56 protein-coding genes, 1 pseudogene and 1 riboswitch (2 of these 58 only partly in view) are annotated in these 57,671 nt (G+C 53.5%); of the genes and pseudogenes, 3 read left to right on the top strand and 54 right to left on the bottom strand.

Features of this window, described 5'->3' with window-relative positions:
• The 3 genes from KNP92_RS08295 to smc all read right to left on the bottom strand — a co-directional run.
• Positions 1 to 74, bottom strand: the 5' portion of a protein-coding gene (locus KNP92_RS08295; RefSeq protein ID WP_214839383.1) for a putative DNA-binding protein. Its footprint begins 250 nt before the window's first position; 74 of the gene's 324 nt are visible here — the first part of the coding sequence; it begins with the start codon at positions 72 to 74; its stop codon lies off the left edge, out of view.
• Positions 75 to 170: 96 nt separating this feature from the next.
• Positions 171 to 1,172 carry a signal recognition particle-docking protein FtsY gene (gene ftsY / locus KNP92_RS08300; protein WP_214839385.1) on the bottom strand — a complete coding sequence of 334 codons (1,002 nt, stop codon included), beginning with the start codon at positions 1,170 to 1,172 and terminating at the stop codon, positions 171 to 173.
• Positions 1,169 to 4,726: a chromosome segregation protein SMC gene (gene smc / locus KNP92_RS08305; RefSeq protein ID WP_214839387.1), complete on the bottom strand. Its 3,558-nt coding sequence runs from the start codon at positions 4,724 to 4,726 to the stop codon at positions 1,169 to 1,171. Before smc ends, ftsY begins: the two co-directional genes overlap by 4 nt.
• A gap of 115 nt (positions 4,727 to 4,841) precedes the next feature.
• On the opposite strand from smc, the gene KNP92_RS08310 reads away from it, so the two are divergent.
• A complete protein-coding gene (locus KNP92_RS08310) occupies positions 4,842 to 5,036 on the top strand; it encodes a DUF1128 family protein (RefSeq protein WP_034808954.1) in 195 nt (64 codons plus the stop codon).
• 28 nt (positions 5,037 to 5,064) lie between these two features.
• On the opposite strand, the gene rnc is transcribed toward KNP92_RS08310, so the two are convergent.
• From rnc to KNP92_RS08365, 11 genes are all read right to left on the bottom strand, one after another.
• Positions 5,065 to 5,844: a ribonuclease III gene (gene rnc / locus KNP92_RS08315; RefSeq protein WP_214839389.1), complete on the bottom strand. Its 780-nt coding sequence runs from the start codon at positions 5,842 to 5,844 to the stop codon at positions 5,065 to 5,067.
• 56 nt (positions 5,845 to 5,900) lie between these two features.
• Positions 5,901 to 6,140, bottom strand: coding sequence for an acyl carrier protein (gene acpP, locus KNP92_RS08320; RefSeq protein WP_034808956.1), 240 nt, complete (start codon positions 6,138 to 6,140; stop codon positions 5,901 to 5,903).
• 58 nt (positions 6,141 to 6,198) lie between these two features.
• The gene (gene fabG, locus KNP92_RS08325; RefSeq protein WP_214839391.1) at positions 6,199 to 6,939 is read right to left on the bottom strand and encodes a 3-oxoacyl-[acyl-carrier-protein] reductase; all 741 of its coding nucleotides are present in this window, start codon (positions 6,937 to 6,939) and stop codon (positions 6,199 to 6,201) included.
• A complete protein-coding gene (gene fabD / locus KNP92_RS08330; RefSeq protein WP_214839393.1) occupies positions 6,932 to 7,852 on the bottom strand; it encodes an ACP S-malonyltransferase in 921 nt (306 codons plus the stop codon). Before fabD ends, fabG begins: the two co-directional genes overlap by 8 nt.
• An 18-nt stretch (positions 7,853 to 7,870) precedes the next feature.
• Positions 7,871 to 8,866, bottom strand: coding sequence for a phosphate acyltransferase PlsX (plsX, locus tag KNP92_RS08335; protein ID WP_214839395.1), 996 nt, complete (start codon positions 8,864 to 8,866; stop codon positions 7,871 to 7,873).
• Positions 8,863 to 9,432: a transcription factor FapR gene (fapR, locus tag KNP92_RS08340; RefSeq protein WP_214839396.1), complete on the bottom strand. Its 570-nt coding sequence runs from the start codon at positions 9,430 to 9,432 to the stop codon at positions 8,863 to 8,865. The genes plsX and fapR overlap by 4 nt, the downstream gene beginning before the upstream one ends.
• 85 nt (positions 9,433 to 9,517) lie before the next feature.
• The gene (gene recG, locus KNP92_RS08345; protein ID WP_214839397.1) at positions 9,518 to 11,548 is read right to left on the bottom strand and encodes an ATP-dependent DNA helicase RecG; all 2,031 of its coding nucleotides are present in this window, start codon (positions 11,546 to 11,548) and stop codon (positions 9,518 to 9,520) included.
• A complete protein-coding gene (gene sdaAA, locus KNP92_RS08350; protein ID WP_034808968.1) occupies positions 11,535 to 12,422 on the bottom strand; it encodes an L-serine ammonia-lyase, iron-sulfur-dependent, subunit alpha in 888 nt (295 codons plus the stop codon). Before sdaAA ends, recG begins: the two co-directional genes overlap by 14 nt.
• A gap of 12 nt (positions 12,423 to 12,434) precedes the next feature.
• The gene (gene sdaAB, locus KNP92_RS08355) at positions 12,435 to 13,097 is read right to left on the bottom strand and encodes an L-serine ammonia-lyase, iron-sulfur-dependent subunit beta (protein WP_214839398.1); all 663 of its coding nucleotides are present in this window, start codon (positions 13,095 to 13,097) and stop codon (positions 12,435 to 12,437) included.
• A 62-nt stretch (positions 13,098 to 13,159) separates the two neighbouring features.
• The gene (locus tag KNP92_RS08360; RefSeq protein WP_214839401.1) at positions 13,160 to 14,854 is read right to left on the bottom strand and encodes a DAK2 domain-containing protein; all 1,695 of its coding nucleotides are present in this window, start codon (positions 14,852 to 14,854) and stop codon (positions 13,160 to 13,162) included.
• A 22-nt stretch (positions 14,855 to 14,876) separates the two neighbouring features.
• Positions 14,877 to 15,239 (bottom strand): Asp23/Gls24 family envelope stress response protein, encoded by a 363-nt coding sequence (locus tag KNP92_RS08365; protein ID WP_034808973.1) that lies wholly within the window; start codon positions 15,237 to 15,239, stop codon positions 14,877 to 14,879.
• Positions 15,240 to 15,491: 252 nt separating this feature from the next.
• On the opposite strand from KNP92_RS08365, the gene rpmB reads away from it, so the two are divergent.
• Positions 15,492 to 15,680: a 50S ribosomal protein L28 gene (rpmB, locus tag KNP92_RS08370; protein WP_214839403.1), complete on the top strand. Its 189-nt coding sequence runs from the start codon at positions 15,492 to 15,494 to the stop codon at positions 15,678 to 15,680.
• Positions 15,681 to 15,738: 58 nt separating this feature from the next.
• Here rpmB and KNP92_RS08375 read toward each other — a convergent pair whose 3' ends face one another.
• From KNP92_RS08375 to gmk, 14 genes and pseudogenes are all read right to left on the bottom strand, one after another.
• A complete protein-coding gene (locus KNP92_RS08375; RefSeq protein WP_214839405.1) occupies positions 15,739 to 16,326 on the bottom strand; it encodes a thiamine diphosphokinase in 588 nt (195 codons plus the stop codon).
• Positions 16,326 to 16,898, bottom strand: a complete 573-nt coding sequence (gene thiT / locus KNP92_RS08380) for an energy-coupled thiamine transporter ThiT (RefSeq protein WP_214839407.1) — start codon at positions 16,896 to 16,898, stop codon at positions 16,326 to 16,328. Before thiT ends, KNP92_RS08375 begins: the two co-directional genes overlap by 1 nt.
• A 75-nt stretch (positions 16,899 to 16,973) precedes the next feature.
• Positions 16,974 to 17,073, bottom strand: a riboswitch (TPP riboswitch).
• Between the two features lie 19 nt (positions 17,074 to 17,092).
• On the bottom strand, positions 17,093 to 17,749 hold the full coding sequence (gene rpe / locus KNP92_RS08385) for a ribulose-phosphate 3-epimerase (RefSeq protein WP_214839409.1): 657 nt from the start codon (positions 17,747 to 17,749) through the stop codon (positions 17,093 to 17,095).
• Between the two features lie 4 nt (positions 17,750 to 17,753).
• Positions 17,754 to 18,638, bottom strand: coding sequence for a ribosome small subunit-dependent GTPase A (rsgA, locus tag KNP92_RS08390; RefSeq protein ID WP_214839411.1), 885 nt, complete (start codon positions 18,636 to 18,638; stop codon positions 17,754 to 17,756).
• 46 nt (positions 18,639 to 18,684) lie between these two features.
• Positions 18,685 to 20,631, bottom strand: coding sequence for a Stk1 family PASTA domain-containing Ser/Thr kinase (pknB, locus tag KNP92_RS08395; protein WP_214839413.1), 1,947 nt, complete (start codon positions 20,629 to 20,631; stop codon positions 18,685 to 18,687).
• Positions 20,632 to 20,636: 5 nt separating this feature from the next.
• Positions 20,637 to 21,371, bottom strand: coding sequence for a Stp1/IreP family PP2C-type Ser/Thr phosphatase (locus tag KNP92_RS08400; protein WP_214839415.1), 735 nt, complete (start codon positions 21,369 to 21,371; stop codon positions 20,637 to 20,639).
• Between the two features lie 8 nt (positions 21,372 to 21,379).
• Complete coding sequence (gene rlmN, locus KNP92_RS08405) at positions 21,380 to 22,465, bottom strand: dual-specificity RNA methyltransferase RlmN (protein ID WP_214839417.1); 1,086 nt, start codon at positions 22,463 to 22,465, stop codon at positions 21,380 to 21,382.
• 2 nt (positions 22,466 to 22,467) lie between these two features.
• On the bottom strand, positions 22,468 to 23,796 hold the full coding sequence (rsmB, locus tag KNP92_RS08410) for a 16S rRNA (cytosine(967)-C(5))-methyltransferase RsmB (protein WP_214839419.1): 1,329 nt from the start codon (positions 23,794 to 23,796) through the stop codon (positions 22,468 to 22,470).
• Position 23,797: 1 nt separating this feature from the next.
• Positions 23,798 to 24,769 carry a methionyl-tRNA formyltransferase gene (gene fmt, locus KNP92_RS08415; protein WP_260564080.1) on the bottom strand — a complete coding sequence of 324 codons (972 nt, stop codon included), beginning with the start codon at positions 24,767 to 24,769 and terminating at the stop codon, positions 23,798 to 23,800.
• Positions 24,752 to 25,183 (bottom strand): annotated as a pseudogene (gene def, locus KNP92_RS15785) (peptide deformylase); the annotation flags it as partial. The gene fmt and the pseudogene def, both read right to left, overlap by 18 nt.
• Before the next feature lie 11 nt (positions 25,184 to 25,194).
• The gene (priA, locus tag KNP92_RS08420) at positions 25,195 to 27,519 is read right to left on the bottom strand and encodes a primosomal protein N' (protein ID WP_214839423.1); all 2,325 of its coding nucleotides are present in this window, start codon (positions 27,517 to 27,519) and stop codon (positions 25,195 to 25,197) included.
• Positions 27,516 to 28,706 (bottom strand): bifunctional phosphopantothenoylcysteine decarboxylase/phosphopantothenate--cysteine ligase CoaBC, encoded by a 1,191-nt coding sequence (gene coaBC / locus KNP92_RS08425; protein ID WP_214839425.1) that lies wholly within the window; start codon positions 28,704 to 28,706, stop codon positions 27,516 to 27,518. The genes priA and coaBC overlap by 4 nt, the downstream gene beginning before the upstream one ends.
• 59 nt (positions 28,707 to 28,765) lie before the next feature.
• Positions 28,766 to 28,975 (bottom strand): DNA-directed RNA polymerase subunit omega, encoded by a 210-nt coding sequence (rpoZ, locus tag KNP92_RS08430; RefSeq protein WP_034806394.1) that lies wholly within the window; start codon positions 28,973 to 28,975, stop codon positions 28,766 to 28,768.
• Positions 28,975 to 29,598, bottom strand: a complete 624-nt coding sequence (gene gmk, locus KNP92_RS08435) for a guanylate kinase (protein WP_081825825.1) — start codon at positions 29,596 to 29,598, stop codon at positions 28,975 to 28,977. Before gmk ends, rpoZ begins: the two co-directional genes overlap by 1 nt.
• Positions 29,599 to 29,754: 156 nt before the next feature.
• Here gmk and KNP92_RS08440 point away from each other — a divergent pair, with 156 nt between their 5' ends.
• Positions 29,755 to 31,443, top strand: a complete 1,689-nt coding sequence (locus tag KNP92_RS08440; RefSeq protein WP_214840288.1) for an Rqc2 family fibronectin-binding protein — start codon at positions 29,755 to 29,757, stop codon at positions 31,441 to 31,443.
• 164 nt (positions 31,444 to 31,607) lie between these two features.
• Here the strand turns inward: KNP92_RS08440 and KNP92_RS08445 are convergent, their stop codons facing one another.
• The 26 genes from KNP92_RS08445 to murD all read right to left on the bottom strand — a co-directional run.
• Positions 31,608 to 32,561, bottom strand: a complete 954-nt coding sequence (locus tag KNP92_RS08445) for an FUSC family protein (protein ID WP_251136435.1) — start codon at positions 32,559 to 32,561, stop codon at positions 31,608 to 31,610.
• A complete protein-coding gene (locus KNP92_RS08450; RefSeq protein WP_214839428.1) occupies positions 32,561 to 33,391 on the bottom strand; it encodes a DUF4097 family beta strand repeat-containing protein in 831 nt (276 codons plus the stop codon). The genes KNP92_RS08445 and KNP92_RS08450 overlap by 1 nt, the downstream gene beginning before the upstream one ends.
• Before the next feature lie 104 nt (positions 33,392 to 33,495).
• Positions 33,496 to 34,122, bottom strand: a complete 627-nt coding sequence (gene pyrE / locus KNP92_RS08455; RefSeq protein WP_214839430.1) for an orotate phosphoribosyltransferase — start codon at positions 34,120 to 34,122, stop codon at positions 33,496 to 33,498.
• Positions 34,106 to 34,810, bottom strand: coding sequence for an orotidine-5'-phosphate decarboxylase (pyrF, locus tag KNP92_RS08460; protein WP_214839431.1), 705 nt, complete (start codon positions 34,808 to 34,810; stop codon positions 34,106 to 34,108). The genes pyrE and pyrF overlap by 17 nt, the downstream gene beginning before the upstream one ends.
• Complete coding sequence (locus KNP92_RS08465; protein WP_214839433.1) at positions 34,785 to 35,711, bottom strand: dihydroorotate dehydrogenase; 927 nt, start codon at positions 35,709 to 35,711, stop codon at positions 34,785 to 34,787. The genes pyrF and KNP92_RS08465 overlap by 26 nt, the downstream gene beginning before the upstream one ends.
• Positions 35,708 to 36,427, bottom strand: a complete 720-nt coding sequence (locus tag KNP92_RS08470; protein ID WP_214839435.1) for a dihydroorotate dehydrogenase electron transfer subunit — start codon at positions 36,425 to 36,427, stop codon at positions 35,708 to 35,710. The genes KNP92_RS08465 and KNP92_RS08470 overlap by 4 nt, the downstream gene beginning before the upstream one ends.
• The gene (carB, locus tag KNP92_RS08475; protein ID WP_214839443.1) at positions 36,424 to 39,624 is read right to left on the bottom strand and encodes a carbamoyl-phosphate synthase large subunit; all 3,201 of its coding nucleotides are present in this window, start codon (positions 39,622 to 39,624) and stop codon (positions 36,424 to 36,426) included. The genes KNP92_RS08470 and carB overlap by 4 nt, the downstream gene beginning before the upstream one ends.
• Before the next feature lies 1 nt (position 39,625).
• Positions 39,626 to 40,708 carry a carbamoyl phosphate synthase small subunit gene (locus KNP92_RS08480; RefSeq protein WP_214839445.1) on the bottom strand — a complete coding sequence of 361 codons (1,083 nt, stop codon included), beginning with the start codon at positions 40,706 to 40,708 and terminating at the stop codon, positions 39,626 to 39,628.
• On the bottom strand, positions 40,686 to 41,966 hold the full coding sequence (locus KNP92_RS08485; protein WP_214839447.1) for a dihydroorotase: 1,281 nt from the start codon (positions 41,964 to 41,966) through the stop codon (positions 40,686 to 40,688). Before KNP92_RS08485 ends, KNP92_RS08480 begins: the two co-directional genes overlap by 23 nt.
• On the bottom strand, positions 41,963 to 42,868 hold the full coding sequence (locus tag KNP92_RS08490) for an aspartate carbamoyltransferase catalytic subunit (protein WP_214839449.1): 906 nt from the start codon (positions 42,866 to 42,868) through the stop codon (positions 41,963 to 41,965). Before KNP92_RS08490 ends, KNP92_RS08485 begins: the two co-directional genes overlap by 4 nt.
• Positions 42,869 to 42,998: 130 nt before the next feature.
• Positions 42,999 to 44,300 (bottom strand): solute carrier family 23 protein, encoded by a 1,302-nt coding sequence (locus KNP92_RS08495; protein ID WP_214839451.1) that lies wholly within the window; start codon positions 44,298 to 44,300, stop codon positions 42,999 to 43,001.
• A 48-nt stretch (positions 44,301 to 44,348) separates the two neighbouring features.
• The gene (pyrR, locus tag KNP92_RS08500; RefSeq protein WP_214839453.1) at positions 44,349 to 44,882 is read right to left on the bottom strand and encodes a bifunctional pyr operon transcriptional regulator/uracil phosphoribosyltransferase PyrR; all 534 of its coding nucleotides are present in this window, start codon (positions 44,880 to 44,882) and stop codon (positions 44,349 to 44,351) included.
• A 200-nt stretch (positions 44,883 to 45,082) separates the two neighbouring features.
• Complete coding sequence (locus KNP92_RS08505; protein WP_214839455.1) at positions 45,083 to 45,994, bottom strand: RluA family pseudouridine synthase; 912 nt, start codon at positions 45,992 to 45,994, stop codon at positions 45,083 to 45,085.
• Positions 45,994 to 46,467 carry a signal peptidase II gene (gene lspA / locus KNP92_RS08510; RefSeq protein WP_214839457.1) on the bottom strand — a complete coding sequence of 158 codons (474 nt, stop codon included), beginning with the start codon at positions 46,465 to 46,467 and terminating at the stop codon, positions 45,994 to 45,996. Before lspA ends, KNP92_RS08505 begins: the two co-directional genes overlap by 1 nt.
• 58 nt (positions 46,468 to 46,525) lie before the next feature.
• On the bottom strand, positions 46,526 to 49,252 hold the full coding sequence (gene ileS, locus KNP92_RS08515) for an isoleucine--tRNA ligase (RefSeq protein ID WP_214839459.1): 2,727 nt from the start codon (positions 49,250 to 49,252) through the stop codon (positions 46,526 to 46,528).
• Positions 49,253 to 49,518: 266 nt separating this feature from the next.
• Entirely contained in the window at positions 49,519 to 50,064 is a 546-nt protein-coding gene (locus tag KNP92_RS08520) for a DivIVA domain-containing protein (protein WP_214839461.1), read from the bottom strand.
• An 18-nt stretch (positions 50,065 to 50,082) separates the two neighbouring features.
• Positions 50,083 to 50,853 carry a YlmH family RNA-binding protein gene (locus tag KNP92_RS08525; RefSeq protein ID WP_214839463.1) on the bottom strand — a complete coding sequence of 257 codons (771 nt, stop codon included), beginning with the start codon at positions 50,851 to 50,853 and terminating at the stop codon, positions 50,083 to 50,085.
• Positions 50,854 to 51,126 carry a YggT family protein gene (locus KNP92_RS08530; RefSeq protein ID WP_034805585.1) on the bottom strand — a complete coding sequence of 91 codons (273 nt, stop codon included), beginning with the start codon at positions 51,124 to 51,126 and terminating at the stop codon, positions 50,854 to 50,856.
• A 4-nt stretch (positions 51,127 to 51,130) separates the two neighbouring features.
• Positions 51,131 to 51,598, bottom strand: a complete 468-nt coding sequence (locus tag KNP92_RS08535) for a cell division protein SepF (protein ID WP_214839465.1) — start codon at positions 51,596 to 51,598, stop codon at positions 51,131 to 51,133.
• A gap of 23 nt (positions 51,599 to 51,621) precedes the next feature.
• Positions 51,622 to 52,275: a YggS family pyridoxal phosphate-dependent enzyme gene (locus tag KNP92_RS08540; RefSeq protein ID WP_214839466.1), complete on the bottom strand. Its 654-nt coding sequence runs from the start codon at positions 52,273 to 52,275 to the stop codon at positions 51,622 to 51,624.
• Positions 52,272 to 53,033, bottom strand: coding sequence for a peptidoglycan editing factor PgeF (gene pgeF / locus KNP92_RS08545; RefSeq protein WP_214839468.1), 762 nt, complete (start codon positions 53,031 to 53,033; stop codon positions 52,272 to 52,274). The genes KNP92_RS08540 and pgeF overlap by 4 nt, the downstream gene beginning before the upstream one ends.
• Positions 53,034 to 53,087: 54 nt before the next feature.
• On the bottom strand, positions 53,088 to 54,230 hold the full coding sequence (gene ftsZ, locus KNP92_RS08550) for a cell division protein FtsZ (protein ID WP_214839469.1): 1,143 nt from the start codon (positions 54,228 to 54,230) through the stop codon (positions 53,088 to 53,090).
• 44 nt (positions 54,231 to 54,274) lie between these two features.
• Positions 54,275 to 55,561, bottom strand: a complete 1,287-nt coding sequence (gene ftsA / locus KNP92_RS08555; protein ID WP_214839471.1) for a cell division protein FtsA — start codon at positions 55,559 to 55,561, stop codon at positions 54,275 to 54,277.
• 227 nt (positions 55,562 to 55,788) lie between these two features.
• Complete coding sequence (locus tag KNP92_RS08560) at positions 55,789 to 56,559, bottom strand: cell division protein FtsQ/DivIB (RefSeq protein WP_214839473.1); 771 nt, start codon at positions 56,557 to 56,559, stop codon at positions 55,789 to 55,791.
• A 12-nt stretch (positions 56,560 to 56,571) separates the two neighbouring features.
• On the bottom strand, positions 56,572 to 57,648 hold the full coding sequence (murG, locus tag KNP92_RS08565; RefSeq protein ID WP_214839475.1) for an undecaprenyldiphospho-muramoylpentapeptide beta-N-acetylglucosaminyltransferase: 1,077 nt from the start codon (positions 57,646 to 57,648) through the stop codon (positions 56,572 to 56,574).
• Positions 57,645 to 57,671, bottom strand: partial view of a UDP-N-acetylmuramoyl-L-alanine--D-glutamate ligase gene (murD, locus tag KNP92_RS08570; RefSeq protein WP_214839477.1) — the end only. It continues 1,311 nt past the right edge of the window; only the last 27 of its 1,338 coding nucleotides appear in the window; its start codon lies off the right edge, out of view; the stop codon is at positions 57,645 to 57,647. Before murD ends, murG begins: the two co-directional genes overlap by 4 nt.

Consider the following 57,671-nt stretch of genomic DNA (forward strand, 5'->3'; position numbering starts at 1 on the left):
CGCTGTTTCGGTGTGAGAAGCGCCTGATAAAAATCGAATAAGTAGTTCATCCGATTCGTTTTTTCTAGCGACATCCGTTCCACCTCCACATGTTAAGTGAAATCCCTTTACAACTAACAATAGTACAGCCGTCCTAACTTCTTGTCAAGTTTTTTTCTTAACAGTGAAAGTTAGGCGAGGTCATCGTTTGTCTGGTCTTTTTCCTCAAACACGTCACCGAATAGACCGAGGACGAACTGCTCTGGGTCAAACGGTTGCAAATCATCGATTTTCTCACCGAGACCGACGTATTTGACCGGGATATCGAGCTCGTTTCGAATCGCGAGCACGATGCCGCCTTTTGCCGTCCCGTCGAGTTTTGTCAGCACGATTCCGCTCACGTTCGTCGCCTCTTGGAACGATTTCGCTTGCATCATCGCATTTTGGCCCGTCGTCGCGTCAAGGGCGAGCAACACTTCATGTGGACCGTTCGGTACTTCCCGTTCGATGACACGCTTCACTTTTTCAAGTTCTTTCATCAAGTTGACCTTGTTTTGAAGACGGCCGGCCGTGTCACAGATGAGGACGTCGACGCCACGTGACTTCGCCGCTTGAACGGCATCAAATACGACCGCAGCCGGATCTGATCCTTCCGCTTGACGGATGACCGGCACCCCGGCGCGCTCGCCCCATACTTGGAGCTGATCGATGGCCCCGGCCCGGAACGTATCCCCTGCCGCGAGCATGACCGAGCGGCCTTCAGACTTCAATTGATGGGCGAGTTTTCCGATTGTCGTCGTCTTGCCGACACCGTTCACTCCGACGAATAAGATGACCGTGAGCCCGTCCTGCATGTTGAGCTCACGTTCTGACTCATCCTCTTGAAGACGCTTCGCGACGACCTCGACGAGCGCGTCGCGGACGGCGGCTGGATCTTTTAAGTTGCGGCGCCGTACTTCTTCTTTCAAGTCTTCGACGAGATCCATCGTCGTCGTCACCCCGACGTCCGCTTGGATGAGCAAGTCTTCGAGTTCATCGAAGAAGTCCTCATCGACCTCGCGAAAACGATAGACGAGGTCGTTGACGGCACTTGCGAACCCGTCACGCGTCTTCGTCAACCCGTCTGTAAACTTTTGCGAAACCTCCTGGGTCGAGGTCGTCAATTTATCTTTTAGCTTCTTAAAAAAACTCAAGTCAATTCCTCCATCTCTTGTTCTGTCTCGACGACGCGCTTCGCCTCGGCCAGTTCGACCGAGAGCACCTCGGAGACCCCGTTTTGTTGCATCGTCACGCCATAGAGCGTGTCGGCCGCCTCCATCGTCCCTTTACGGTGCGTGATGATGACGAATTGTGTATCGATCGAGAGCGTACGGACGTATTCACCGAAGCGATGGACGTTCGCCTCGTCGAGTGCCGCCTCGACTTCGTCAAGGACACAAAACGGCACCGGTCGCGTCTTCAAGATGGCAAATAACAACGCAATCGCAGTCAGCGCGCGTTCGCCGCCCGAGAGCAGGCTGAGCGTCTGCAATTTCTTGCCCGGCGGCTTGGCGACAATGTCGATCCCGGTATTGAGCAAGTCATGCGCATCGACTAATTTCAAGTCCGCTTCGCCACCCCCGAACAGTTCGATGAACGTCTGTTTGAAATGCGTGCGAACCGACGTATACGTCTCGCTGAAAAGTCGTGTCACTTCTTGGTCCATCTCCGAAATGATGGCGTAAAGGTCTTCTTTCGCACTGACGAGGTCGTCTCGCTGTTCCGACAAGAACGTGAAACGTTCATTGACAACTTCAAACTCTTCAATCGCATTGATATTGACCGGTCCAATCTCCTCAATTTGACGAACGAGCAGCTTGAATTCCTCTCGTGCCTCGTCGAGATCGATTTCAAGGGCCGGGAGGAGTTCGAAGACGAGTCCGCGTTCTTCGAGGGCATCGAGTTTCCACTGTCGTTTCAACTCGAGCTCGTGTCGTGTCGCCTCGATTTTCCGGACGTCACTCTCGGAGCGACGAAGTACTTCCGCTGCTTGCTGCTCACGTTGACGGAGAATCCGATGGGATTCTTCGAGTGCTTTAAGGGAAGCCGTCTCGTCCTCGATTTGACGTTTGAGCGCTTCCATCTCAACGCGCGCTGCCTCATGGGTGACCCGGAGTTCAGCAGACGAGACAATTTTTCCGGTCGCAAGACGTTCGAGTTCGGCCACGATTTGTCCGATTCGCTCGGTCAGTTTCATCCGCTCTTGCTCGAAACGTTCCACTTCCGCCTCGACCCGTTCAAATTCGAGTGCATGACGTTGCCGGTCGAGTTCAGATTGACGAAGCCGCTCCCGCAGTTCTCCCGTCGTCTCGACGCTCTTGGCTTGTTCGACTCGAAGCGCCTCGAGTTGTGTTCGAAGTGTCGCTTCTTTCGCCGACGTGGCCGTGATGTCTTCGGTCAGACGTGCGAGTTCTGACGTCGACGTGTCAATCGTCCGAGCGTATCGATTCATCTCATGGTCGAACAGTTCGAGTTGGGCTTTCGCGTCTTGACTGATGCGTTCGAGTTCACGATAAGCCGTCTCGCGTTCGCGAAGAGCGGCCTCTTGCTCACGCTTCTCTAACCGCAACGTGGCTAAGTCCACCTCGAGCCGTTTTATCTCGTCCGTATACTCCGTGACGCGCAATTGTTGCTCGTGGAGCATGGCTAGACCTTGTGTCAGCCCTTGCTTCAAGTCATCGAGCTCGCGTGACTGGGTGAACAACGCCACGCCTTGCTTCCGGCTACCGCCTGTCATCGAACCGCCGACGTTGACGATGTCTCCGTCGAGGGTGACGATGCGGTAACGATAACCCGTCGCCTGGGCGATTCGGTTCGCCACTTCAAGCGTCTCCGCGACGACGACGGCGCCAAGGAGTGACCGCTTCAGTCGATCAAATTGATCGTCTGTCGTGACGAGGTCAGCGGCGACGCCGACGAACCCGTCCATCGATTCGAGCCGATGGACGACTTCACTCGGTACATACCGCTCTTTCACCGTCGTCATCGGGACGAATGTCGCCCGACCGGCGTTCGCCCGGCGTAACTTGTCAATCTCACGCCGACCGACCGCCTCGTCAGCGACGACGATATGTTGTTGCGTCTGTCCGAGCGCCGTCTCGATTGCTGCCTCGTAAGACGGGAGGACTTGAATCAATTCAGCCACGGCACCGAGGACGCCCGGTCCACGGTCTTTCAACACAAATTTGACGGCATGGAAGTAGCCTTCATACGATTGTTTCATGCGCTCGAGCATATCGATGCGGTCTTCGGTTTTTTGACGACGACGGTCGAGGTCGTGATACGACTGCTCGGCACGCGTCAATTTCTCACGCAATGTGCGCTCCTGAGACGTCATCTCGTCTTCGCGTTCGAGCAATTGTTGCCATGCCGCTCGTCCTGCTTCAAGCCGCTTGCGCTCTGCCTCGAGCGCGGTCGCCTGCTCACTTCGAACGTCAAGTCGGTCTTTATTCTCACGCAACAGACGTTCGGTCGCTTCACGCGCTTGTTCGATATCCCGCTCCTCACGCTTTTGCTGATTCGTCAGAGTGGCCCGGGTCGTTGCAAGTTCGAACGCCTCACTTTGGAGTTGTTCAATCTCCGCTTCAAAGTCACGAGATGCCGCCACGAGCTTTTCGTCAAGCTCGGAACGTGACACGTCGGCCGCCTCGAGCGTTGACCGTTTCGTCGCCATATCGGCTTGTGCGACCGAAAGACGTGCCTCGAGCTGATCGAGTTCGGTTGCCAACTCTTCACGTTGACGTTCGAGTCGTTCTTTCGTCTCGGCTCCATGCTCTTCACGTGCTTGTGCCAAGTTGATTTCTCCGACCAATCGCTCGAGTTCGGTCGCCTGTGACCGCTCGGCTTGATGAGTCGATTCGAGCATATCCCGTTTATCCGCCAGCTTTACTTCGAGTTCGGCTCGTTCGGCTTGTAGCGCAACGAGCGATTCGTTCAGGCGTGTCGCTTCCTTCGTCGCCGCGTCAAGGTCTGTCTTGCACGTCGTTAACGTTTGAGCAAGTTCGGTAATTTCGGCTCCGAGGATGCCCGTCTCGAGTTCGTCGTGTCGCGCTTTCGCGACTTGATATTCCCGGGCGAGCGCCGCTTGCTCTCGGAGTGGCTCGACGCGATCGGCAAGCTCGTACAAAATGTCGTCGACCCGAGACAAATTGAGTTCTGTATCTTGAAGCTTGCGCTCGGCTTGCTTCTTCCGTTGACGATATTTCAGTACCCCAGCCGCCTCTTCGATGACGGCACGGCGATCTTCCGGCTTTCCAGAGATGACTTGCTCGACCCGGCCTTGGCCGATAATGGCGAACGCATCACGGGAAAGCCCTGTATCCATGAATAAATCGAGGACGTCTTTTAAACGACACGGCTTTTTATTCATGTAGTAATCGCTATCTCCGCTTCTTGATACGCGTCGCGTCACGCTCACTTCTTCATACGGAAGCCGCAGGTGGGCGTCCGAGTTATCAAGGATGAGCGTCACTTCAGCGACGTTCCGATGATTCTCTCCTTCACTACCGGCGAAGATGACATCTTCCATCTTCGCACCACGCAACGATTTGGCAGACTGCTCCCCGAGCACCCAGCGTACCGCGTCCGATATGTTTGATTTCCCGCTCCCGTTCGGTCCAACGACCGCCGTGACGCCAGGACGGAAATCTAGTTCTATCCGCTTGGCAAATGATTTAAAGCCAGCGAGTTCGATTCGTTTTAAGTGCATCGTGACCATCCTATCCTCAGTAAGCATTCATTCGTTTATTTTACCACAGTTGACGGTTCGTCAAAATGCTAGAATCATGCTATTCTTAAAAGAACTGTAGAAAGGGGTACGACACATGACGAACGAACAAATGATCGAGGCGATTCTCGATAAAATGAACATCATCAACCGCGGCGCCATCAAAGCCGAAGAATATAATCGGGCCGACAGCTCGGCAGTGAAAGAGATTTATGATTACGTGATGAACCGCTCATCGCTCTCCATCTCTGAAGTCGACGGCATCGTCGAGGAACTCGGACAATTGAATTAAAAAAAGTGAGCCGCGCGGCTCACTTTTTTTATAGGTCGGCGTAGCGCCGGTTGAATTCGATTAACGCCTCTTTCGCGGCAATCTGTTCTGCTTCCTTCTTCGATCGACCGACCCCTTCTCCGACAATATCGTCAGACAAACGGGCGTGCGCGACGAACTCCCGGCTATGGGCCGGACCGCGTTCTTCGATGATCGTATACGAGACCGGACCGAGTCCTTCTCGCTGGACACTTTCTTGCAATTGACTCTTATAATCCGTCTGTTCTTCAAACACACCGGCCAAGACTTTCGGAAAAACCGCTTCGGCGAGGAACTGTTCGACTGGCTCAATTCCTTGGTCGAGATAGAGTGCGCCGATGTAAGACTCGAATACATCAGCGAGCAACGCCGGACGTTTGCGCCCGCCCGTCAACTCTTCTCCCTTCCCAAGCAAGATGAACTCAGAGAAAGCGTAAGCTTCGGCAAAGTTAACGAGCGAAGGCTCACACACGATGGCCGCACGTAACTTCGTTAATTCCCCCTCGGAGCGCTCCGGATACGTCTCATACAAAAATCGTGAAACGGTCAGTTCGAGGACTGCATCGCCTAAAAACTCCAATCGTTCATTGTCTTTCTTCAATCCACGTTGTTCATTGACGTATGAAGAATGGGTGAACGCCTGCACCAAAAGCTCTTTATTCTCGAAATGGATCGAGAGCCGTCGCTCAAGCTTGTTGAACTGCTCGAGGATCCGCGCCCGTTCGATTTCGTTTCGTCGGCGCCGCTGTGCCGACCCTTGACGGTCAAACCGTCGTTTGTCTTTTGTCATAGTTCCCTCCAAATAGAAGCATGCCCACCGCTCGGAACGAGCGGTGGGAAGCTGGATTACACTTTTGTTTCGATATAAGCGACAACATCGCCGACAGTCGCGAGTTTCTCTGCATCTTCGTCTTCGATTGTGATGTCGAACTTGTCTTCAAGGTCCATGACCATTTCCATCACTTCGAGCGAGTCCGCGCCGAGGTCGTCTTTGAACGATTTGTCGGCCGTTACTTCTGCCACGTCTACTCCGAGTTTCTCGGCTACTGCTGCTTGTACGTCTACTAAGATTTGTTCTTTTGTCATGATAAAATCCCTCCAGATTAAAGTATATAAAATGTGTTGTGATTGGTAAAGTTCTGTTTTACGCCATTGTCATGCCGCCGTCAACGGCAATCGTTTGACCGGTGACATAAGCGGCTTTGTCTGAGGCGAGGAACGAAACGAGGTTCGCCACTTCTTCGACTTGACCGAAACGGTTGAACGGGATTTGCCCGAGCGTCGCGTCACGCTGTGCTTCTGTGAGCGCATCCGTCATATCGGTCTCGATGAATCCAGGACAAACGGCATTGACTGTCACGTGACGGCCAGCGAGTTCGCGGGCGACCGATTTCGTCAACCCGATGAGTCCCGCTTTTGCCGCCGCATAGTTCGCCTGTCCGGCGTTCCCAGTAATGCCGACGACCGAAGCGATGTTGATGATGCGGCCAGCTGATGACTTGAGGAGCGGGCGTGTCACGGCTTGTGACGTCAAGAACGCCCCTTTCAAGTTCGTCGAGAGCACATCATCAAAATCGGCCTCTTTCATGCGCATGAGCAATCCGTCACGCGTAATGCCGGCGTTATTCACGAGACAGTCGAGGCGACCGAACGTATCGACTGTCGTCTTCACGAGCGCTTTCACGTCTTCGGCGTTTGAGACGTCGGCTTGGACCGCAATCGCCTCGCCACCATTTGCTTCGATTGCGGCCACGACCGCATTCGCTTTATCTACACTACCCGAGTAATTCACGACGACCCGAAAGCCGTCCTCCCCTAAACGCTTCGCGATGGCGGCACCGATTCCTCGGGACGCGCCGGTCACGATGGCTACATGGTCACGCACGCACTTCTCCTCCTAACGATGCCACTTCCTCTAACGTCGTCACTTGCTTGAGCGTCACGCTCTTGTCGATTCGCTTAATCAACCCAGAAAGGGGCGAACTCGGACCGAATTCGATGAACGTATCGACGCCTGCGTCGATCGCTTTCCGGACACAGTCCTCAAAGCGAACCGAGGCGTACAGTTGCTCGGCAAGTAACGCTTTTAGCTTTTCCGGGTCCGTGTGGACATCGGCATCAACGTTCGAGACGATTCCGATGGACGCCGTCTTAAACGGTGACGAAGCCAAGACGTCTTTGAAACGCGTCGCCGCCGGCATCATATAGGCGCTATGGAACGCGCCCGAAACGTCGAGCGGCAAGACGCGCTTCGCGCCCGCTGCCTTCAGTTCCGTCTCTGCTTGTTTGATGGCGTCGACATGTCCCGAGATGACGAATTGACCCGGACAGTTATAGTTGGCGATTTGTACAAGGTTACCGCTAGCACTGATTTTTTCGGTGACGTGGAACGCTTCAGCGACATCGGTCATCCCGATGACGGCTGCCATCGTTCCGTCTTTCACCTCGGACATGAGTTTCCCGCGTTCACGTACGAGAACGCTCGCCTCTTCCAAATCGACGACGCCCGCGATAACGAGTGCCGCATATTCTCCGACGCTGTGACCAATCACGACATCCGGTGTTGCGCCGGTCTCCTTGTACGCGAGTGCGAGCGATGCCGCATGCGCCACGATTGCCGGTTGGGCCACCTCAGTCTGTTGAAGTTCTTCTTTCGACCCGGCTGCCATTACATTGAGTAAGTCAAACCCGAGACGACGCCCGATCGTTTGTAGCGTTTCAGGACGATCTAGGAACGTTTGGCCCATGCCGACGGCTTGTGACCCTTGTCCCGGAAAAATCCATGCTGTTTTCCCCATGTACTCACCTTCTTTACGTTAGTCTGCAGACTTCGCAGTGGCTTGTTTGATTTTGGCGACGACCTCGTGTTCCACCATGATTTTTGCTTGTTTAAGCGCACTCATGATGGCGAGGGCGTCACTCGATCCGTGGGCTTTGATGACAGGCGCGTTGATGCCAAACAATCCGGCTCCGCCATGCTCACGGTAATCTAGCGTTTGTTTCAATTTTTTCAACTTCGGTTTTAAGACGAGAGCGGCAAGCTTCGAGACGATGTCGCTCGTGAACTGCTCTTTCATCATCTTCATGAGCATCGACGAAGAACCTTCGACACCTTTCAATAAAATGTTTCCGGCGAACCCTTCAGTCACGATGACGTCTACGTCCCCTGACATCGCATCTCGTGCTTCGACGTTCCCGACGAAGTGGACCGGTGCTTGTTCAAGGAGGGGGAACGCTTCTTTCGTCAGCGCATTTCCTTTCCCTGCCTCGGTCCCGATGTTGAGGAGCGCGACACGTGGGCGACTGACGCCTCGAACATGTTCCGCAAAGAGCGAGCCCATGATAGCGTAGTCAACCAAATGTTCAGCTTTCGCGTCCGGGTTCGCCCCGACATCTAAAATGACGACGCCGCTTCCCGTGTATGTAGGGAACGTTGGCGATAGCGCCGGGCGTTCGATTCCAGGAATCCGTCCGATGACGAATAACGAGACCGCCATGAGCGCCCCAGTATTACCTGCTGACACGAGCGCATCGGCCTTCCCGTCTTTCACGAGTTGTGCCGCTACGACGAGCGAGCTATCTTTTTTACGGCGAACCGCCCGGACCGGCTCGTCTTCTCCGGTGATGACTTCACTTGCAGGCACGATTGTGACCCGTGGATCTGTCAACCCATAGGAAGCGAGTTTTACCGCGTCCCCGACTAAAAAGAGTTCCATTTGTTCGTTCGGGAAGCGGTCAACGAATTGCTTGACGCCTTCCACGATCGCTTTTGGGGCATGATCCCCACCCATTGCATCGATTGCTAACTTCATGCTTGTTCCTCCTCACCGCGACGATAAATCGTAAAGTCTCCGCTAAAGACACACTCATCGCCGACATAACTATCCACTGTGACGTCCGTCCGTCCGTCTCGACGCAGTTTGATCACACGAGCCTTGGCAACGACTCGCTCACTGAGATGTACTTGGCGACTAAATCGGATTTCCGCTTTAGTGGTCAACGCCAATTCATCATTAATGAGCGCCACCGCTAACGAGTTGGCCTGGGCGAACAAAACGTGCCCCCGGGCGATTTCATTGCGGTTAAAGACGTGTTCTCGCTCTATGTCGAGGACCGAGATGGCCGATTCGTCAAGTTTCAAGTCAATCATATCACCGATGACCTCGCTCATCGCGAGCGACTTCACTTCATCGAGGTGTTCTGAAGCAACGTGCTTGATTCGTTCCCGCACTTCAGGAATCTTTAGTTCCATCCGGTCAAGTCGAATCGTTTGAATGCTGACAGCGAACTGTTTAGATAGTTCGTCGTCCTTGATGAACGGGTTTTGTTCAATCGTTTCTTGCAGCAAGCGCTGCCGCTCTTTCTTAGGTACCCGCATTCAGTTCCCTCCTAAACTCTATGCTAAAGAACTTAATACCTGGTACTAATAGCAGTATATATTCTTTAGGTTTTATTTTCAAGTGTTATTCTAACCTTTCGCCGACGAGCAAATCGAGACGCTTCAAATAGTCACGAAGCGGGGCATATGCCGGTTCGTGCCAAAACGTCTCACTGTTCAAGAGACGTACGGCGTCTTGCATCGCGACCTCCATTACTTTCAGGTCGAGGACGGGATCGGCGACACGGAAGCTCGGCAGGCCACTTTGGGCCGTCCCGAAGAAGTCGCCGGCACCCCGGAGTTCAAGATCTTTCTCGGCCAAGACGAACCCGTCGTTCGTCTCGGTCATCGTCTTCAAGCGCAACTTTCCGACGTCTGATTTCGGGTCTCCGATTAAAATACAGTACGATTGGTCAGCACCCCGACCGACCCGTCCCCTCAATTGATGCAACTGTGCTAAACCGAACCGTTCGGCGTCATGAATCAGAATGAGCGAGGCGTTCGGGACGTTCACGCCGACCTCGACGACCGTCGTCGAGACGAGAATGTGTAACTCCCCGGCCGCAAACGCCTTCATGACCTCGTCTTTCTCGCTACTCGCCAACTTCCCGTGCATGAGTCCAATCGCTTGGTTCGGAAAGCGCTGTTGCAACAGTTCATAGAGCGCGGTGGCACTCTCGACCTCAAGCGTATCCGACTCTTCGATTAACGGCGCGATGACATACGCCTGTCTCCCGAGGGCGAGCTCCCGTTCGACCATCGTATGGACGCGCTCGATTTGGTCGGGTTTGGCCCAATACGTCTCAATCGGTTTTCGACCGGCCGGCATCTCGTCAATCGTCGACACGTCCATCTCCCCGAACGCGCTAATCGCGAGCGTTCGGGGAATCGGTGTTGCCGTCATGTAGAGCACGTCGGCGAGTTCGGCCTTGTCACGGAGCATCTTGCGTTGCTCGACACCGAACCGGTGCTGCTCATCGGTAATCGCCAAGTGCAATCGATTGAACTCGACCGGTCCTTGAATCAACGCGTGCGTCCCGACGATGATATCGATGTCCCCCGATTTGATGGCGGCGAGCAGTTCCGTCCGGGCTTTACCTTTGACCGAACTCGTGAGCAGTGCCACCCGTATCCCGTACGGATCGAATAACGACTGAAGGGAGAGGACGTGTTGCTCGGCTAAAATCTCGGTCGGGACCATGAGCGCGCCTTGGAAGCCGGCCCGTACGGTCGCATACAAGGCAATCGCGGCAACGACGGTCTTTCCGCTCCCGACATCCCCTTGTAACAGGCGGTTCATCCGTTCAGGTCGTTCTAAGTCCCCGACGATTTCACGGATGACACGCGTCTGTGCGCCTGTAAGCGGGAACGCCAACTGTTTGACGAAAGCGTTCAGCTCTTGCTTATCGAGTGTAAGGGCTCGTCCTTTCCCGGACCGTTCCATCTTACGAAACGCCTGCAACTTCAATTGATAGAGTAGACACTCCTCATACACGTAACTGCGTCGTGCCTGTTTGTACGTGTCCACCGATTCAGGGAAATGCATCCCTTTTAGCATCGATTCCCGATCTTTCAGGCGATAGCGTTCACGGATTGACGCCGGCAACCGATCCTCGAACGTCGTCACTTCATTGAACGCGAGCTTGACGATACGGCTGAAGTTCTTCTGGGTCAATCCGGCCCGAAGCGAGTAAATCGGTTGGAGCCCATCCGACAATTCACCGAACTCGAGGTCGGTCGCACTAATCGTCATTCGATTCATGTCCCATTTCCCTTTGACCGTCACGGTCGAGCCGAGCGTGAGTTTATCTTTATAAAACGCCCGGTTGAACATCGTCACATGGACGACGTACCGCTCTTCGAGCAAAAGTCGGAATTGCAGCCGGTTCTTCCCTTTGCTGTAATAACGGACGAGCGGTTCGGCTTGCACCGTACCGCTCCATTTGACAAGGTCGCCATGAACGGCCGTCGTCACCGTCCCACTATTATAGTTCTCATAACGAAACGGGACGTGCTCTAGCACGTCCTCGATTCGTTCGAGACCCATCGCCTCTAACTTTTTGGCCATTTCCGGCCCGATGCCTTTTAATGTCGTGAGTGGCTCACTTCTCGACATTTTCTTTCGCTCCGAAGATGTTTTTCTCGAGTCGACGGGCCGTCGGTGTATTCGCCAACCCACCACGTGCCGTCTCTTTGAGCGCCGTCGGCATCATTTGACCAATCTCATGCATCGCCGAGATGACTTCGTCACACGGGATGCGTGACGTGATGCCCGCGAGCGCCATATCCGCCGCCACGACTGCGTTGGCACCACCCATGGCATTTCGTTTCACGCACGGCACTTCGACTAGCCCTGCGACCGGGTCGCAGACGAGCCCGAGCATGTTCTTCAAGGCGATGGCGAACGCTGTCGCCGACTGCTCCGGCGTCCCGCCGGCCGCTTCGACGATGGCTGCAGCCGCCATTCCTGTCGCGGAACCGACCTCGGCTTGACAACCACCGGCCGCACCAGAGATTGAGGCGTTGTTCGCCACGACGAACCCGAATGCGCCTGACGTGAACAAGTAACGGACCATCGCTTCACGGTCCATCTCGAGTCGATCTTTTACGGCGAACAGCGTACCCGGCACGACGCCGGCACTCCCTGCCGTCGGTGTCGCACAGATTCGTCCCATCGCAGCGTTCACTTCGTTCGTTCCAATCGCTTTGGCGACCGCATCTAAAATCAAATCACCGGCGAGCGACTTGCCTGAGCGGACATAGTCTTGCATAAGCACGGCGTCGTTTCCTGTGAGACCCGTGACAGACGTCACGCCTTGTAGCGCCCGTTCGACCGCTTCTTCCATAACTTCTAGATTTCGCTCCATCATGCCGAATACGTCCTCGCGCGATGCCCGACGCACATGCATTTCTTGCTCAATCATGACTTCCGAAATCGGGACGCCTCGTTCCGTCGCCGTCCGGACCAACTCTTCTACTGATTTAAACATCGTCGATCCTCCTCATTCCCCAAAGATGGCTATCCGCTCGATTTGTGGTAACCGTTCAATCTCCGCTAACACGTCTTTTGATAAGTGTTCATCAATTTCGATGGCCATGAGCGCTTGCTTGCCTTTCTCATGACGGCTCACTTCCATATGACCGATGTTCAGTTCGTACTTGGCGAGGACGCCTGTCACCGCCGCAATCGCCCCGAAGCGATCATGGTGTAATACGACGAGCGCCGGGCCACCACCAGATAGTTTCAGTGGGAATCCGTTCAACTCGGTGATTTCAATCGTGCCGCCACCAATCGAGATCCCGACGATCTCGAACGTGCCGTCCTCATCTTCAAGATGGACGCGGGCCGTGTTCGGATGGTCCGTCAACGCATCGCTCGTCTCGAATCGGACTTCGATGCCACGCTCGCTTGCGATGTCGAGCGCTTGCGGGATGCGCAAATCGAACGTATCAAATCCCATGATGCCGCCGACGATGGCGACATCGGTCCCGTGTCCGCGATACGTGTCGGCAAAACTACCGTAGAACGTAATCCGGGCGACACGAGGTTGGCGACCGAACAGTTTTCCAGCCATCAGCCCAATCCGTGCAGCACCGGCCGTATGTGAACTAGACGGTCCGACCATGACTGGACCGATGATATCAAACACACTGCGATATTTCATCGCATTTCCCCCTTTCAAAAAACCCTACCTTCATTATACAGAAGGTAGGGCTGAGATACAGCTTATTCCACACTAAAAATATAGGAGTAGAGCGGTTGCTTCCCGTCGTGAACTTCGATCTCAATCTCATCGTTCTTCGATTCGATGTAAGCCGACAGTTCCGCGACATCTTCAGCCGACGAACCTTCTCCTGTTAAAATCGTGATAATCTCATCATTTGCATCGATAAGTGCGTCGACGAGTCGTTTTGCCGCTTCAAGGCTAGAAGTCGACGAGGCGACAATCTTCTTCTCGGCGATCGCCATATGATCGTCTTTACGAATCTCGACACCGTCAATGCTCGTGTCACGGACAGCATACGTCACTTGACCCGACTTGACCGCACTTGCAGCCGACTTCATGCCCGACTCGTTCGTCTCGACATCCGCCTCTGGATTAAAGGCAATCGCCGCTGCGAGTCCTTGTGGGACCGTCTTCGTCGGAATGACAGAAACGCCACATGGGGCAACCGATGCCGCTTGCTCTGCTGCCATAATGATGTTTGAGTTGTTCGGGAAGATGAAGACGTGATCGGCGTTGGCCGCTTCGACCGCTTTGACGATATCTTCCGTCGATGGGTTCATCGTCTGTCCACCTTCGATGACGTGTGCTGCTCCGAGTGAGCGGAACAAGTCGCTGACACCTTCACCCATGGCAACCGTGACAATCGCATACGGCGCTTTCGGTTTCGGGGCTGTCGCTACTGCAGTCGGTTGAACACCGTGTTGGTTGGCACCATGCTCTTCTTCAAGAATCGTCGAGTGCTGTTGACGCATGTTCTCGATTTTTACCGCGACGAGTTCGCCGAAACGTTGTCCTTTTGTGATGACGTCTCCTGGCGTTTCAACGTGGACGTGAACTTTGAGCAACTCTTCGTCGGCGACGACGAGAAGTGAATCGCCAAGTTCAGATAGTTCATTTCGGAACGCATCTTCATTGAACGGTGCATCTTTTAATTTCTCATCTTGGAAACGAACCATGATTTCCGTGCAGTAACCAAATTCGATGTCTTCAGTCGACATGAACCCTTGGGCCGCATGGGCGTGATGTTCGGCTTCGATGAGCGCATCCATTACCGGTGCGTGTGGTTTTTCAAGTTCTTTACCTTCGAGTGTGGCGAGGAACCCTTCGTAAATGACGAGCAACCCTTGTCCACCCGAGTCGACGACGCCGACTTCTTTTAGGACCGGTAACAAATCCGGTGTCCGATCGAGTGACGCTTTCGCCTCTGCAACGATTCGCTCCATCAATTCGTTGAAGTCACTCGTCGATTCAGCCGCGACGAGTGCTTCGTCTGCCGCTTCACGGGCAACCGTCAAAATTGTTCCTTCGACAGGCTTCATGACCGCTTTGTATGCCGTATCGACACCGCGTTTGAGCGCCTCTGCGAAATCTAATGTCGACAGCTCTGACTTGCCTTCAATTGACTTGCCGAATCCGCGGAACAATTGACTCAAGATGACGCCTGAGTTGCCTCGAGCCCCCATCAACAATCCACGTGCAAACTTTGCTGACACGTCGGACGCATTTTCCGAGTTCAAAGCTGCGACTTCTTTTGACCCTGACGTCATCGTCAAGTTCATGTTCGTTCCTGTATCCCCGTCTGGGACCGGGAAAACGTTAAGCGAATCCACGTAATCCGCATTCTGACTTAAGTTGGCTGCTCCGTTTGCGATCATGTTCGCGAGCACCAATCCATCTAAACGTTGTAAACCCACACCAAATCCTCCTCCGTTTCCGTCAGTCATTCGTCAGCCGAACGCCTTGGACGAATATGTTCACTGACGAAACGTTTAATCCTAACGTTTCACCGAGCGTGTACTTCACACGACTTTGCACGTTGTACGCCACTTCCGACACTTTTGTGCCGTAGCTGACGATGATGTGCATGTCGATATGGACGTCATCTCCATCTTGCCGTACGACGACGCCACGCGCATAGTTCTCGCGTTTTAAAAGTTCAGCAATCCCGTCTTTCAATTGAGCCTGAGACGCCATGCCGACGACTCCGAAGCATTCCATCGCCGCGCCACCTGCGAGTGTTGCCACGACGTCGTTCGTAATGTCAATATTGCCATATGTTGTCTTCATATCAATTGCCATATGGAGTAGCCTCCTTCATTCGGAATAATTCCTACACTACATTCTACAATATCCACCTAGTTATTTAAAGGACCTGCTCCTAAACTCGGTCAATTGTCGCTGTAACCCTCATTCATTATTAAAATCCTTACCAGTAATGTCAAGTTTTTTTCTTGTCATACTATTATTTTCTAGTTGCATCGGGAAAAAACCCGTGCTAATATAAACGAGTGTCTATTAGGACGAACCCACATAAAAAAGGAGGGGAAACGCATGGCACGTAAATGCTACGTAACAGGTAAAGCACCTAAGTCAGGTAACAACCGTTCGCACGCACTCAACAAGACGAAACGTACTTGGGGTGTAAACGTACAAAAAGTTCGTATTCTCGTTGACGGTAAACCGAAACGCGTTTGGGTTTCAGCTCGCGCTCTTAAATCAGGTCTCGTTGAACGCGTATAATCTTATACACGAACGAAACAAATCCCAGCGGCATGCGCCGATGGGATTTTTTTTGTGCTTATTTTTTGACGTACAAGACGAGCACCATGCCGTCATGCACGACGAGCTCAGCCGTTTCCGCGTCCCACTCGTTTGAAATCGTCAACGCCTCGTGGCTGACGACGTCGTGACGGTCGAGCGGATATTTCACCCCGTGTATAGACACGTTCGCCTGTTTCCATGGAATCAGTGACAAGTAATGATCGTCTTGTCGCGTCAATCGATGGAGACCAGTTCGTGCGAGATAGACGAGTTGGCCGTCCGCAAAGAGTCGCATCTCTGGGTAGGCCTCGAGGAGTCCGATGTTCCCGAGTGTCATATCGAGCCGTCCTCCGAGCGCACCGTAGACGAGCATCTCGTCCGCCCCATGCCGACGTGCCGCCTCGAGCGCAATCTCGAGGTCGGTCACGTCTTTTTCAGACGGATAACGTAACGCCTCATCCGGTACGACTCCCGTGAACGAATCGAAGTCCCCGACGACAAGGTCTGCATTGATGCCTTGGGCGAGAAGCGTCGCGTACCCCCCGTCGACGGCGATGACGTAATCGACGTCTTTTGGCAGAGGGGGAATCGGTGTCGGACTGGCCGCCACGATCAAGACACGCATTAGCGGACGTCCCGTGTGGCAAGCGTCGCGAAACGCGGTGCCGTCGTGAACAAGAGCACGAGCACGAGCGTCGAAATCAAGAAGGACGGGAGCATGTACGTCATGTTATAGCCGAGCGAGTAGACGACGACCGGCCCTTCTGCATATTGCGCGAAGAAGACGATCCCGGATAGGACGTGCGCCGCATAACGAAGTAGTGAGCCAAGTAACGCCCCAAGCACCAAATAGAGGACGAGCGTCTTTTTCGATCCGTCTTTAGCTGCCCGCTTCACTTGTCCGGCGAAGACGCCCGCCATTCCGACGAGACCATACGCGAACGTATAGTCGACTAAAAACTGGACCGGCGTGAAAATATATGCGCCGAACAACAGCTGAAGCGTCCCAACGAGCGCACCGGTCGCGAGACCGCCTTTTAATCCATGACGATACGCCATGACGAAGATCGGCAACATGACGAGCGTAATGGATCCGCCTTGCGGCATGCGATACGGCATGAGCAAGTCAAAGATCAGGGCGAGCGCCGAGAAGAGTGAAATCTCAATAAGCGCCTGCAGTGTTAATTTTTGTTTCATTTTCCATTTCCCCCTTTATCGTAAAGAACGACAAAAAGCAGCATGACGTAAACGCCATGCTGCTTAGATTCGCAACGTGCATTTTCGCCACATCCCTACGTCCGTGTGAACGGAACAGGTTCAAAGGGTTAGCGCATGCCTCTCAGCCACAGATGTGACACCCCTTGCGACAATATTTGTTGTTCTATCCTCGATTATACACGAGATGCGTTGCGAATGCCATCGATTGCTGCTTTATAGTCCGGTTCGTTGTAAATCGCAGAGCCGGCAACAAGAACGTCTGCCCCTGCGTCGATGCACAGTTTCGCCGTCGTCGCATTCACCCCACCATCGATTTCAATCTCAAAATCGAGGCCGCGTTCTTGACGCATGTTTCGAAGCGCCGCGATTTTCGGGACGACCGACTCGATGAACGCCTGCCCCCCAAAGCCCGGGTTCACGGTCATAAGAAGCACCATGTCGACATCTTGCACGACATGCTCAATCGTACTGATTGGCGTATGCGGGTTCAAGACGACCCCACTCTTTGCCCCGGCCGCCTTGATTTGTTGCAACACGCGATGTACATGATTCGTCGCCTCGACGTGGATGGTGACGATGTCCGCTCCGGCCTTGATAAAGTCCTCGACGAATCGTTCCGGCTGATCGATCATCAAGTGGACGTCCAATACCATGTCTGTCTTTTGACGTAAGCTCGAAAGGACAGGCAAGCCAATCGAGATGTTCGGGACGAACTGTCCGTCCATGACATCAAAGTGGATATAATCGGCCCCTGCTGTCTCGACCGCTTTCACTTCTGCCTCTAGGTTGGCGAAGTCCGCCGCTAAAATCGATGGTGCAATTTTAATCATCAGTTCAGTACCTCCGTTGTCTATCGTTCATCTCTTCCATAAACGTAACATAGTTGTCGTAACGAGTGGAAGCGATTTCGCCTGATTCGACGGCCGCCTTGATGGCACAGCCCGGCTCGTTTACGTGGGCACAGCCTCGAAACTTACAATCGTCGTGTCGCTCGACGAATTCTGGGAAACACCAACGCAACTCTTCTGTTTCAAGTTCTTGCGGGAACTCGAGGCTCGAGAAGCCAGGCGTGTCGGCGACGAGACCGCCGCCGAGTTGAATCAACGTGACGTGACGGGTCGTATGCTTTCCGCGGCCGAGTGATTTCGAGATTTTCCCGGTCGCAAGCTCAAGATCTGGCGCGACGGCATTTAATAGTGAGCTCTTCCCGACACCCGTCTGGCCAGCGAACACGCTCGTCTTCGCCTCAAACAAGTCTCGTATCGCCTCGACCCCTGACCCTTGCTCTGTCGACGTCTCGATGACGTCATAGCCAATCGACCGATACAGAGCCGCCGCCTGTTCAATCGCTTCCACCTCATTCGGTTCAAGCAGGTCCATCTTCGTCAAGACGATGATCGGATGAACTTGTTTTGATTCAATTAAGACGAGAAAACGATCGAGCAAGTGATACGAGAAAGCCGGTTCCTTCACCGAGAACAGCAAGAACGCTTGATCGATATTGGCGATTGGTGGTCGGACGAGATGGTTCGACCGCTCGTCGACGGCTAAAATATAGCCGGTTCCGTCCCCTTGATCTTGAATCTCAACGTCGTCCCCGACGACCGGTGAGATGTTGCGGTTACGGAAGTTTCCGCGAGCACGACAGCGAATCTCTTGCTTTGTTTCCGTCATGACATCGTAAAAACCGCCTTGTAGGCGAATGATCGTTCCTTTCATCCTGTTTCCTCCTAGAAAAAGAGGTGACGCGCACGCCACCTCTTTGTTATTGTGCATCCTTCGCTTGGGCGTACGTGACCGAATCGGTCCGAACGACTTCCCCATCGACTTCAATCGTTGCCGTCCCAACTTCATCAGGCGCGATGACGAGCGTGTATGAGTACGTCGTCGTCTCCGTTATCTTATCACGGAGCACTTCGATCTCGCCACGGGCATCGACCGTCCGAATGACGACCTCGACCGGCTCGGCCGTCTCGCCTTCTGCCGGCGGATCAATCTCGACGCTGACTTCTCGTTCGACGGACGCATCCGTCGGTTCGACGCCGAGTGAGACGATGACCGTCAATTCCGTCCCTGGATCAACAGCCGTACCCGCTGTCGGGAGTTGGCGAATGATTTGGTTTGACGGAACGCTCGTCGAATACTCGTCACGTTTGACGATTTTCAAGTTGTTTTGTTCCGCGTACGTCGTTGCTTCTTCGAACGTGTAACCGGCCAAGTTGGCCAACTCGATTTTATTGCTGCCTGTCGACACGACAAGCGTCACCGTCACTTCCGACGGGACGACTTCTTCTCCCGGGGAGAGCGATTGCGAGATGACATCTCCGCTATCGACCGTCTCCGAAGCTTCTTTTTGAATGTCGATGTCGGTAAAGTCCAAGTCCTTCAATGTTCGCTCCGCCGCATTTTGCGAGAGTCCTTCGACGTCAGGCATGCGGACCGTTTCTTTCCCGGCGGAAACGACGAGCGTGATTGTCGTGCCGCGCTTCGGTTTTCGTCCAGCCGGCGGGTTTTGGGAGATGACGTTACCGGCTTCAATGTTGTCGCTAGCCCGTTCCGTCACATCGACGACGAAGCCCGAAGCCTCGAGTTCAGTCGTCGCCTCGTCTTCTGTCATCCCGACGACATCCGGGACAACGGCACGAGACATCTCATCTGCGACGACATACGCTCCGATGCCGCCCCCAATGAGAAGCAACACGAGCAGTAACCAGAGCCACCATTTCCGCTTTTTCGGCTTCTTCGGCGTGTCCGGTTTCGGTTCGACCGGGGCGACCGGTTTCACCGTTTGCTCACTCGGTGGCATCGTCTCTTCCGGGACGACCGGTGCCATGACGAGCGTCTGGTCAAACGCATCTTGTTCTGCGTTCACTCGTTTCGGCTCGTTCGCGCGAGCCGGATCGAGTGCGGTCATGCAGTCTTTCTTAAATGACGCGACCGACGTGTGACGTGCGCCTGGCGATTTGGCGAGCGCCTGCATGATACAGTTCTCAAGCGCTTGCGGAATCTTCGGGTTCAAGTCCATCGGTCGAATCGGGTCGTCTTGCAAATGTTGAAGTGCGACGGCGACCGGTGTCTCCCCGATGAACGGGACGCGTCCGGTCACGAGTTCATACAAGACGGCACCGAGCGAATAAATATCCGACTTCTCGTCCGCGAACTTACCACGCGCTTGCTCCGGTGAGAAGTAATGAACCGAGCCGAGCACGGACATCGTATGCGTGAGCGTCGCGTTCGACATGGCGACGGCGATGCCGAAGTCCGTCACTTTGACGTTCCCGTTTTGGTCGATCATCATATTTTGCGGTTTAATATCGCGATGAATGATTCGATTCGCATGCGCGTGGTCAATCGCATCACAAATCTGTCCCATGATGCGTAACGCCTCTTCGACAGATATGTATTCTTCTTGCAAGTATTGTTTGAGCGTCATCCCATCGACATGTTCCATGACGATATAATAGATGTCTTCCTCATCCCCGACGTCATAGATGGCGACGATGTTCGGATGGTTGAGGCTAGTTGCCGCATGGGCTTCGCGTTCGAACCGTCGGATAAACTGTTCGTTGTGCGAGAATTCAGATCGTAACACTTTGATGGCGACAGTACGGTTCAAAATCTCGTCGTGAGCCCGATAGACATTTGCCATGCCTCCGCTGCCGATTTGCTGTTCGATCCGATAACGATCGTTAATTCGTTCTCCGCTTCGCATCGGATTCATCCTCTCTTTCTATCTGTAAATTGGACGATGGCGACCGTAATGTTATCGCTGCCGCCCAAGCGGTTGGCTTGATCGATCAATTGATCGGCTTTGACGTCAGCCGAAATCGGACGTTCGAGCACGAGCAAGATGTCTTCATCCGTCAAGTGGTTCGTCAATCCGTCCGTACAGATCAAAATCGTATCAAATTCAGGTTCGGCAAACACTTGGAAATCAGGTTCGACGTGCTCGTTTGAACCGATTGCGCGTGTGATGATATTCCGTTTCGGATGGACCCGCATCTCTTCCTCGGTCAATTCCCCGAGCTGTTTCAAGACGTTGACGTAAGAATGGTCCTCGGTCAACTGATGCAACGCACCGTCCCGTAACGCGTACACCCGGCTGTCCCCGACGTGAACGATGACAATTGTCTCGTCGTGCCAGCAGACACCCGCAATCGTCGTCCCCATCATGACGAGGTTTGATTGTTTCGAGAAGGCCAGTACTTGCTCATTGGCCAGTTCCACGTTGTCGCGGAACCATTGCTCCATTTCCATCGGCGAGGTCGGAAGCGTCGGGAAAGCACGACGGAACTGTTCGATGACAAGTTCGCTCGCGACTTCCCCGGCTTCATGCCCGCCCATCCCGTCGGCAACGAGGGCGATTCCGGCATGCTCGTCCCCTAAAATCAGAACGGCATCCTCGTTTTGCGTCCTCACTTGCCCACGGTCGGTACGATACGCTAATTCCATCTTTCCCATTACCTCGTTTCTTGTTCGCGCTCCTTCGCTCGAAGCTGCCCACAAGCGGCATCGATGTCCGAACCTTGTTCGCGACGAATCGTCACGTTCACTTTTCGATCTTTGAGCACTTTTTCAAACGCAAAAATTTGTTTACGCGGTGTGCGGACATAGTCGCGCTCGAGTACGTGGTTGACTGGAATCAAGTTGACGTGACATTTGACGCCTTTCAACAAGTCAGCAAGTTGATGTGCGTGTTCTTCCGTATCGTTGACCCCGCCAAATAAGCCGTATTCGAACGTGATGCGACGACCGCTCTTCTCCGTGTAGTAGTGGACCGCTTCCATCAACTTATCCAAGTTGTAGGCACGGTTGATCGGCATAAGGCGTGTCCGGATTTCCGTCGTCGGCGCGTGAAGCGAGATGGCGAAGTTGATGCGCATCCCTTCATCGGCGAATTTGTAGATTTTCGGTACGATTCCACTCGTCGACACCGTGATGTGGCGTGAACCGATGTTCAACCCGTCATCGTGGTTGACCGTGCGCAAGAAGCGCATCAATTCATCGTAGTTATCGAACGGTTCGCCGATTCCCATGACAACGATCGAGTCGACCCGCTCACCGCTCGCGTCGAGCGCACGTTGGACGTCGAGTACTTGGGCCGTGATTTCACCGGCTTCTAGGTTACGTTTCAAACCGCCGAGCGTCGAAGCACAGAACGTACAACCGATGCGGCATCCGACTTGCGTCGTGACACAGACCGAGTTCCCATACTCGTGGCGCATGAGCACCGTCTCGATGGAATAACCGTCTTGAAGCTCGAACAAGAATTTGATGGTCCCGTCTTGTGACTCTTGACGGACGAGTTCTTTGAGCGTCGTCAATTGGAACGCCGCGTCTAATTTCTCGCGGAGCGGTTTCGAGACGTTCGTCATGTCGTCGAACGATGTCACCCGCTTGACGTACATCCAGTCGTATAACTGTTTCGCGCGGAACGACTTTTCTCCTGCCTCGATGAGCCACTGTTCGAGCTCGGAGTACGTGAGGGAATAAAGTGACGGCTTGGCACCGACCAATGGATTTTTTTCAACTGCTTTTGGATTCATGTTTATACCTCTTTCTTGAATGCGGCGATATAGAAACCGTCCGTCCCGAACGACGTCGGGAGTAATTTAAGTTCAGCACGATCCGATGGCACCATCGAACGTACAGCGTGCGGGAGTCGCTCACGGAGCGTGTCATCCCACGTCAATCCGTTCGACAAGATATAGTCGGCCTGCTGCTCGTTCTCAGACGGGTCGATTGTACATGTCGAGTACACTAGCGTACCACCTCGTTTTAAGAGAGGCAAGACAGCGTCGATAATTTCCCGCTGGACTTTCGGCAACCCAGCGAGCCCAGCTTTGTCTTTCGTCCATTTGATGTCCGGTTTCCGGCGAATGACGCCTAACCCTGAACACGGGACGTCAAGCAAGATACGGTCAAAACTCTCTCGTTCGAACTTGTCTCCGGCGCTACGCGCATCGAGGGCAAGTGCGGTCACTCCATCGATATGAAGACGTTTCGCTTGGCGTTCAATCAATTTTGCTTTGTGCGGATGAAGATCGAGCGCCGTGAGCGACCCACCGTCCATCCGTTCGGCCGTATGCATCGCTTTGCCACCCGGGGCGGCACAAGCGTCGAGTACGTCATCGTTCGCGTCGACACCGATCGCATCGGCGACGAGCATCGAGCTCTCATCTTGTACCGACAACAAACCTTCCTCGATGAACGAAGTCGCGTGGACGTTCCCAGATTCAATGACGAGCCCGTCAACTGATAGTTCAGAGCGAGACGTCAACACGCCTTCGTCGGCTAAACGGTTCATCATCGCCTCGACGGTCGTCTGTTTCCGGTTGACCCGAACGGTGACCGGTGCCGGTTCATTGTTCAATTTACACATCGTTTCGGTCGCTTCGACGCCGTACATGTCGATCCAATCGGCGACGAGCCATTCGGGATGGCTATGTTCGATGGCGATCCGTTCCACGTCCGGCAGTGTCGACAAATCAGGGAACCCGTCGCGAAGCACGTTTCGAAGCACACCGTTCACAAATTTCCCGGTCCCGGAATGGCCACGTTTTTTCGCGATCTCGACCGCCTCATGTAAGACGGCACGATCTGGCACTTTATCAAGATAAAACAGTTGATATACACTCATGCGTAACAGCGGCAAGACAAAACGGTCGAGTTTTCTTGGGTTCTGAATCCGTTTCTCTAAAATATAGTCGAGCGTCCGTTTGCGTCCGAGCGTCCCGTAAACGAGTTCTGTATAGAGGCCGACGTCTTTCGGGGCCAACTTCTTTTGTTTCAATAATTCGTTGACGGCAATCGTCGAATAGGCCCCGCCTTGTTCAATTTTAATCAGCGTATCTAGCGCTGCTTGTCTAACGTTCATGTCATCCTCCTAATTGGTCGCCCACTTGCAACTTCTGTCCGGCTCCACGCATGAACGTGGCACCATCCATTTGTTTTTTCCCTGCTGGTTGTAACAACGTCACTTTAAGGGCGACATCGTTCCCAGTCGCAACGACAAATCCGTCCGCCTCGAGGCGAACAATCGTCCCGGCTTCCCCGCTACCCGTCGTCTTCTCGCTCGCGAACACTTTGACGCGTTCTCCGGCAATCGTCGTGTAAGCGCTCGGGAACGGATTCATCCCACGGATATGGTTGTAAATCGTTTCGCCCGGTTGTGTCCAGTCGAGCGCTTCCCGCTCGCGACTGATGTTTGGCGCGAACGTGACGTCCCGCTCATCTTGCGGTACCGCTTCAATCCATCCTTCTAAAAACGCCGGCAGCGTCTGAATCAACAAGTCCGATCCGGCAACCGAAAGCTTTTCGAACAATGTGCCGACCGTATCTGTCTCTTCGATTGGCACGATCGTGTTGGCAATCATGTCTCCCGCATCGAGTTGATCGACCATGTACATGATCGTGACACCCGTCTCGCTCTCTCCATCGAGAATTGCTTGGTGAATTGGCGCCCCACCGCGATACTTCGGTAAGAGGGAGGCATGGACGTTAATGGCGCCATGTGTCGGCGCTTCTAATAGCTCCGTCGGAACGATTTGTCCGTAGGCGGCCGTCACAATCAAGTCCGGTTTGAGCGCGAGAATGTCTGCGTAATCCGTACGGACTTTCTCTGGCTGCAGGACCGGGATGTCGTGGCGAAGCGCACATTCTTTCACCGGCGTCGGTTTCAATTCACGTTTACGCCCGACCGGTTTATCCGGTTGGGAGACGACACCTACGACATTGTATCCTTCTTCGAGCAGGCGCTCAAGTACAGACACAGCGAATGTCGGCGTTCCCATGAAGACGATTCGCTTGTCCGTCCCTTTGTTTGGAACGGCGAGCTTGTCCGTGAACAAGACACCGTCCAAATGATCGATTTCGTGTTGAATCGCTCGGGCGAAAAAGCCGCTTGCATGAATCTGTTGCACGCGTCCTTTCAAATCTTGTGTCTTGACGACAATCGTCTCGTGGCGTTCGACGAAACCGAACTCACCCGGGATGCTCAAACACCCTTCAAGTCCGACTTCTTTCCCTGACGTCTCGATGATTTCTGGGTTAATCAAGACGAGCGGACCCGTCTCGTCATCCGTATGGACGACGGCGAGACGCTGGTTCAAGTTCACTTGTGGTGCTGCGACACCGACTCCGTCGTACTCATACATCGTGTCGAATAGACGGTCGACCGTCTGACGTAACTTCTTATCGAACTTCGTCACCGGTTCACAGACGACCCGTAAAATCTCATTTGGTACTTCTACTACTTTATACATCAAGTTCCACCTCACATGAATACGTATGGATTTACATCGATACTCAATTGATACTCTTTTTTGCTGATCGCTTTCGCCCGGGCCTGTTGGAGCATGGCGAGTGCAGGATAAAGCGAGTCTGGTTGCTTCGTTTTGATAAACAATTGATAACGATACAAGTTTTTTAGCTTCGATAACGGTGCAGGCATTGGCCCGTTCAACCGCGACTGATCGATTTGCATATTCAAAAAATCGTCAGCGAACTGTTCGGCCTCGGTCTGCGCCACGAGCGGGTTCTCGGCCGCGATCGTGACGAGCGTGACGTACCAATACGGCGGATGCGTCCCGACTTGCCGGAGTCGCATTTCCTGCTCATAAAACGCTTCATAATCATGCTGGCTCGCCGTCTCGATGACGTAATGCTCTGGATTATACGTTTGGACGTACGCCTCTCCAGGAAGCTTGCCTCGACCGGCGCGTCCGGCCACTTGCGTCACGAGTTGGAACGTGCGCTCGGTCGCCCGAAAGTCTGGCATGCCGAGCGTCGCATCTGCGGCGAGCACGCCGACGAGCGTGACGTTCGGGAAGTCGAGCCCTTTGGCAATCATTTGTGTACCGAGCAAGATGTCGGCCTCTCCGTCCTCGAACCGTTTTAACAGTTGTTCATGCGACCCTTTTCGAGACGTCGTATCTTGGTCCATACGGATGATTCGCGCGTCCGGGATGCGGTTGAGCAGTTCCGTCTCAATCTTTTGTGTCCCCGTCCCGAACTGTTTAATTTTTTTACTGTCGCACGATGGACATGTGGATGGCATCCCCTGCTCATAGCCACAATAGTGACATTTCAAGCGATCTCCGTGTTGGTGATACGTCAAGTTGACGGCACAGTGTGGACACGTGAGTCCTTCCCCGCAATCCCGACACATCACGAACGTTGTGAACCCTCGTCGGTTCAGCAAGATGACACACTGTTCTTTCTTCGCGATTCGGTCATTGATCGCGACAAATAAATCTTCGGAGAACATCGTCGTATTGCCTCGGGCGAGCTCACGGCGCATATCGATAATATGCACCGGCGGCATCTCACCGCCGTAACGTTCATTTAAATGAAGATAACGGTAGACGCCACGCTGTGCACGGGCATACGACTCGAGTGACGGTGTCGCACTGCCGAGCACGACGGGGCAACCGTGATAACGGGCCCGCCAAATCGCGACGTCTCGCGCATGGTAGCGCGGGTTCTCTTCTTGTTTATACGTCGTTTCGTGCTCTTCATCCAAAATGATGAGTCCGATGTTCTCGAGCGGGGCAAAAACAGCCGATCGAGCCCCGACGACGACATCGACTTCACGACGCTTGATTTTCCGCCATTCGTCGTATTTCTCTCCTTGGGAGAGCGCGCTATGGAGCACGGCGACGCGGTCCCCGAAGCGGCGTTTGAATCGTTTCACCATCATCGGGGTCAAACTGATCTCCGGGACGAGTAAAATCGCCTGTTTCCCTTGATCGACGACCCGTCCGATTGCTTCAAGGTACACTTCGGTCTTCCCGCTTCCCGTCACACCATGTAACAAGAGCGTCTCTCCGGCCTCTGCCTCGCGAATCGCTTTCACGGCGGTCGTTTGGCTTTCGTTCAATTCGACCGTTTCGCTCACTTGTTCGATTAAGGCGTACGGGTCACGATTTAATTCCACCTCGGTCACCCGGACGGCGCCGAGCGCCTCGAGTTTTTGTAGTTGTGCCCGTGACAGGCCGATTTGCCGGAGCGACGACCAATACATGCGTGGCACGTCCATAAGTAAGCGCATCGCTTCTTGTTGTTTTTTCGCGCGGGCGGGGACAACATTCGCATCCAATAATTCGATGACGAGGTCTGTCTTCACGGTCCGTTTTTCTTTTAATACAGGCGATAATGAGAGGTCGCCTTTTTTGGCAAGGTCGAGAATGACGGATTGCACGTCTTTCGGATATTCTGACAAGTGCGTACCGGCTCGAACACCTTCCGGGAGTGCCCCACCTTTAATCTCTTTGTCATAGCTCACCTTTAATGCGGCCGGGAGCATGGCGAGGAGGGCCGAGGAGCGGAAACAGAGCGTCGTCTCTTTTACATGCGTCGACAAGGCGAGCAACTCATCGGTCAACGACGATTCCTCATCGAGGAGCGCCTCAAGCGGTTTCAATCCGTCACGTGTCCCTTCGGACAGTCCGGTGACGATCCCAAGAAGCCGGCGTGCTCCAAACGGGACCGAGACGCGCATGCCCGGTTCAATCAACGCTTCGAACTGGACCGGGACCTCATAATCGAACGGACGGTCGATTGTGATGACCGGGGCATCGACATGGACGTGGGCGATCATTGGATTGCTTCCTTAAACTGAAGCAACAGCTCATGCGCCAACATTTGTTTCGATTGCCGTGGTAAGGCGCGTTTGGACCCGTCCGCACGGAACAGCGTAACCTCGTTCTCGTCTGCCCCGAATCCGATGCCCGGCGTCGCCACATGGTTCGCCACGAGGTAATCGACGCGCTTTTTCTCGAGTTTGGCCTGGGCGTGTGCCTCGAGCTGCTCCGTCTCGGCGGCGAAGCCGACGAGGACTTGATGCGTCTTCTTCATCCCGAGCGTCTTTAATATATCCGTCGTCTCTTCAAGTTCGATTGTCAACGGTCCATGAACTTTCTTATGTTTCTCAGCATGGACAGTCGTCGGTCGATAGTCGGCGACGGCGGCTGATTTGATGACGAGGTGCTGGTCGTCGAAATGTGCGAGCACCGTCTCAAGCATATCGGCACTCGACTCGACAGAAAGCGCGGTCACCCCATCAGGTACCGGGATTTGAAGCGGACCGTGCACGAGCGTGACGTCCGCACCCATATCCCGAGCCGCTTCGGCGAGGGCGACCCCCATCTTCCCAGATGAGTCGTTTGAAAGGAAACGGACCGGGTCGATGCGTTCGACCGTCGGACCGGCCGTGACGAGCACACGTTTGCCGAGAAGGTGTTTCGGGACGAACTGGCTCGCGATGATTCGGACGAGGTCTTCGGGTTCTGGTAAACGGCCACCCCCGATCCAGCCACAGGCAAGATTGCCAACGCCCGGTTCAATGATTTGATACCCGTATGACTTGAGCGTCTCGATGTTTCGGCGCGTCGCCGGATGGTCGAGCATATTGACGTTCATCGCCGGTGAGATGATGACCGGGCACGTCGCCGCTAAAATCGAAGTCGTGATAAAGTCATCAGCGAGACCGTTCGCGAGTTTTGCGATCATGTTCGCCGTCGCCGGGGCGACGACGATCAAGTCGCTCGTATCCGGAACGTCGATATGCGCGATTTTTGTCGGGTCATGCTCTTCGAACACATCGGTATAAACTGGATTCCGGCTAAGCGCTTGAAACGTCGCTTGACCGACGAACTGCTCGGCGGACGCCGTCATGGCCACGCGCACATTCGCGCCCGCTTGTACGAGTTTCGACGTGAGTGCACACGCCTTGTAAGCAGCGATGCCACCGCTCACACAAAGCAAGATGTTCCGATCGTTCACCATTCTCCATTCTCCCCTTTATAGACAATGAGACCCAAGTCGCTACCGACTTGGGTCACACTTCATCCGTTGTTCTTTTCGTTCGCGATGATTGTCGTGTCACCCGAATACAGTTCTTCTAGCGCTTGTCCGACCGGCTTATACGATTTTGGCGCGGCAACTTTTGGAGCTTTTCCGTCCTGAATTTGACGGGCCCGTTTAGCAGCGACCGTTACGATCGTATACTTCGACGGGATTGTACGTTGTAAGGCATCAATCGAAGGGTATAACATTAAATGACCTCCATCATGGCTTTTTTATAGAGAGACGCGACACGTTCACGTTTGCAATGTTCGGCCGTTACGATTGCTTTGATGCGTTCAATCGCTTTCTCGACTTCGTCATTGGTCACAACGTAATCATAGGCATCCATCAATTCGATTTCTTCACGAGCGACGAGCAAACGTTGTTTGATGACTTCTTCCGATTCCGTACCTCGACCGACGAGGCGGTTCCGAAGCTCTTGCAGGCTCGGCGGGGCCAAGAATAAAAAGACGGCTTCCGGGAAGCGCTCTTTCACTTGGAACGCACCTTGGACCTCAATCTCTAAAATGACGTCCTTGCCACCCTCGAGCGTCTCGCGTACCCACTCGACCGGCGTCCCGTAATAGTTTCCGACGAATTCGGCATGCTCAAGCAATTGCTTATGCTCAATCATGTCTTCAAACTGTTCTCTCGTCTTAAAGAAGTAATGCACTCCTTCAATCTCACCTTCACGCGGTTTCCGTGTCGTCGCCGATACAGAATATTGAAGGTTGTTATCCTCTTCCTCACGGAGTACGCGGCAAACGGTTCCTTTGCCGACACCGCTCGGACCGGACAAGACGATTAATAAACCTCGTTCTTTAAAATTCAATGCATTGCCCTCCATCTTCTAACATCACATTTCATAATAATAGCAGTCTATCGTTTGTTACGGCAAGAAGAAGTTCGGATTTCCTACTTCATCGTACCATATTTTCCGGTAATCTGATAACGTAGAGACAGAAAAAGAACAAAGGTGATGAGACTAGTGGCTTATGATGGATTAATGACATATCGTGTCGTGACGGAACTGCAGGCGCTCGTCGGTGGACGAATCAACCGCGTCCACCAGCCGTACGCGCTCGACTTGATGATGCAAGTGAGGTCGAATCGGCAAAACGTACAACTGCTCGTGTCGGCGAACGCGATGTACGCCCGACTTCAATTAACAGATACCCCAATTAAAAACCCGCAAGAGCCTCCAATGTTTTGCATGATCTTACGGAAACATATTGAAGGCGGATTCATCACGGCGGTCGAACAAGTCGGCCGTGACCGTGTGATCGTCATTTCGGTCCGCTCACGTAACGAACTCGGTGATGAAGAGAACAAACGGGTGTACATCGAACTGATGGGGCGTCACTCGAACGTCGTCTTAACGAACGAGGACGGAAAGATTTTAGACGCCATCAAACATTTACCGCCGTCGCAAAACACGTATCGGACGATCATGCCGGGTAGCGACTACTTGTTGCCGCCCGCTCAAGACAAATGCGATCCGCTCACTGCCCGCGAAGACGGATTAAAACGCATCGATTGGAACGCCGGCAAACTCGATAAACAACTCGTGGCCCATTTCTCCGGGCTCAGCCCGCAAATCGCGCAAGAAATCGTTCACCGCGCGAGCATGCCGAATCGGACGAGCATCGACGCCGCCTTCGCGAGCGTCATCGATGACTTGAACGGACCGTATGTCTTCCAACAGCTCGCCTCAGGAAAAGAACGGTTTGCTCCCGTCCGCTTGACGTTCGGCGACGTCACGGCAGAAGAGACGTACGACTCGAGCAAAGACGTCCTCGACCGCTACTTCTATGAGAAAGCGAACCGCGACCGCGTCAAACAGCAAGCGCACGACGTCGAACGGTTGCTTAAGTCCGAGCTCGAGAAAAATCAGCTGAAGCGAAAGCGTCTGCTCGATGATTTGACAGCGACAGAGCGGTCCGACGAACTTCAAAAGTACGGCGAACTGTTGACGACTTATTTGTTCCAACTCGAGAAAGGAATGACCGTCGCGCACGTCGTCGATTATTACGACGAGGAAGGCGCCACAATCGAGATTCCGCTCGACCCGCTCAAAACGCCAAACGAGAACGCGCAACGGTACTATAAGAAATACAATAAATTGAAGGTCGCAAAAGTCGAGGTGCAGAAGCAAATCGAGCTGAACGAGGCCGAAATCGCTTATTTGGAGACGTTGATTGCGCAACTTGATGTCGCCGCTCCGTCTGACATCATCGAGATTCGAGAAGAACTTGCGGAAGGCGGCTATATTCGTCAAAAGGCGCAAAAGAAAAAACAGACGAAAAAAATTACGCTTGAAGGCTATGTCTCCTCGACCGGCACGGAGTTTTATGTCGGGAAGAACAATACGCAAAACGATCATTTGACGTTCAAATTCGCACGACGTGACGAAATTTGGCTTCACGTAAAGGACATCCCAGGCTCACACGTCATCATCCGCTCAACCGATCCGGATGAGACGACGCTCCTTGAAGCGGCGACGGTCGCGGCCTACTTCTCTAAGGCTCGCGCCTCGAGCGGTGTGCCGGTCGACTATACGAAAGCACGCTACGTGAAAAAACCGAGCGGCGCGAAGCCCGGCTTCGTCATCTACACGGATCAACAGACAGTGTATGTCACACCGGATGAGCGCCTCGTCAAGTCACTCCAGCAATGAGTGTAGGCCACGTCGCATGACGTGACCTACTTGTTTTTTGTTCGGTTGTTCTTCCGTCCGTCCCACGCCCACGCTGTCCGCAGGCAACCCCGGAGCCGCATCGCCCCAGGAACGGAGGGTGCCGGCAAAGTTAAAAAATATGTTAGGTTAAAACAAAGGCTCCGTCATCGCGACGGAGCCTTTGTTTGTTTCGGGTCATGCTTAAACAGTTCAAGCTGTTCATGGTAATCAAGCAAGTGCCCGTGTAAGATTTCCGAGACGGATAAGTCTTCATGGGGCAACGTGAACAGCGAGTACGGCTTATCACACGTATAAAGGATGTCATGATGATGGGCGAGCAAATATAAAAACTCGGCTTCAAACGTCTTCCGCTCTTCCTCGTCCATCAATAAGAGCGACTCACGATGTTCCGCTAAGCTTTCAAGCAAGAGCACGAGCTTGTCTTCAAGGTGAATTAACAGCCGATATTGTTTAATCGTCAAATGCTTCAATTTCACGTTCGTGACTTTCATGTCCTCTTGTAGCATCATATGCAGTTCTTGATGACCGAGGATGCGGGCCCTCGTCTCGAGCAGTTCGGCTGGCGAACCGACGAGTTCACGCCAATGATGGAACATATAGGACGATGTCTTCCGAATTTCGCTGAGGAGTCGCTCCTCATAACGCGGTGGCATGAACGCATAGTTCACGCCGAGCGAAACGAAGACACCGACCGCAGTCAACAACGAACGTGTCCACGCGTAGTGGAAGAAGTCTGTCGTCGGATTCTCGAGCATAAGGACAATCGCGAACGCGGCATACGTCGACATATGCGTCTTATCGAACGTCGTGTTCAGCGTCAAGGCGACGATGACGGCGAGCCCGATTGAAATCGGATTGACCCCGAACGCATAGACGATGAGGAGGCCGCACATCAGTCCGACAATCGTCCCGAATATACGACTGAAAACGATTTTTGATGAACGTTTGACGGTCGGTTGCATCGCAACGACTGCAGCGATTGCACCCATACCGGAATAAATACCGAATACATACCATGACAACGCGATAGTGATGGCGACGGCAATACCCGTCTTCAACGTCCGGAGACCGACTTTCGGGATATATCGCTTATCCATCATTTCAATTCAACCTTCCCTGTCTCCGCGATTAAATGGATGGTCGGACGATTTGAGTTGGACAGCTGATACACCCCATCACCCAGCTCGTTGTAGCGATCACTCGCGGTCACACTGCCACCCGTATCGACGTTCACTTGTCCAGTCGCATGGCGCGGCTCGAATGTAAGCGCACCAGCCTCCGTCTGAACCGTCAACGCCTGATTGACGACAATGTCACTTACGGACGCCTCCCGGTAAGATCGGATATCAGCTTGGACGACCCGGACCGTCTCGAGCGTCACATCACTCCGCGTCTCGACACGCAACCGGTCCGATTCGACTTTCGTCAGATTAACCGCATTCGCATCCAAAACGATGGATTTCGCAATCAACCCTTGTCCCGTCACTTGTTCGGCCGTCACATCGATGGATGTCATCGAACTTGGCAAGGCGACGCGGATTTTATAACGTGACGGCGAATCGCTCGGTCGGCTCCCGAACTGGCTGAAGCGCCCGAACCGCTCGACGATTGAAATCGTATCCCCGACCGCCTTCACTTTTACCGTCCGTTCCTTCGAGTTCGTCTGTAACACCTCGACCTGGACTTTTTCATTCGTGCTACGGACAAACTCGACATTGCCATGCGCCGTCTCAAGCCGCAGCTTCTTCATTTGGTAGCGGTCCTCGTATTTGTCTCCAAGGGCCAACACGTCGCTAAATACGAATAAGTTCACGAAAAAGAGGACGGGGAGGACGAGGAGGACGAGACCGAACGTGATTTTACGATGTTTCGGGACGTCTTGAAACCGGGCTTTCCATGACTTCCCTTTCATTCTAGAGTACGCCATATCTATCTCCTTCTTCATCTGCTTTCCCTATTCTAACACGTTCAGTATGTCATGATGCACAAAGAAAAAGAATCCGCCCGGAGGTGGATTCTTAGAAGAATGGATTATGATGTGACGCGTTCACTCCAACTTGTCGGGTCCGTTCGCCAATCATGTAAAGAAGCGGCCTCATCTTCACGGATGAGTTGTTGATTGACGGCGACATCAAGCAAATCTGATAAGGTCGTTAGCGCGTACGCAGTCAACCCCGAGTCCAACAGATTGGTGGTGAGTCGGTTTAAACTGTAGGAGAAGATCGCTTGAATCTTCACGACTTTCCCACCCGCTTTCTCGACCGCTTGAGCGGCCTTGATGCTCGATTCTCCAGTCGATAATAGATCTTCAATCACGACGACACGAGCACCTCGTTCGAACCGACCCTCGATTAAATTCCCTTTGCCATGCCCTTTGGCACTTGAACGGACGTAAACGAGAGGTAACCCGAGACGGTCGGCGACAAGCGTCGCATGCGGAATGCCCGCTGTCGCCGTTCCCGCGATGACATCGACGTCGAGTGGACGAATCGCCTCGACGAGCGCGTCGACGATCAAGTTCCGGACCTCCGGATAACTTAGCGTCAACCGGTTATCGCAATAAATCGGACTTTTTAGCCCGCTTGACCATGTGTACGGGTTCTCAGGTGAAAGTGTCACCGCCTCGATGGTTAACAATGCTTCAGCGATTTGTTTCATACGTTCGACTCCATTCTTGTAAGTAATGTGTATATGCAGCGTTTGGATCAACAGCACGCGTGACCGGTCGACCGACCACGATGGCAGACACGCCAGCGTCGCGGGCTGCCTGAGGCGTGGCGACACGTACTTGATCGTCCGCTGTCTCGTTTAGCCGGATTCCTGGTGTCACAGTCATAAAGCCAGCTCCGAGCGTTTCGTGAATCGCCTGCGCTTCGTGCACCGATGCGACGACCCCGTCGAGCCCCGCCCGTTGTGCCATCGATGCCTGCCTGAGGACGGCCTGTTCGAGCCCATCGCGAATGTGTAGCTCATCGGCGAGCATCCGTTCATCGGTCGACGTGAGCTGAGTGACCCCAATCAATCGCGTCGTGTCATTCACGTCACGCAATCCCTCTAAGGCGTAACGCATCATCGTCTCGCCCCCAAGTGTATGAACGTTCGTCAATTCGACACCGAGACGGCCGATTTGGCGCAGCGTCCGGCGTGCCGTCTCGGGAATATCATGGACTTTGACGTCTAAAAACACCGGATACCCTTCGCCGACGAGCCGTTCGACAAATTGGCCACCTTCGCGATAGAACAGCTCCATGCCGACTTTTACGGCCGGTCGTGCCTCGATGCGCCGTAATAAACGAAACGCATCATCCGCCGTTTCGACATCAAGTGCGAGATACAATCTGTTCATACGCTTTCCCCCTCACGTCTAAAATATGATCGATTCCGAGTTCGTCAAGTCTGTGCGGTAACGCTTCGATAATTTCTTGACAGACGTACGGATTCTCAAAGTTTGCCGTCCCGACGGCGACAGCCGATGCGCCCGCATAGATGAACTCGAGCACGTCATCGACCGTCCGCACGCCGCCCATGCCGATAATGGGGATATCGACGACCTGGGCAACTTCGTATACCATCCGAATCGCGACCGGTTTGATGGCAGGCCCTGATAGACCCCCGATGCGGTTGGCAAGAATCGGTGTCCCCGTCGTGACGTCGATGCGCATGCCGACGAGCGTATTGATCATCGTGATGCCATCGGCTCCGGCCGCCTCAACCGCCTTCGCCATGTTCGTGATGGACGTGACGTTCGGTGACAACTTGACGTATACCGGTTTGGATGATGCCGCTTTGACGAGACGGGTCAGTTCGGCCGCCATGACCGGATCGGTCCCGAACTGCATCCCGCCACACTTCACGTTCGGGCACGAGATGTTCAGTTCGAGCGCTTTCACAGTCGGGTCCGCACTCATCGTCTCGGCGACGTACACGTACTCTTCCGGCGTTGAACCGGCGACGTTCGCGATAATCTCAGTATCGAACGTCGAGAGAAACGGAAGCTTGTCCGAAACAATCGCTTTAGCACCGGGATTTTGAAGCCCGATTGCGTTCAACATTCCTTCCGCCGTCTCAGCGACGCGCGGCGTCGCGTTACCGAACCGTGACTCGCCTGTCGCTGCCTTGATCATAATGCCGCCAAGCATCGATAAATCATATAATTTCGCGAACTCTTCCCCGAAACCGAAACAACCGGATGCCGGCATGATCGGATTCTTTAATTGAAGCCCAGGTAAACTGACATGTAACCTCATAGCGTCACCTCTTCTGCACGGAACACTGGCCCGTCACTACACACTTTGACATAACCTCCAGGCGCCTCGCACACACAAGCGAAACACGCGCCGATGCCGCAGCCCATCCGGTTTTCAATCGAGACGTAGCGCTCTTCGATATGTGACGCCGCAACCGCCTTAAGCATCGGTTCCGGTCCACAGCTGAACAAGACATCGGCCTCGATTCGCGCGAGCGGACCGGTCACAAATCCAGCTTCCCCGTAGGAACCATCGACCGTCGTAATGATCGTCTCCCCGAGCGCACAAAACGCCTCTTCATAAAACACACTTTCTTTTGTATCAAACCCGAGAATCGCAACCGTCTCAATTCCCCGATCGGCGAGCCGCCGTCTCGTATAGTAGAGCGGCGGCACACCAATACCACCACCGACGAGGACAACACGCTTTCCCGTCTGTTCGAGCGGAAAGCCGTTGCCGAGCGGACCGAGGACGTCTAACACGTCCCCTGGCCGGCGTTCAGCAAGGTCTTGCGTGCCCTTCCCGATGATTTTGTATAAGAAGGTCACGACGTCCCCCTCGACGTTCGCGACCGACAACGGGCGCCGGAGTAACTCGGACGTCTTCACATGGAAGAACGTTCCGGGTGCGATCACGCTGTTCTCGACCGACACTTTCATCTCCATCGCCCCTTTTGCGATCGGATGATTCGACAATACCGTTACGAACTGTCTCATACAGTCACTCCGAATTCCGTGAATGCCGGCAAGCTCGTCGTCTGGAACGAGAGACTCTCGATGACTTGAAGGAGCGCCTTCACCGTATCGAGCGACGTCAGGCAGAGCACCCCTTGCTCGGCCGCGGCCCGACGGATGATGAATCCGTCTTTCGTCGTGAGGGCATCTCGTGTCGTCGTGTTCAAGACGATGTCGACGCCACGTTCGATGACGCTGAGCATCGTCTCACCTTCTTCATTAATTTTTCCGACCCGTTTTACTGGAAGGGCCGCTTGCTCGAGTGTGTGCGCCGTGCCACTCGTCGCCATCAATCGGAATCCGAGTCGATGGAACCGTCGCGCGATATCGAGCGCTTCGGCTTTGTCTTGATCAGCGACCGTCAACAGGACGTTCCCTTTCAAAGCGATCGTCATGCCGGCGGCGACGAGTCCTTTATACAGTGCCTTCTCGAGTGTCCGGTCGGTCGCCATGACTTCACCAGTCGACTTCATTTCCGGTCCGAGTGTCGGATCGACTTCTTTCAATTTTGCAAAACTGAATACCGGTACTTTGACCGAGATGGCATCCGCTTCCGGATGCATGCCCGTCCCGAGTCCAAGGTCTTTTAAGCTCGTCCCGAGAATCGTCTGCGTGGCGATGCGCGCGACCGGGAGTCCTGTCACTTTCGAGATGAACGGAACGGTCCGACTTGCTCGTGGGTTGACCTCGATGACATATAAGTCGTCGGCATAGACGAACTGGATGTTGAGTAACCCTTTAATGCGGAACGCCTTGGCAAGTTTAATCGTATAGTCGACGACTTGTTGTTTCAACTCGTCACTGAGTCGTTGTGGTGGATAAACGGCGATTGAGTCTCCTGAGTGAACGCCAGCGCGCTCGATATGTTCCATGATGCCAGGGATATAGACATCCGTCCCGTCACAAATGGCGTCGACTTCAATCTCGATCCCTGTCAAATAGCGGTCGATGAGCACCGGCCGCTCTTTTGAGGCGACGACGGCATGGCGCATATAGCGTTCAAGTTCCGACTGCTCATACACGATTTCCATCGCCCGTCCGCCGAGTACGTAGGATGGTCGGACGAGAACCGGATAGCCAAGTAGATCGGCACAGGCGACAGCTTCTTCGACCGTGACCGCCGTCTTCCCTGGCGGTTGGGCGAGTCCTTCTTTCGTCAACGTTGCCTCGAACGCTTTCCGGTCTTCGGCGCGGTCGAGATCTTCGAGTGACGTCCCTAAAATTTGAACCCCGTTCGCTTCGAGCGAGTCCGCCAAGTTGATCGCCGTCTGGCCCCCGAATTGGACGATGACGCCTAGCGGCTGTTCGTTACGGATGACTTCGAGTACATCTTCGGTCGTGAGCGGTTCAAAATAGAGTCGGTCCGAAATCGAGAAATCCGTCGATACCGTTTCCGGATTGTTGTTGATGATAATCGCTTCATAACCCGCGTCACGGATCGTCTGAATCGAGTGAACGGTCGCGTAGTCGAACTCGACGCCTTGACCGATGCGAATCGGACCAGATCCGAGGACGAGGATAGAAGGTTTTTCGGTCTTCACCGCTTCGTTCTCGACTTCATACGTCCCGTAAAAGTATGGGGTCTCTGACGCGAACTCGGCCGCACACGTGTCGACCATTTTATATACCGGTCGAATCCCCCACTCGTCTCGGAGCGCCGTCACCGTTTCCACATTCTCATTTAAGATGCGGGCGATCATCTTGTCGCTGAAACCGAGTCGTTTCGTCTCAACGAGGTGTTCTTGTGTGAGCGGCTCACGGCTGAGCGTCGCTTCATGCTCCCAAATCCGCATGAGCTTCGATAGGAAGAAACGATCGATTTTCGTCAGTTCATGCAACTGTTCCGTCGAATACCCACGACGGAGCGCCTCATAGAGCATCCATAAACGCTCGTCGGTCGGTGTCGTCAGCTCGCGTTCAAGTTCATGTTGACTCAATTGTGCGAGTCGCGGCACGGCCAAGTCTTCTGTCCCGAGTTCGAGTGAGCGGACGGCCTTGAGCAGCGCCTCTTCAACGTTACGCCCGATTGCCATCACTTCTCCCGTCGCTTTCATTTGTGTGCCGAGACGGCGGTCTGCCGATTCAAACTTATCGAAAGCGAAGCGTGGGATCTTGGCAACAACGTAGTCGAGCGCGGGTTCGAACGAGGCGTAACTCGTCTCCGTCACCGGGTTTTTCAACTCCGACAACTTATAGCCGACGGCAACTTTCGCCGCGAGTTTGGCAATCGGATAGCCTGTTGCTTTTGAAGCGAGCGCTGAACTGCGGGACACACGCGGATTGACCTCGATGACATAATACGTGAAGCTGTCCGGGTCGAGTGCGAATTGGATGTTACATCCCCCTTCGATGCCGAGGGCGCGGATGATGTCGAGCGAGACGCTACGAAGCATTTGATAATCGCGGTCGGACAATGTCTGCGTCGGAGCGAAGACGATCGAGTCGCCCGTATGGACCCCGACCGGATCAAAGTTCTCCATCGCGCAGACGATGATGGCCTGGTCGCTCGAATCACGCATGACTTCGTACTCGACTTCTTTCATCCCGGCAATTGATTTCTCGAGCAACACTTGTGTCACCGGGCTCGCCTTGAGTCCGGATTCGACGATTTGTTCGAACGAAGCTCGGTCATGGGCGATCCCACCACCGGTTCCTCCGAGCGTGTAGGCCGGACGGATGATAATCGGATATCCGATTTGTTCCGCGAAGCCCCAGGCTGCATCGAGCGACTGGACGATCTCGCTCTCCGGTACCCCATGGCCGAGCTTGTACATCAAGTCACGGAACTGTTCCCGGTCCTCGGCTTGTTCGATGGCCGACAGTTTCGTCCCGAGCAACTCGACACCACAGTCCGCTAATACGCCGCGACGGTCAAGTTCCATTGCCAAGTTTAATCCAGTCTGTCCGCCGAGTGTCGCGAGAAGCGCGTCGGGACGTTCTTGACGAATGATGCGTTCGACAAACTCCGGTTCGAGCGGTTCGATATAGACGCGGTCCGCCGTTGTCGGGTCGGTCATGATCGTAGCGGGGTTCGAGTTGACGAGGATGACTTCGTAGCCTTCTTCTTTCAAGGCAAGACATGCCTGTGTACCAGCATAGTCAAATTCTGCCGCCTGTCCGATGACGATTGGGCCTGATCCGATGACAAGGATTTTCTGAATATCTGGTCGTTTTGGCATGTCACATTCCTACTTTCTGTTTGTTTTCTTGAACGAGTTGCATGAAACGGTCGAATAAGTCGTTGGCGTCATAAGGGCCAGGTGCTGCTTCCGGATGATACTGGACGGAGAAGGTCGGATAGTGCAGATGCTTGACGCCCTCGACGGTCCCGTCATTGACGGCCCGATGCGTGACGACGAGCCCGGTCGTGGCGAGTGACGTCTCATCGACGGCATAGCCGTGGTTTTGTGACGTGATTGTCACCGCTCCGGTCTCGAGTTCGAGCACTGGATGGTTTGCGCCGCGATGGCCGAACGGGAGCTTAAACGTGTCCGCCCCACCGGCGAGGCTAATCAATTGATGACCGAGACAGATGCCAAACATCGGTAACACCGGCATGAGTTTCTCGATGAGCGGGAGCGCCGTCGGGACATCTTTCGGGTCCCCCGGTCCGTTCGATAGCATGACGCCATCCGGTTCATAGCGCAAGACTTCTTCCGCCGTCACATCGTGCGGCAATACGACGACTTCACAGTCTCGTTTGACGAGTTCGCGCATAATCCCGAGCTTCGCCCCGAAATCGATGAGCGCGATTCGGGGGCCGCTCCCGGTCGTCACATACGCCCGCTTCGTCGAGACACGCTCGACCTGGTTGGTCGGAAGATTGTCCTCGAAGCGGTATTGGACCGTTTCCCATGTCGACTCCCCATCGACCATGACACCACGCATGACACCGCGGGCACGCAAATGGCGTGTGAGCATACGCGTGTCGACCCCCGCAAGCCCTGGAATCTCGAACCGTTTGAGCGTATCCGATAACGTCGCCGTCGAGCGGAAGTTTGATGGCGCATCGCATACTTCCTTGACGATGAGACCTTTTGCCATCGGCACGGTCGTCTCGAAATCTTCACGGTTGACGCCATAGTTCCCAATCAATGGATTCGTCAACACGATGAGTTGATCACAATATGATGGATCGGACAACATCTCTTGATAACCGGTCATCCCGGTCTGGAAGACGACTTCCCCGGTCGTCTCGACGTCAGCGCCGAACGCTGTCCCTACAAATGAAGTCCCGTCTTCAAGCCATAATGTTCGTTTCATCGAATCTCCCCTTATATACGATTTCTCCGGCCACAATCGTCAAGACCGGCCAGCCGACTAAATGTTTCCCTTCAAACGGTGTGTTCTTCCCTTTCGACTTGAACGTCGTCGGATCGACGACCCGTTCCATCTCGGTGTCAATGAGGACGAGGTCCGCCGCACGTCCGACTTCAATCGCACCATACGGCAATCCGAACACGTCGCTCGGACGTTTCGTCATCCACTCGATGAGCGCGACTTCTTCTAGCTGTCCGCTCTTGACGAACGTCGTGTACAATAGCGGGAACGCCGTCTCGAATCCGGTGATGCCGAACGGGGCCCGTTCCATTCCTTCTGCTTTTTCTGCTGCCGTATGCGGGGCGTGATCGGTCGCGATCATGTCAATCGTACCGTCCATCAATCCTTCGATGAGTGCCGCACGGTCGTCCGAACTTCGAAGCGGTGGGTTCATCTTGAAGTTCGGATCAAGACCCGGAATGTCATCTTCACAGAGGACGAGGTGGTGTGGTGTCACTTCGGCCGTGACATGAATCCCGGCTCGCTTGGCGTCCCGGATGACGCGGACCGACTGCCTCGATGAGACGTGACAGACGTGATAGTGACAACCCGTCTCCTCAGCGATTAAAACATCACGGGCGATATGGATACTTTCGGCGAGGCTCGGAATCCCTTGAATACCATGTTCCTCGCTGAAGCGACCTTCGTGAACCGAACCTGCTTTCAGTGTGTTGTCTTCACAATGGGCGACGACTGCTTTACCGAGTCGTTTCGCTTCACGCATCGCCTGACGCATCATCGCGGCAGACTGTACCCCGACCCCGTCATCCGTGAAGGCGAATGCGTCGTTCAGTGACGCCATATCGACTTGTTCCGTTCCGAGTTGCCGCTTTGTGATGGCGGCGTATGGGAGGACACGGACGAGCGCATCTTCTTCGATTTTACGAAGCAGTCGATCCATCGTCTCGCGGTCGTCCGGGACAGGACGTGTATTCGGCATCGCACAGATCGTAGTAAATCCCCCAGCTGCCGCGGCTTCGGTCCCGGTCTTAATCGTCTCTTTTTTCTCACCACCCGGTTCGCGCAAGTGAACGTGCACGTCGACGAGTCCTGGGATGAGTAGCTTTCCGCTTGCGTCAATCACTTCATGGCCATCGGTCGTTCCACTATAGTCGATGGCGCGAATTTTGCCAGCTTCAATCAGTAAATCTGTCGTTCGTTTTTTATTCCCGTCATACCACGTTGCGTGTTTAAGTATCATGATTGTCCCCCTAATGCTCGATGTAAGATGGCCATCCGGGCGTAAACGCCGTTCGTCATTTGTGGAAAGATGCGCGACTTCTCATGCTCAATCAAACTGCCGGCAATCTCGACATCCCGATTGACCGGTGCCGGATGCATGATAATGGCACCTGGTTTCATACGCTCCACCCGTTCGACCGTCAAGCCGAATCGGGCGTGATACTCTTCTTTTGAGAAGATGTCACCCATGATGTGACGCTCGTGTTGGACCCGAAGCAACATGATAACGTCACTTTCATGTAACACGTCATCGATGTCGCGGCGCTCAAGCCCCATCGAGTCATCCCACCACGACTCCGGGCTACAGCCGACGACGTTCGCGCCAAGCCGTCGCAAGACCGAGGCGTTCGATCGGGCGACACGGCTATGGACGAGGTCGCCACAGATGGCGACGTTCAAACCTTGGAACGTCTTGAACTCTTCGTAAATCGTGACGAGGTCAAGGAGCGACTGTGACGGATGTTCCCCACTACCGTCTCCGCCGTTTAAGACCGGGATGTTCAATGTCTCGATGAGCTCGTGATAATAGCCCGCTTCCGGATGGCGGATGACGAGCGCGTCAACACCGATCGCCTCGAGTGTTTTACACGTGTCGTAGAGTGTCTCGCCTTTCGTCACGGACGACGTCGCCACGTCGAACGGAATCTCTTGAATGTGCAAGTGGCGTTCGGCCATTTGAAACGAATTTTTCGTCCGGGTCGAGTTCTCAAAGAACAAGTTCGCGACCGTCTTCCCGTCAAATAGCGGTGGCATATCGCCTTGTTTATAACGTAACGACTCTTCAATCATGCCCATAATCTCATCGAGTGCGAGCGTGTCGAGACTGACAAAATGTTTCGGTTGTTGTTGAATCAAGTTCATGTTCGTCTCCTCCTTTTGTTTAGAAGGCAAAGAGAAAAGGCGCCTCTTCACCTACGTGAAGGGACGCCTTTATTCGGATGCACACACCCAAATAAACGAGCCTTCACTTTGCCGACCTCACGGGATCGAATTAAAAGTTACTTGCTTGTCGTGTTTCTTCAGTTGTTTCGTTCGCTGTCTCCGTCGGCTCTTCTTTCGGCAAGAAGGCGTTCAACAAGATCCCGACGATTGTCGCGAGTGCCATCCCTTGAATCGGGAAGCTACCGAGTTGGACCATCGCACCGCCAAGACCAACGACGAGGATGACTGAGGCGATGATGAGGTTCCGTTTTTCGGCAAGGTCGACTTTGCTTTCGACCATCGTCCGAAGTCCGTTTGACGCGATGACGCCGAACAAGAGAATCGAGATCCCGCCTTTTACCGGGTTCGGAATTGTCGAGATGAACGCTTCGACGTGACCGAGGAACCCAAAGCTGATTGCCATGAGAGCCGCACCTGCGATGACATAGACGCTATAGACGCGTGTGATGGCCATGACGCCGTTGTTTTCCCCGTAGGTCGTACACGGTGGCCCGCCAAGCGCGGAGGCGATGGCCTTTCCGACACCGTCGCCAAGGAGCGTCCGGTGGAGACCCGGGTCTTTCATCGTCTCACGCCCGATAATCTTTGAGGTGACCATCTGGTCCCCGATATGTTCGGTCATCGTGACGAGGGCGACCGGGACGATGGCGAGGAGTGCCCCGATTTGCCACATTGGCATGTAGTCGACGAACACCATCGTGAAGTCTGGAAGTTGGAACAAGCTTGCCTGACCGATTGCGGAGTAGTCGATAATTCCGAACATCGCGGCGATGGCGTATCCTCCTACAATCCCGAACAAAATCGGTACAGCGCCCCAGACCCCTTTTAACTTCGTCATCGCGAGCATCGTAATGCCTAGCGTGAGAAGTGCGATCGTGATGAACGTGCCGTTATATGCGCCATTGTCATTCATCGACATGTCGATGGCGACCGGCGCGAGCGACAAACCGATGACCATGATGACCGGGCCGACGACGACCGGCGGCAATAGCCGTAACAGCCAGCGCACGCCTGTCTTATAGATGATGAGCGAGACGACACCGTACACCGAGCCGGCGATGATGCCACCGAACAAGGCGGCTTCGACGCCCCACTGTTGGCTGACCGCGATAATCGGTGCGATGTAGGCGAAACTCGATCCGAGATACGTTGGGACTTTGAAACGGGTGATGGCTAAGAATGAGAGCGTGGCCACACCGGAAGCGACGAGTGCGACCGATGTGTTGAGTCCTGTCAGAATCGGGACTAGAATCGTCGCTCCGAACATGGCGAAGACGTGTTGCAAGCTGAAGAGCAGCCATTGCGGCAAGTGAGCGGGACGCTCGTGGATATTGAGGATGGGTTGTTTCATGTGGTTCTCCTTCCTGGCCTCTCTGGACCACCTTAAAGGTTGTTTGGATTATTGCTGATTAATGAATACTTCGTCTGTCGCATCGACTTCACTGAGTCGGACGACGACTTGTTCCGATTTGGACGTCGGTACGTTTTTTCCGATAAAGTCCGGGCGAATCGGCAACTCACGATGTCCACGGTCAATCAACACAGCGAGTTGGATGTAATCCGGGCGACCGTGATCGACAAGCGCGTCCATTGCGGCACGCACCGTTCGACCTGTGTAGAGTACGTCGTCGATGAGGACGACCGTCTTACCGTTAATGTCATGCGGGAGTTCCGTCGCTTTCACTTCCGGGTCGAGCGATTTCTTCGACAAGTCATCCCGGTAGAGCGTGATGTCTAAGTTCCCGAGGGCAATCGGTTTACCTTCGATTTCTTCGATCCGGCGGGCGAGCCGGTCAGCGAGCGTCTCGCCTCGGGTTTTTATCCCGACGAGCACGACGTTTTCCGTCCCTTTGTTTCGCTCGATAATCTCATGGGCGATTCGGGTAAGTGCGCGGCGGATGGCCGCTTCATCTAAAATGGTGGAACGTTTCAACTAGTTCCCCCCTCTCACAAATTGTATAAAAAAGAAGACTTCCTCATCCGGCTGGAAAAGGAAGTCTTCATATATGAGGGCAGACCTCTGCCTCAAATAATCGACGTGTCGTGGCCGCGGCCACAATCCTTTCACAGCCTCTCTGGACTGGGTTTAAAGGTGTTATGCTTCCTAGACTATAAATCGGAATCGGTTGAAAGTCAACGCGTTTTCTCGATTTTGTCCAATTTGGCGAGTTCCGCCTCGAAATCGGCCGGGAGCTTCGCCTCGAATTCCAACCATTCGTTCGTGCGCGGATGGAAGAAACCGAGCGTCGCCGCGTGGAGGGCCTGACCGTTCAATTGAATCGTCCGGCGCGGACCGTATTTCGGGTCTCCGGCGAGCGGATGACCGATATAACGCATATGAACACGGATTTGGTGCGTCCGTCCTGTCTCGAGTTTACACTCGACGAGCGTGAAGTCTTTATATCGCTCGAGCAGACGGAAGTGTGTGATGGCTTCTTTCGCGTTCTTGTCTGTCACCGTCATGCGCTGGCGGTCGTTTGTGTCGCGTCCGATCGGTGCTTCAATCGTCCCGAGCTCATGCACGACTTCGCCGTGAACGAGCGCAATATATTCACGCTTGATTTGACGATCCTTCAACTGGGTCGCGAGCGATTCGTGGGCCACATCGTTTTTCGCGACCATCAAGAGACCTGTTGTGTCTTTATCGATGCGGTGAACGATGCCGGGACGTTTCACGCCATTGATTCCTGACAAATCATCACAATGGTAGAGGAGCGCATTGACGAGCGTCCCTGATGTATGACCAGCCGCCGGATGGACGACCATGCCACGTGCTTTGTTGATGACGATGACATCCTCGTCCTCATAAACGACATCGAGTGGGATATGCTCAGGTAACACTTCAAGTTCGACGGCATCTGGAACCGTGACGACAATTGTGTCGCCTTCTTGCAATTTATAGTTCGGTTTGACGGTTTGCCCGTTGACGAGCAGGGCTCCTGCCTTGATCCAATCTTGGATTTGCGAACGTGACCACTCACTTTGTTCGCTCATCCATTTGTCGATACGTGCCTTTTCTTCGGCGACAAATGTGTAAGTTTCCATTACGATTGTCCCCTCTCTTTGTTTAATTTTTCTTCGAATAATACACCGATGATCATAAAGATGACACCGAACGTGAGCGCCATATCGGCGACGTTAAAAATCGGGAAGTTATACCCGAACGGATACGTGTCGACGAAGTCAACGACCTCGCCACGGAACATTCGGTCAATGAAATTCCCAATCGCCCCGGCGAGCAAAAGTCCAACGCTATAGCCGAGCAAGTTGAATCCCTTCACTTCTTTATGCAGGAAGTAAATCAAGCCGACAACAACGATTGCAGTGACGATAAAGAAGAACACCATCTGTCCTTCGAGCATGCCCCAAGCCGCTCCTTTGTTGCGGTATGACGTCAAATACAACCAGCCCGGGATGAGCTCAATCGACTGTCCGATCGTCATCGTCTGTACAACGATCCACTTCGTCACTTGGTCGAGCATGATGAGAAATAGTGCCAATCCATAGTAGCGCTTCATCCAATTCTCCTTTCACGTCATAAGAAACCGGAGTGGACGTTCGCCACTCCGGTCCGGCTTATGCGATGACTTCAGTACAACGCGGGCAAAGCTCTGGGTGCTCAGCATGTTGACCGAGCTCCGTCGAGTATGTCCAGCAACGGGCACAGGCGGCACCGTCGGCTTTCGAGACAGTGATTTCTGCTGTTGCATAATCGACATCCGCATGATCGACAAAGTCGAGTTGCGACACTTGAAGCAATTGACGAACATTATCGATCGTCTCAAGCAAGCGTTTTGTCTCGCCTTTTGGCGCGACAAGCAACTTCGCCTCGAGCGGTTTCCCGATCAACTTTTCACCACGAGCAATCTCAATCGCTTTCAACACGTCGTTACGGAACGCGAGGAATTTCGACCACTTCGCAAGTAGCGCCGTCTCTTCTTCCGAGAGCGCGACGACTTCGTCGAGGTCCGACAAGAACACGCTATCAGTTGCTTTCGCCGGAATCTCTTGCCACACCTCATCCGCTGTGTGCGGGAGGATTGGAGCGATTAACTTCGTGAGCGCGATGACCGTATCGTACATGACCGTTTGCACGGCACGACGACGTGCGTCATCTTCACGCTCGATGTAGAGGATGTCTTTCGTGAAGTCGAGATAGAACGAAGACAACTCGTTGACACAGAAGTTGTGAATCAAGTGGTAAACGGCCATAAAGTCAAACGTGTCGTACGCCTTGATGACTTTCGCCTGCAACTGCTTGAGCTTCGTCGCCATGAATTGATCCGCTTCAGGCATGTTTTCGAAAGCGACGCGCATCGACGGGTCGAACCCGTTCAAGTTTCCGAGCAAGAAACGGAGCGTGTTGCGGATTTTCCGGTACACTTCCGACACTTGCTTGAAGTTGTCGTGTGAGGCGCGTACGTCAGATTGGTAATCGACTGACGATACCCAAAGACGAACGATTTCTGCACCGTATTGTTTCACGAGGTCGTTTGGCGCAATCGTATTACCGAGCGATTTCGACATTTTACGTCCGTCACCGTCTAAGACGAAACCGTGGCTTAACACCGTACGGTATGGCGCTTTCCCTGTCGTTGCAACTGCTGTCGAGAGCGACGAGTTGAACCAGCCACGATATTGGTCTGACCCTTCCAAATAGAGGTCGGCTGGACGGCGAAGGTTAGCCCGTTCTTCGAGCACACCTGCGTGTGACGAGCCCGAGTCGAACCAAACGTCCATGATGTCGAGTTCTTTACGGAACTCACCGTTCGGGCTGTTTGGATGCGTGAACTCTGCTGGGAGCAAGTCTTTCGCTTCGCGCTCGTACCAGACGTTCGAGCCATGTTCGCGGAACAAGTTCGCGACGTGGTCAATCGTCTCGTTCGTGATGATTTCCGTGCCGTCTTCCGCATAGAAGATCGGGATTGGCACACCCCATGCCCGTTGACGGCTGATGACCCAGTCCCCACGGTCACGAACCATGTTGTAAAGACGTGTCATGCCCCATTCCGGCACCCAGTTCACTTCTTCGATTTCACGAAGCAAGTCACTCCGGAAGTCTTTGATTGATGCGAACCATTGCGGTGTCGCACGGAAGATGACCGGTTTTTTCGTACGCCAGTCGTGCGGGTACGAGTGTTTGATGAACTTTAAGTTAAGGAGGTAGCCGTTCTCTTCAAGCTTCATCCCGATTTGTTTGTTGGCATCTTCATAGAAGAGGCCTTCAAATCCAGGTGCCTCGTCCGTCATGTAGCCACGATCATCGACCGGGCAGAGGACGTCGAGCCCGTACGCTTGTCCGACACGATAGTCGTCTTCCCCGTGACCTGGTGCCGTATGGACGAGACCTGTCGCGTCAGCCGTGACGTGGTCACCAATCATGACGAGAGACGTCCGGTCGTAAAGCGGATGTTGCGCCGTCATATGTTCGAACGCCTGGCCGTTCCACGACCCGTCCACCGTGAAGTCGGTCCAACCGAGCGCTGTCGTCACATCTTCTACGAGACTTTCGGCGACGATATAGCCTTTGCCTTCATGGTTGATACGCGTGTACGTCAACTCATTGCTGACCGCGATCCCGAGGTTCGCCGGAATCGTCCATGGCGTCGTTGTCCAGATGACGAAGTGGTCGGTCGTCTCCAAGATGCCTTTTCCATCGACGACTTGGAACGCTACGTAAATAGCCGGCGACTTCTTGTCATAGTACTCGATTTCCGCTTCGGCGAGGGCAGATTCCGAAGACGGTGACCAGTAGACCGGTTTCTTCCCTTTATAGATGTAGCCTTTTTCAGCCATCGTCCCGAATAGACGGATTTGAGCGGCCTCGTATTCTGGGAGGAGCGTGATATATGGGTGCTCAAAGTCTGCGAGTAAACCGAGACGCTTGAACTGTTCGCGCTGCGAGTTCACTTGCTCCATCGCATACGCCGCACATTTCTCACGGAACTCGGCGACCGTCATCTCTTTACGATTGACGCCTGATTTTTGAAGCGCGTTCTCGATTGGGAGACCGTGCGTGTCCCAACCAGGGATCATCGGCGACTGATAGCCGTTCAGTGACTTGAAGCGAACGATGATGTCTTTCAACACCTTGTTAAGCGCGTGTCCCATATGGATGTCGCCGTTCGCGTACGGTGGGCCATCATGCAAGATGTACTGCGGTTTGCCCGCGTTCTTTTCGAGTACACGGTTGTAAAGGTCCATCTGTTCCCATGATTCTTGCATTTGTGGTTCACGTTTTGGCAGGTTTCCGCGCATCGCGAAATCTGTTTCAGGCATCAATAGGGTGTCTTTATAGTTCATTGAAACTCCTCCTCATTTTTTGACAACAAAAAAACCCGCCCCTAAATAGGGACGAGTTTGTCGACTCGCGGTACCACCCTACTAGTCTCGACATAGGTCGAGACCGCTCTCGGTGACCGATAACGGGGTCAGGCGGTCGCGCTTACTCGTTTCAGCACGACACTCGTAGGGGATACCGAATAAAGTCTTTCTCTTAGGCTCGCACCTTCCCTAAGTCGCTTCGTAGGTATGACTTTATCGACGTGTCCTAGTCGACGTATTGTGTATTATCCGTGATGTTTGTTTGGTATGACTTCGTCGTCATTATACGTAAGTTCGGTCGTATCGTCAAGAACCGTTTGGACCGGTGGTTCGCCGACAATCGTATCCCATTCCGTACTATTTAACAGTTCCATTTGGGCATCGACGAGCACGCGGAAACGTGTCCGGTACAGTTCGACTTTCTTCAACATTTGAACGACTTCACGCTCAGCGAGTTGCTCTTTTCGTGCCGCTTCCTCTTCACGCGCGAGTGCTTCACGTTCCGCCTGCTTCAAGATGAGGCTCGCCTCTTTCGCAGCGTTCGTCTTCACTTCTTCCGCCGCCTCTTGCGCGACGATAATCGATTTGTTCAATGTGTCTTCCATCGAGGAGAAGTAGTCAATGCGAGCTTGCATATCGTTGACGAGTTCTTCATACCTTCTATTCTCACGAATCAACAGTTCGAACTCTTTGATGATTTGATCTAAAAATTCATTGACCTCATCGATGTCGTACCCGCGAAAACGAGTCGAGAACTCTTTATTATGAATATCAATCGGTGTCAACGCCATTCGACTTTCCTCCTAAATTTAACGTATGATGCCATACTGGATTTTTATTTTCTCACGTTTCGTCGAGCCGAGAATTGCTGTCAACTTCACTCGACCGTAACCGCGAATCGAGATTAAATCATCGGGCTCTAAGATGAAGCTCGCATCCTCGATTTGTTTATGGTTCACTTTACAGTCGCCGTGTTTGACGAGCGCCTGCGCTTTTTGCCGCGATAAATTGAGCACTTCGCTCACGACGGCATCAAATCGAAGCGACGAGACGATGCCAAACTCTTCCGTCCACTTCGTCTCCGGAACGACGAGTACGGCTTCAGGTGCCACGTCCGAAATGCGAATTCGGGCTTTGCCGACTCGGTCGACGTTCATCTCGATGAAACTAGCCGCCTCTGTGGTCGTGGCAAACTGGGCGATCCCGTCTTCTAACACGACGTCTCCAAACTTCTGACGTTTCAGCCCGGCGTTCAAGAGCGTGCCGGTCACTTGACGATGGGTCAAGTCGACAAACTTTGTCGGATAGTCGATTTGACGAATCGCAATCTCAAAATCGTTCGGCTCGAGTTCATAATAGTCCGGCGCCAAAATGAGCCGACGTCGTTCTGCTCCTTCAAAACCACCGTCATCGTAAATCGCTAGACGCTTCCCGACGATTTGCTTCACAATTTGGTGTTCACGCGGGTCTAAAAAGTCCGTCAATTTGAACAAGTAGTTGTCCTCGACTTGTTGCACCCAGTCGAGCACTTGCTCGATAAACGCCCGTTCGCTCGGACGATAATGGTCAAAGACGCTCATTTACAGACCGAAAATCGCTCGCACCCCAACCTGTGCCATTCGAAGTACGAATAAGGCGACGATCGGCGAGATATCGAGCATGCCACCGATTGGCGGGATGATCCGACGGAACGGATTGAGGAACGGCTCACACAAATACGACAGGATTTGTCCGAACTTTGACTCACGCGCGTTCGGAAACCATGACAATAGAATGTAGGCAATCAACACCCAGCTATAATATCCAAGAAGCGTAACGATTGTATTTCCTAAAGCTTCTACTACGTTATTCATTCACTTACCATCCTTTACTATTGAGTTCGTCCTCCGAAATCAAGTTCGAGATCGACCCCGTCAACTCGATATTGTTCGGAGTGCATAGAATCGTGTTATGTCCAATCGACGTCATCGTCCCTTCGAGCGCATAGACGACACCCGATAAGAAGTTGACGACTTGACGAGACTGCTCTTTTGACATGCGTTGAAGGTTGACGATGACGGCGCGATTCTCTTTCAACTGGTCGCTAATGTCTTGCGCTTCAGCGAAGACGCGTGGCTCGGCGAGAACGACTTTCGAACGCTCTTTCTTTTTCGAGTTGAACGCGACAAGGTTATTTGATGTTTTCGGACGTTCGTCCGTCTTGACGAGTTGCTCGGTCATCGGCTGTTGCTTCGTTTCCGCGACAACATACTCTTCTCCTTCATACGCATTCCGTTCTTCTTCTTCGAGTCCGAAGAAATCTTTCATCTTGTTTTTGATTGACATAACGGATTCCTCCTTAAAATATATTATTGCACAAGTATGGTTCCAATACGAACAAACGATGCGCCTTCTTCGACAGCAATCGGATAGTCATTGGACATGCCCATCGACAGTTCTGTACACGGGGCATGTGCGTACCGTTTCGCCAACACGTCGTCGCGCAGCGTGCGCAACTGATTAAACGTGTCACGAAGTACTGACTCATCTTCCGTCAGTGGGGCCATCGTCATGAGACCGATCACCCGGATGTGCGGATATTGTTTACAGTTCTCGATGAAGGCGTGGACCTCCTCTTTTTCAATCCCATGTTTTGATTCCTCGCCCGAGACGTTCACTTGAACGAAACAGTCGATGACTCGGTCAGCCCGCTTGTCGATTTCCTCTGCGAGGGATAAACGGTCGAGTGAGTGGATGGCCGCGACGCGGTCGATGATTTGTCTCACTTTGCGCGTTTGTAGACTTCCGATAAAGTGGATTTTTGCATCGTCCGGCAACACTTCCGCTTTTGCCAAAAGTCCTTCCGGTCGATTTTCACCGAAATGTCGTACCCCTTCATCATAAAGGGCAGTCGCGACGTCCGGTCCGACCGATTTTGTGACGGCGATGAGTGTCACGTCCTGTCCGGCTCGATGGTGTTCGATGGTTTGTCTGACATGTTGCACGTTATTCGCTATACTCACGATTTCTTCTCCTTGACGAGGACGGCCGCAAACCGGCGCTTTGCGTCTCCGTTCCGATACGAGAAAAACGTTCGGTCCGAAACGGTCGACAAGTTGGATTGCGTGACGTCCAAATTTCGTTCGACGGCGAGCGTCTCATTCACTTGTTGCAACGATAAGTGCGCATGCCCGTCGCGTTCATTTGTGACGGCGGCCACATATGCCGCATCGGATACGTTTCTTACGGCATCGAGCACACGTTGATCGACTTCGTACGCCTCGGCCGTAATCGCCGGACCGACGACCATGTCCATCGCGTCAGCAGGCACCCCGAGTGTCGCGAACGCGTCCGTCATCGAGGCGACGATGTTGCCGACCGTTCCTTTCCACCCCGCATGCGCCACACCGATGACACCATAATCTTTCGCACAAAAGAACAGTGGCACGCAATCGGCGAAGACGAGGGCGAGCGATAAATCGTTCGTCGTGGTCACGAGTCCGTCTGTCGCTCGAATCGCTGTCTCGTAGTCGTAAGCCCCATCACCACGGTCGTTCGCATCGACGAATGCGACACGATTGCCATGAACTTGGTCAGCCCAAACCGAGTCTTTCAAATCAAGACCGGCGTCTTTAAAGAAACGTTCTCGGTTTTCTACGACGAGGGCACGGTCGTCCCCGACGTGCAGTCCGACGTTCCCATCATTATGCCAGTCGGTGCGCGTCGTCACATAAGCCGAGAAGCGCTCCGTTTCTGTTTCCCATGAATGAATCAATCGCATGTCGTTCTCCTTTTTTACAAAAAGGGAGTGCCGAGAACCGGCACCCCCTATTTTTTAGTTACGGCGTTGTCTTACGAACGCTGGGATGTTGATCGTCTCGTCTGGGACGTCACCACCATAGACCGGTCTATGGAAGTTCCCTTCTTCTTGTTGAGCAGAATCTGCTTTTGGTTGCGACTCTTTCTTCACTTCAGCCTCAGGTTGTTTCTTCGGCTGTTGAAGGAATGGGTTCGATCCTTGTGCCTCTTCTGCGAATTCAGTTGCGATGACCGTCACGATAATCTCATCGTTCAAGTTTTCGTTGATGACCGAACCGAAAATCAAGTTCACTTCTTCATCGGCAGCACTTTGAACGATTTGAGCAGCTTCTGTCACTTCGTAAAGGCTAAGGCTGAGACCGCCCGTGATGTTCATCAACACGCCTTTCGCGCCTTCAATGGAAGACTCGAGAAGTGGTGAAGAAATGGCTTTCTTCGCAGCTTCGACAGCACGGTTTTCACCTGTGGCGACACCGACACCCATGAGGGCCGAGCCTTTTTCGGTCATGATTGTTTTCACGTCCGCGAAGTCAAGGTTGATGAGACCAGGGATGGCAATCAAGTCCGTAATCCCTTGTACACCTTGACGCAAGACGTTATCCGCTTCACGGAACGCCTCAATCATCGGCGTGTTGCGCTCGACGATTTCAAGGAGCTTGTCGTTCGGGATGACGATGAGCGTGTCAACTTTTTCTTTGAACGCTTGAATCCCATGCTGAGCATGTTGCATCCGTTTGCGTCCTTCGAACATGAACGGTTTCGTGACGACACCGACTGTCAAAGCGCCGATTTCTTTTGAAATCTCGGCGATGACAGGGGCAGCCCCTGTACCCGTTCCGCCACCCATGCCAGCTGTGACGAAGACCATATCTGCGCCATCAAGCGCTTCAATCAACTGTTCACGGCTCTCTTCCGCTGCTTTTTTCCCGATGTCCGGGTTGGCACCGGCACCGAGACCGCGTGTCAATTTCGCACCGAGTTGAAGCTTCACGTCCGCTTTCGACATGTTCAGCGCTTGTGCATCCGTGTTGACCGCGATGAACTCGACCCCTTGTACGCCGTGTTCGATCATGCGGTTGACGGCGTTTGAACCGCCGCCGCCGACTCCAATTACTTTAATTTTTGCTACGGCGTCAATCGCCTCATCAAAGTACATCATTCAGGTATCCCCCTACGTAATTTCCGATTGTGAATCGCATTAGCTTACACGCCAAATAATTTTTCCATTAAACGCCCGAATCCGTTTTTAGATTCGCGCTCAGTCGAATCGTATTCTTCACCAGTATCCGATTGTCGATCCGCTGTCGTTGCCGAAGGGACGACTTCGCGTACATCCGGCTTCTCCAAGTTTTGCTTCGAGACGTGGTGATCGCTCATGAGCACGTACTTGAGGACGCCAACAGCCGACGCGTATTTCGGATGTCTGACACCGATCGATGACGGTTGATAAAGTCGCGTCTTTTGACCCATGACGCGGGTCGCCAGTTCCTGAATACCAGGTAAAGCAGCTGCGCCACCACAGAGCAAATAACCTCCGCTCAGTGCTGGAACGCCTACCTTTTGCACTCTATTCAACACCAACGTAAACATTTCCTCTATTCTCGCCTCTAAAACATAACTAATTTCAGCTTGCGGCTCGTACGCCACTTCCCCGTTAATGTTTGTGAACGAGAATCCTTCTGTCGCATCTGCCATTTCTTCGAGAGCAAGGCCATATTCTTCTTTCGCGACTTTCGCATCTTGGTATTTACAATTGAGCTTGTATACCAAGTCGCGTGTCATATGGTCGCCACCGACCGGAAGGATATACGAGTAAACGAGATCCCCGCGATAGAAGACGGATACGGTCGTTTTCTCGTGTCCGACATCAATCAAGCCGATACCAAGATCAATCTCATCCACCGAAGCGGCACTCATCCCGAGCGCCAAGTTACCGAGCACGAATCCGTCGAGCTTCAGTCCCGCTCGTTCAATTGAACGACGGATGCTATGTAAGATCGTTTTCGAACCCGTTACCATCTTCCCGTGCATCTCTAACCGGTAGCCGAGCATTCCACGTGGGTCCACGACGCCGGTCTGTTGATCGACAGTGAACGAAGAAGGGATGACATCGATGACGCTCATCTCGTCAGGGAGACGCATCACTTGAGCCGAATTGATGACTTCAATCACGTCGGCATCTGTAATTTCCTGGTCTTCCCGTTTGACCGATGCGATGCCGTGACATGGGGCAATTTGGATATGTTCCCCTTCAATGGCAACGTATACCGAACGAACTTGATCACCGAGTGCCGCTTCGGCATGTTCGACGGCTTGTTTGATGGCTTGAACCGTCTTATCGATGTCGACGACGGCGCCACGTTTTACTCCTGCAGACGGAGCACAACCTTCTGCCAAAATATTAAGCGTTCCCCCGAGTAGTTCACCCACGACAAGCTTAATTTCTGACGTTCCAATATCTAATGCGGCTACATAACCGTTCGCTTCCAACAGGGAAACACCTCCGCGCTAAAATTTCAGTTTCAGTCTTCCATTACAATATTACAGATATCCAAAAATATTGTTAGGTCCGGCAAGATATCTCACGTCTAAGTTTACAACAAATAAGATAGTGAGAAAAGGTAGAATCCTACAAATTAAGCGGTTTTGGGGTGTCAATTCGATTACAAACGACAAAAAAACAGCCCTGACCTGTCGCAGGGCTGTAAAAATTCAGACTATTCTTCCGATTTTTCATACGGGACGAAATAATAGCCTCCGTCCATGACGACCGTCCCTCGCTGTCCTTTCGGGATATTTTCAAAAATCTCCCCGTACTTGGACACCGTTTGACTTAGCTTGAACGTCGGCGTGAGCAACGTGTTGCCGTCGTTCATGTAAATCTCATAACGCGTCGGTTCACCGTCTTGTTGCTGAAACACAATCTCAGACATTCTAGCTCGTAACGCGTCATCGACTTGCTCGAGCTCGCCGGCCACTTTCTCAAGGTCGGCTTCCTTGTCAAACTGTCGTAAGAGCGGCCCGTCTTTCAGTTTTGCCGGGTCGTCGATTTGTCCGGTCGGATGAAGCGAGCCGTCCGCTAAGACGACGACTTCCCGGTCATCCGTCCTCGAGTAGGCAATCATCTTCTCTTCTTCGAGTTTGATGGTGACGATATTGTACCAGCTTCGATCCACTTCCACATCTTTCACACCGGGGAGCTCACGAATGGCCGCCTCAAGTCGGCTAGGAGACACTTCGACGATTTTTGACGTCGTGTCTAAATCGATTTGTTCTAACACGTAAGACTCGGTCAACCAAGCTAAGCCCGACACGTTCACCGCCTTCACATCCGACACCGACGTCTGCATATAGACGACGAGCGCAATCAGTACGGCGAACAGCAGCAAAATAGCAGACAATCGACGGTTCGCCTTCTTCCGTCGCTGATCTTTCATATATGGAATCCGGTCTTCTAAACTACGGACGGTGTTCTGACGTGTCTCCATGCTTCCTCTCCTTTAGCGGCTGACTTCTTCTACAAGTGCGGCGAGGGATTCGGCGGCCTGTGGGAATCCTAACCGTTTCGATGCTTCCGCCATCTGTTTTTCGTTTTCCAAGACGTAATGAATCTTCTCGACGAGCGTTTGACCGGTCAAGTCCGCTTCACGAATTAAAGCGGCGGCCCCGCTCTCGACGAGTGCGGAAGCATTTTTCGTTTGATGGTCGGCCGTCACGTACGGGCTCGGAATTAGGATGCTCGGTAAGCCGAGCGCCGTCAATTCAGAGATGGTCGATGCCCCTGCGCGCGAGACAACGAGCGTCGCACAAGCGAGAAGGGCGGGCATGTCGTACACGTAAGGCAAGATGTGAACATTTTCTGCCGGCTTCGCTTCAGCGACGACCGCCTCATAGTGCACGTTTCCCGTCACGTAAAGAACGTTGACCGGCTGTTGACTCAGCTCAGGAATCGCTTCGAGCACGGCACGGTTAATCGCCTCGGCACCTCGGCTCCCACCATAGATGACGATAATCGGACGCTCATCGATTCCGTACGTCGCTCGGATTTGAGCCGGGTCGGCGACTGTCTGCAACACTTCGCTCCCGCGCGGGTTGCCGATGACCCGAACGTTCGCCCCTGGAAACTGCGACTCAGAACCTGCGAACGACAGCGCGACACAGTCGGCTTTTTTCGACAAGAATTTATTCGTCAGTCCCGGGATGCTGTTTTGTTCATGCAGAATCGTCGGGATACCCAATTGCTGAGCCGTGAACACGACCGGCCCGGACACAAACCCGCCTGTCCCGATGACGACGTCCGGATGGAACGCCTTCATCTCTTTTCTTAGCTGACGGACCGATTTCAAGAACCAATATCCCGTCTTCACGTTCTCAAGCGATAACGATCGCTTCAATCCCGCGATTCGAATCGATTTGAAAGGAATGCCGGCTCGCGGAACGAGATCAGCCTCGAGTCCGTTTTCTGTGCCGATATAGAGTACTTTTAAATCGTTGTGGCGCGCCTTTAGTGTATCGAGCAACGCGAGAGCCGGGTAAATATGGCCCCCTGTTCCACCGCCTGAAATGATGACTCTCATCGTTTCGCCTCCTCAATGGAACG

It is taken from the genome of Exiguobacterium sp. s122 (assembly GCF_018618475.1).
Taxonomy (GTDB): Bacteria; Bacillota; Bacilli; order Exiguobacteriales; family Exiguobacteriaceae; genus Exiguobacterium; species Exiguobacterium himgiriensis.

Coding starts and splice junctions, on each gene's coding strand:
- smc (WP_214839387.1), bottom strand. CDS start 4,726: ATGCACTTAAAACGAATCGAACTCGCTGGCTTTAAATCATTTGCCAAG.
- KNP92_RS08310 (WP_034808954.1), top strand. CDS start 4,842: ATGACGAACGAACAAATGATCGAGGCGATTCTCGATAAAATGAACATC.
- rnc (WP_214839389.1), bottom strand. CDS start 5,844: ATGACAAAAGACAAACGACGGTTTGACCGTCAAGGGTCGGCACAGCGG.
- acpP (WP_034808956.1), bottom strand. CDS start 6,140: ATGACAAAAGAACAAATCTTAGTAGACGTACAAGCAGCAGTAGCCGAG.
- fabD (WP_214839393.1), bottom strand. CDS start 7,852: ATGGGGAAAACAGCATGGATTTTTCCGGGACAAGGGTCACAAGCCGTC.
- plsX (WP_214839395.1), bottom strand. CDS start 8,866: ATGAAGTTAGCAATCGATGCAATGGGTGGGGATCATGCCCCAAAAGCG.
- fapR (WP_214839396.1), bottom strand. CDS start 9,432: ATGCGGGTACCTAAGAAAGAGCGGCAGCGCTTGCTGCAAGAAACGATT.
- recG (WP_214839397.1), bottom strand. CDS start 11,548: ATGTCGAGAAGTGAGCCACTCACGACATTAAAAGGCATCGGGCCGGAA.
- sdaAA (WP_034808968.1), bottom strand. CDS start 12,422: ATGTTTAAATCAGTAGAAGAGTTGGTCCGGACGGCGACGGAACGAGGC.
- sdaAB (WP_214839398.1), bottom strand. CDS start 13,097: ATGAAATATCGCAGTGTGTTTGATATCATCGGTCCAGTCATGGTCGGA.
- KNP92_RS08365 (WP_034808973.1), bottom strand. CDS start 15,239: ATGGCAATTGATATGAAGACAACATATGGCAATATTGACATTACGAAC.
- rpmB (WP_214839403.1), top strand. CDS start 15,492: ATGGCACGTAAATGCTACGTAACAGGTAAAGCACCTAAGTCAGGTAAC.
- KNP92_RS08375 (WP_214839405.1), bottom strand. CDS start 16,326: ATGCGTGTCTTGATCGTGGCGGCCAGTCCGACACCGATTCCCCCTCTG.
- thiT (WP_214839407.1), bottom strand. CDS start 16,898: ATGAAACAAAAATTAACACTGCAGGCGCTTATTGAGATTTCACTCTTC.
- rpe (WP_214839409.1), bottom strand. CDS start 17,749: ATGATTAAAATTGCACCATCGATTTTAGCGGCGGACTTCGCCAACCTA.
- rsgA (WP_214839411.1), bottom strand. CDS start 18,638: ATGAAAGGAACGATCATTCGCCTACAAGGCGGTTTTTACGATGTCATG.
- pknB (WP_214839413.1), bottom strand. CDS start 20,631: ATGCGAAGCGGAGAACGAATTAACGATCGTTATCGGATCGAACAGCAA.
- KNP92_RS08400 (WP_214839415.1), bottom strand. CDS start 21,371: ATGGAATTAGCGTATCGTACCGACCGTGGGCAAGTGAGGACGCAAAAC.
- rlmN (WP_214839417.1), bottom strand. CDS start 22,465: ATGAATCCAAAAGCAGTTGAAAAAAATCCATTGGTCGGTGCCAAGCCG.
- rsmB (WP_214839419.1), bottom strand. CDS start 23,796: ATGAACGTTAGACAAGCAGCGCTAGATACGCTGATTAAAATTGAACAA.
- priA (WP_214839423.1), bottom strand. CDS start 27,519: ATGATCGCCCACGTCCATGTCGATGCCCCGGTCATCACAATCGACCGT.
- coaBC (WP_214839425.1), bottom strand. CDS start 28,706: ATGGTGAACGATCGGAACATCTTGCTTTGTGTGAGCGGTGGCATCGCT.
- rpoZ (WP_034806394.1), bottom strand. CDS start 28,975: ATGTTATACCCTTCGATTGATGCCTTACAACGTACAATCCCGTCGAAG.
- KNP92_RS08445 (WP_251136435.1), bottom strand. CDS start 32,561: ATGGATAAGCGATATATCCCGAAAGTCGGTCTCCGGACGTTGAAGACG.
- KNP92_RS08450 (WP_214839428.1), bottom strand. CDS start 33,391: ATGGCGTACTCTAGAATGAAAGGGAAGTCATGGAAAGCCCGGTTTCAA.
- pyrE (WP_214839430.1), bottom strand. CDS start 34,122: ATGAAACAAATCGCTGAAGCATTGTTAACCATCGAGGCGGTGACACTT.
- pyrF (WP_214839431.1), bottom strand. CDS start 34,810: ATGAACAGATTGTATCTCGCACTTGATGTCGAAACGGCGGATGATGCG.
- KNP92_RS08465 (WP_214839433.1), bottom strand. CDS start 35,711: ATGAGGTTACATGTCAGTTTACCTGGGCTTCAATTAAAGAATCCGATC.
- KNP92_RS08470 (WP_214839435.1), bottom strand. CDS start 36,427: ATGAGACAGTTCGTAACGGTATTGTCGAATCATCCGATCGCAAAAGGG.
- carB (WP_214839443.1), bottom strand. CDS start 39,624: ATGCCAAAACGACCAGATATTCAGAAAATCCTTGTCATCGGATCAGGC.
- KNP92_RS08480 (WP_214839445.1), bottom strand. CDS start 40,708: ATGAAACGAACATTATGGCTTGAAGACGGGACTTCATTTGTAGGGACA.
- KNP92_RS08485 (WP_214839447.1), bottom strand. CDS start 41,966: ATGATACTTAAACACGCAACGTGGTATGACGGGAATAAAAAACGAACG.
- KNP92_RS08490 (WP_214839449.1), bottom strand. CDS start 42,868: ATGAACTTGATTCAACAACAACCGAAACATTTTGTCAGTCTCGACACG.
- KNP92_RS08495 (WP_214839451.1), bottom strand. CDS start 44,300: ATGAAACAACCCATCCTCAATATCCACGAGCGTCCCGCTCACTTGCCG.
- KNP92_RS08505 (WP_214839455.1), bottom strand. CDS start 45,994: ATGGAAACTTACACATTTGTCGCCGAAGAAAAGGCACGTATCGACAAA.
- lspA (WP_214839457.1), bottom strand. CDS start 46,467: ATGAAGCGCTACTATGGATTGGCACTATTTCTCATCATGCTCGACCAA.
- ileS (WP_214839459.1), bottom strand. CDS start 49,252: ATGAACTATAAAGACACCCTATTGATGCCTGAAACAGATTTCGCGATG.
- KNP92_RS08520 (WP_214839461.1), bottom strand. CDS start 50,064: ATGGCGTTGACACCGATTGATATTCATAATAAAGAGTTCTCGACTCGT.
- KNP92_RS08525 (WP_214839463.1), bottom strand. CDS start 50,853: ATGAGCGTCTTTGACCATTATCGTCCGAGCGAACGGGCGTTTATCGAG.
- KNP92_RS08530 (WP_034805585.1), bottom strand. CDS start 51,126: ATGAATAACGTAGTAGAAGCTTTAGGAAATACAATCGTTACGCTTCTT.
- KNP92_RS08535 (WP_214839465.1), bottom strand. CDS start 51,598: ATGTCAATCAAAAACAAGATGAAAGATTTCTTCGGACTCGAAGAAGAA.
- pgeF (WP_214839468.1), bottom strand. CDS start 53,033: ATGCGATTGATTCATTCATGGGAAACAGAAACGGAGCGCTTCTCGGCT.
- ftsZ (WP_214839469.1), bottom strand. CDS start 54,230: ATGATGTACTTTGATGAGGCGATTGACGCCGTAGCAAAAATTAAAGTA.
- KNP92_RS08560 (WP_214839473.1), bottom strand. CDS start 56,559: ATGGAGACACGTCAGAACACCGTCCGTAGTTTAGAAGACCGGATTCCA.
- murG (WP_214839475.1), bottom strand. CDS start 57,648: ATGAGAGTCATCATTTCAGGCGGTGGAACAGGGGGCCATATTTACCCG.